The sequence below is a fragment of the Petropleomorpha daqingensis genome, from assembly GCF_013408985.1.
Lineage (GTDB): Bacteria > Actinomycetota > Actinomycetes > Mycobacteriales > Geodermatophilaceae > Petropleomorpha > Petropleomorpha daqingensis.
The window spans coordinates 905,353-963,023 of record NZ_JACBZT010000001.1 but is presented as its reverse complement, the minus strand read 5'-3'; the positions used below and the strand labels follow the sequence as shown (position 1 = coordinate 963,023).

The window sequence follows — 57,671 nt, the reverse complement described above, 5'->3', positions numbered from 1 at the left end:
GGAGCAGGTGCGCGCCCGCGCCGTCGCCGCGGCCCGCTACCTGGCCGACGGCGTGGTCGACCCGGCCTTCGCGTTCCCCGACGACGAGCACTGAGGAGCACGCGTGAGCGACTCGAGCGGGGGCCCTCTCGTGGGCATCGTGATGGGCAGCGACTCCGACTGGCCCATGATGGCGCCGGCCGCCGCGGCGCTCGACGAGTTCGACGTCCCGTGGGAGGCGCACGTGGTCTCCGCGCACCGCACCCCGCGGCGGATGCTCGAGTACGCCGAGTCGGCCGCCGACCGCGGCCTGCGGGTGGTCATCGCGGGCGCCGGGGGAGCGGCGCACCTGCCGGGCATGGTCGCCGCGTCGACCCCGCTGCCGGTGATCGGCGTCCCCCGGCCGCTGGACCGGCTCGACGGGCTGGACAGCCTGCTGTCGATCGTCCAGATGCCCGCCGGGGTGCCGGTCGCCACGGTCAGCATCGGCGGCGGGCGCAACGCCGGGCTGCTGGCCGTGCGCATCCTCGCCGCCGGCGACGACCGGTTGCGCTCCGAGGTGGCCCGGTTCCAGGCCGCCCTCGCCGAGCAGGTGCTCGCCCGGGACGCCGCTCTGCAGACCCGGCTCGGTTCGGACGAGGCGCAGCGGGACTAATCTCTGTACCCGTGAGTAGCAACGCCGGGCTGTACGCGCTGACCGAGGAGCACGAGGCGATCCGGGAGGCGGTGCGCGATCTCGCCGAGCGCGAGATCGCGCCGCACGCCGCGGACGTCGACGCGAACTCGCGGTACCCCATCGAGGCGCAGAAGGCGCTGACCGCGGCCGGCTTCCACGCCACCCACATCCCCGAGCAGTACGGCGGGGAGGGCGCCGACGCCATCGCGACCTGCATCGTCATCGAGGAGGTGGCCCGCGTCGACTGCTCGGCGTCGCTCATCCCGGCGGTGAACAAGCTCGGCTCGATGCCGATCATCCTGTCCGCCGACGAGGAGCTGAAGCAGAAAGTGCTCCGGCCGATCGCGGCCGGCGAGGCGATGATCAGCTACGGCCTGTCCGAGCGCGAGGCCGGCTCCGACGCCGCGGCGATGAAGACCCGCGCCCGCCGGGACGGCGACTCCTGGGTGCTCAACGGGACCAAGGCCTGGATCACCAACTCCGGCATCTCCTCCTGGTACACGGTCATGGCCGTCACCGACCCGGAGAAGAAGGCCAACGGCATCTCCGCGTTCGCGGTGCACAAGGACGACCCCGGCTTCGCGGTCGGCCCCAAGGAACGCAAGATGGGCATCAAGGGCTCGCCGACCTGCGAGCTCTACTTCACCGACTGCACCATCCCGGCCGACCGGATCATCGGCGCCGAGGGGACCGGCTTCAAGACGGCGCTGCGGACGCTGGACTTCACCCGGCCGACCATCGGCGCGCAGGCCGTCGGCATCGCGCAGGGCGCGCTGGACGCGGCGGTCGCCTACGTCAAGGACCGCAAGCAGTTCGGCACGAGCATCGGCTCGTTCCAGGGCGTGCAGTTCATGCTCGCCGACATGGAGATGAAGATCGAGGCCGCCCGGCACCTGGTCTACGTCGCCGCGGCCGCGGGGGAGCAGGGCCGCCCCGACGTCACCCGCGTGAGCGCCTCGGCCAAGGCCTTCGCCTCCGACGTCGCCATGCAGGTCACCACGGACGCCGTCCAGCTCTTCGGTGGCGCCGGCTACACGCAGGACTTCCCGGTCGAGCGCATGATGCGCGACGCCAAGATCACCCAGATCTACGAGGGCACGAACCAGGTGCAGCGGATGGTCATCGCCCGCTCGCTGCTGCGCTGACCAGCAGCTCCTCGTAGGCGTCGATCACCGTCGGCGCCGCGTAGCGCTCCCGTGCCGCGCGGCGGCCGGCCTCGGCGTCGGGTGGCTTCGCCGCCAGGCGGCGCAGCCCGTCGGCGATCGCGGCGGGGTCGCGAGGCGGGACGACGACGCCGAACCCGGTCTCCCGCACCGGCACCCGCACGCCGGGCAGGTCGCTGGCCAGCGCCGGGACGCCGGCCATCATCGCCTCGACCTGGACGATGCCGAACGCCTCGAAGGCGTTCACCGACGGCAGCGCGAACACGTCGATAGAGGCGTAGAGGTCGGCGATCTGCTCCTCGGAGAGGAAGCCGAGCAGCTGGATCCGCGGGTCGCCGTCGACCGCCCGGCGCACCTGGTCGACCACCGACCCGCCGGCCACCTCGGCGAAGTCGCCGCCGATGACCAGCCGCGCCTCCGGGTCGTCGAGCAGCTGGAAGCCGCGCACCAGGTGCTGCAGCCCCTTCTCCTCGACGATCCGGCCGAGGAAGCCGACGTGCAGCCCGGCGCCGTCGCGGAAGCGGGGCTCTCCGGGCCGCCGCTCGTGGCAGGGCGGCGGGACCACCGCCGTCCGCCCGGCCATCGCCGGCCAGACCCGGCTGGCCCGCGCGTAGTCGTCGCTGGTGACCACGACGGACCCGGCCCGGCGCAGGGCCACCCGGCTGGACAGGTCGACCCCGGCCGACTCGAGCCGGCCGACCGCGCCGGGCGGCGGGCTGACGTCGCAGTGGTAGGTGACCACCAGCGGCGAGCGGACGAACGGAGCGATCGCGCCGGCCTCGGGCATGGGCAGGTGCAGGTTGGTCACCGATGCGCCGCGTGCGGCGGCGACCACCCGCCGCACGAGGGCCGGGCTGACCACGGCCTTGCCGAACCGGGCGAGCACGGGGGCGCGCTCGACCTCCACCCCCGCGATCACCTCCCGCTCCGGCAGCCGCCGGTCGTGCCAGGCGGCGATCACCCGCACCCGGTGGCCGCGCTCCACGAGCCCTTCCGCGACGTCGCGGGCCACGTTGGTCAGCCCGCTGACGTAGGGGGCGTAGTAGTCCAGCGCGAGCAGGACGTCGAGCCGTCGGCTCATGCCGGGTCCGGGGCGGGCACGGCCGTGGTCGCCCGGCGCAGCAGGAGGACGGCGGCCACGGCGAAGGCGACGGCGCACCCCGTGGTGAACGCCCAGGACGCGCGCTCCACGAGATCGGGCACGATCGCGAACACGACGGCACCGGCGGCCAGGCCGGTGCACCAGGCCAGCGCCGCGTCGCGGTGCCGGGCAGCGGCCACGAGGGCCTGGCTGGCCACCAGCAGCCCGATGGACAGCCCGGTGCCGGTGGCGAGCACCGCCATGTCCGGAGCGGGCAGGGCGTAGCGGCTGCCGAAGAACAACGACACCAGGGCAGGGCCCACCACCAGACCGAGCAGTCCTCCGGTGACGGCGAGCAGCACCCCACCCCCGAGCAGGCGGCCGGCGACCCGGCGCAGCGCCGGTGCGTCGCCCCTGCGGTCCAGCTCGGCGAGCGAGGGGATCAGGGCGCTCTGCAGCGGCACGGCGACGAACAGGGGGAGCCGGACCAGCGCGAAGCTCGCGATGAACCGGGCGGCGTCGGTCTGCTCCGCCGGTGTCGCCAGCCCGGCCACCAAGACCGGCGCCGCGTTGAGCAGCACCTGGGCGCAGAGGCTGCCGACCACCAGGGCACCGACCGCCCGCGCGACCGCCCCCCGCGAGGTCGGCGCCGCGGCCGGCGGGAGGGGTCGCGGTGCCGACCGGCGCAGCAGCACGACGAGCAGGGGGAGGTGCGCCACGGCGACCGCGATCGGCACCGTCCACCCGAACGTCGCCGCCGACGTCGGCAGCCAGGCCGCCACCGCCGCGGCGAGCAGCACGCGCAGGAGCGCGTCGAGCAGCAGGACGGAGCCGTGGGTGCCGTAGGCGCCGCGGCCCAGCAGCAGTCCCCGGAGCAGGAACTGCCCCGCGGAGACGACGCAGACCGCGAGCAGTGCGGCGTAGAGACCCGGCTCGTCGCCGAGCGCCGGCAGCAGCAGCGGCGCGCCGGCCAGCACGACCAGCAGCGTCCCGCCCATGACGCCGGCCAGCGTGGTCAGCGAGCCCGGCGGGAGCGGCCGCGTCGTGCCCCGCAGGTGGGTGAGCCGGGCCAGCTCGACCTCGACGGGCTGGAAGGCCCCCATGGCCACGACCAGCGTCAGCGACCAGTAGGCGCCGAACCAGCCGTAGTCCACCGAGGGCAGCGCCCGGGTGACGATGGCGAGGTAGCCGAAGGTCAGCACGCCGGCGAGCGCCACGGCCACCCCGACCCAGCTCAGCGAGGCAGCGATCCCCCGGCGCCCGGGGGCGGTCAGCACGTCCACGGCGCGCCGCGCGTGCGCCGTCCCGGACGCGTGATCATGCACCCAAGGTAGCGGCCGCACGGCCGGGTCGGCGCCGAGGACGGCTGTCCTCCCACCTCGGAGTGGCAGTCTGGTGCCCGCGGCCGGGAGCGCGGGGGCAGACGAAGGAGGATCGCGGGTGCACGTAGCGGAACGGGATCCGGCCGACGCCGAGGTCCCGGAGTCCCCGGCACCGGCCGGCCGTGGCCGGCGGCCGGTCCTCGCCCTGGTGCTGGGCCTCGTGGCTCTGGTGAGCGCGGCGCTGCTGCCGTTGGCGCCGGTCGCGATGAGCACACCGACGGTGAGCTGGCCGCAGGACCCGCAGCGGCCGGTCTCCACGATGCTCGAGCTGACCAACGAGCAGCCGGTCTCGCTCCGGGCCGAGTTCAGCTGCGCGGCGGCCCGGGTGGCCGGCGCGACGGCTGACGGTGTCGTGCTGTCCACGATCGTCCCTGACCACCCGGCGGCCGGATCGGACGGCCTGCTCGTCACCGTCCGCGACGGAGCGCTGTCCATCCTCGACCGTGGCCGCGACGTGCTCGCGGAGGACGTCCCCGCGGGGGACTGCCGCTACTCGCTGCGGGCCGACGCCGGTGCCCTGACCGTCGACCGGGACGGCGTCCGGGTGGCCTCGGTCCAGCCGCGGGCCGGCACCGGCGTGCTCCCTGACGTCGACGTGCTGGTCACGAGCGCCGACCGCCTTCCGGCCGCCGACGACCTGCGCGTCGAGCTGACCGTCGACGACCAGTTCAACAGCACCCCCGCGCCGGCGAAGAAGGTCCTGATCGCCGTGCTGCTGCTCTCGGCGATCGGCTCGCTGGTCGCCCTGCGTCGCCAGGACCGTCGCCAGGACCGTCGCCCCGCGCCGTCCGAGGAGGCCCCAGCGGAAGAAGGCGCCGTCCGCGGGGGAGCGGTCCGGCGGCTCGTCGTCCTCGTGGACGTGGCCGTGATCGGGACGATGGCCCTCTGGTGGTTCATCGCCCCGCTGTCGGACGACGACGGCTACTACGCCGCGATGGCCCGCAACTCCGACGCGACCGGCTTCGTCGGCAACTACTACCAGCTGCTCAACCAGTCGTTCACCCCCTTCACCTGGTTCTACCGGGTGCTCGGCTGGTGGCAGGTGGTGGGCGACAGCCCGGTGGTCCTGCGCGTGCCGGCGCTCGCCCTCGGACTGGGCACGTGGGTCCTGCTCCGGCGCTTCCTCGCCCGGCCGGGCGCGCTGCCGGCCGCGTGGGCGAGCCGGCCGTGGCCGCGGCTGGGCGCATTCGTCCTGCTGGGCCTGACCTTCCTCGCCTGGTGGCTGCCGTACGGCATGGGCGTGCGGCCGGAGGCGGTGGTCGGCTTCCTGGCCACGGTCGTGCTGGTCTGCGTCGCCGCCGGGCTGCGCGGCGGTCGGCTGTTCCCCTTCGGGGTGGCGTTCGGCGCCGCCGGCCTGGCCATCGCCTGCCACCCCACCGGCTTCGTCGCGCTGGCGCCCCTCCTGGTCGCCCTGCCCCGTCTGATCCCGCTGGTGCGCGAGGGTGCCGACCGGATCACGGTCCTGACCCGCACGGTGCTGCTGCTGGCGCCCGGTGCCTTCCCCGTGGCCGCCGCGTTCGCCGACGGGACGCTGCACGAGTTCCTCCGGGCGCAGGAGCTGTTCGTGACCATGTCGGGCCAGAACCACTGGTACGACGAGTGGCAGCGGTACATGTTCCTGCTCAGCCCGAACCCGATGGGCTCCTACGCCAAGCGCGCCGCCGTGCTGCTCGCGCTGGTCGCGCTGGGCTGGTTCGTCGCGCTCGCGGTGGCCGCGCGGATGCGCGGGGTGCGCATGTCGCCGGCCCTGCGCCTCGCCGGTCCCTCTCTGGGGCTGGCCTTCCTCATGCTGTGGCTGACCCCGAGCAAGTGGACCCACCACTTCGGTGCCATGTTCGGGCTGGGGCCGGCGTTCCTCACGCTGGTGCTGGTGTCCGCCCCGGCGCTGGTGCGAGAGGTGACCGGCGGGCGGCGGATCGGATGGCCCGTGCCGCTGGCCGTGCTCGGCAGCGGGGTCGTGGCCTTCGCGCTGAGCTTCCAGGGGCCGAACCAGTGGGCCTACACCTGGCTGCCCGGGATGCCGCACGCCGGCGTGCCGCCGTTCGTCGGCCCGGTCAGCTTCGGAAGCCTCCTCGTCTGGGCGGTCGTCGCGGTGCTCGTCGTCGCGGGGGTCGCGCTGTGGCGACGCCGTCGCGCGGCGCCGGACGAGCGGCGGGGCGCGCCGCCGTGGCTGGTCGCCGTCCCTCTGGTGGTGACCGTCTTCCTGGGAACCACGCTGGGCTACCTGGTCGGCGGCTTCGGCTACGCGACGCTCCGGACGGTGGCGACCTGGTCGCCGTGGGCCGACGCGCTCACCGATCCGCTCTCCCACGGCTGCGACGCGGCGGGGGCCGTGCGGGTGACAGATCTCGACGCGGCGCGGCCGCTCGACGTGGCGGTGCCGGCCCCGCCGCCCGACCCCGGCTCCGCGTTCGTCACCGACGGCGGCTGGTTCCAGCCGGGACCGCCGCCCACGCCCGTGGGGAAGGCCGCCAGCTCCGAGGTCTGGGGGTCGCTCGTCGGACCCGACGGGGAGGACCGCACCGGATCGATGACGACGTCCTGGTACCGGCTGCCCGACGTCGGGGAGGGCCAGGATCTCGTCGTCCTCGCCGCCGGCCTGCTGGGTGAGGGCAACCGGCTCACCGTCGAGTACGGGTCCGGCACCGGCGCCGGGCAGCCGACGGTCGTGCACACCCAGGAGCTGACCGACACCGAGGACGCCCCGATCTGGCGGACGTTCACCCTGGACGTCGCGGCCGCCCGTGCCGACGGTGCCACGTCGGTCCGGCTGGTCGCGGAGGACCTCTCGGGCGGGAACGGCGGCTGGCTGGCCTTCACCGGTCCGTCCGTGGCGCCGCTGGTCCCGCTGACGCGGTACCTGCCCGCCGGCGCGCCGGTCGCGCTGGCCTGGCAGCTCGCGTTCCTCTTCCCCTGCCAGCGCCAGCCGCTGACCCACTTCGGCATCACCGAACCGGCGCGGTACGGGGTGCTGTGGGTGGACAACCCGCAGACCAGCGGCGTCCACGACGCCACGTGGACGCTGGGCCGGGGAGGGTTGTTCGCCCCCATCGCCCGGACGTCGTCGATGACCGAGCTGGCCGGGGTCATCGACGGGTCCCCCGGCGTCGAGGCGTTCCAGGTCCAGCGCTTCGGCCTGCCCTACCCGGTCGACGCCTACGACCTGCACGTGGAGCGGACCGAGCGGCTCGGCTGGCAGGGCCCGTGATGCACTCTCGGTGACCTCCGGATCCCCCGTCCGGGGCTCCCGCCCGCCTCGGCCGCGCCGTACGGTGTGTTTTCCGCAGCGTTGCGGCGGTCACCCCTGGTGAGGTGGGACGAGGGACGACGGAGCGCGGGAGGGAGGGGTCGCCGATGGTCTCGGAGGGTGTCGGGCGCGATGATCCCCGCACGGCCCGGGGCACCGAGGTGCCGCGGACCGGCTTCGAGGGCAACTTCGCGATCAACGAGAGCGCCGTCGCGCCGGTCTCCGGTGAGCCGACCGCTCCCGTCCGCAGCTCGGCACCCGGCACGCTGGTCGGCAGCATCGTCCAGGGGCTGCGGCCCCGGCAGTGGGCGAAGAACGTGCTCGTGTTCGCCGTGCCGCTCGCCTCTGGCTCGATCGCGCAGCCCCGCGTCCTGCTCGCGGTCCTGGTCGCGTTCGTCCTGTTCTGCCTGGTCTCCGGCGGCGTCTACCTGATCAACGACGTCCGGGACGCCGACGCCGACCGCCAGCACCCGCGCAAGCGCTTCCGGCCGGTCGCCTCGGGGGCGCTGCCGCCGCGCGTGGCCGTCGCCGTGGCGGTCGTGCTGCTCGCCGGATCCCTGGCCGCGGCGGTCCTGCTGACGCGCCCGGCGCTGGCCGGCGTCCTGGGCGCGTACGTCGCGATCTCCGTGTGCTACTCGCTGTTCCTCAAGGACCAACCGGTCATCGACCTCGCGGTCGTGGCTTCGGGTTTCCTGCTGCGGGGGGTCGCCGGCGGCGCCGCCGCGGGGATCGCGCCGTCCCAGTGGTTCCTGCTCGTGGCGTCCTTCGGCGCGTTGTTCATCGTCGCCGGCAAGAGGTACGCGGAGATCCTGGCGATGGGCGAGGGGGCCGGCGCCACCCGCAAGAGCCTGGTCTCCTACTCGGCCAGCTACCTCAGGTTCGTCTGGAGCATGTCGGCCGGCGTCACCTGCACGGTGTACTGCCTGTGGGCCTTCGAGCTGCGCGATGCGAGCGGGGTGCCGTGGACGACGATCTCCATCGCGCCGTTCGTCCTGGGGCTGCTGCGCTACGCCGTGGACGTCGACCGCGGCACCGCCGGCGCGCCGGAGGACATCCTGCTGCGCGACCGGTTCCTGGTCGGCATCGGCGTCGTCTGGGCCGTGGTGTTCTCCCTCGGCGTCATCAACTGAGGACCGACGTCCGCCGCTAGCCGAGCAGCCGCTGCACGCCGGCCAGGCGGGCGTCGCCGGCCATCGACGCCAGCCACGCCGACCAGCCCGGCCGGGTGCTCAGCGCCTCGAGCGCCGTCCGGGCGGCGGCCCGGTCGCCCCGGCGGGAAGCCGCGAGGGCGGCGTAGAGGTCGCGGGCGCCCTCGGGGGCGAACAGCGCGAGGGTGTCGTAGTCGCGCTCGTCGTAGGCCCGCTGCAGGTTGCGCAGCATCCGCAGCTGGGCCACCGGGTCGCCGGAGTCGTCGACCCGCAGGTCCATGCGCACGCCGTCGTCCTCGTCGCTGACCGGGTCGGCCCCGACGACCAGCAGCGCCGAGGACTGACGCCCCCGGACGTCGCCGCCGGCGTCCTGCCCGGCGGTCAGCGCGGCGAGCAGCCGGTCGGGCAGCCCGCCACCGGCCGCGACGAACGCCTGCGCCATCGCCGGGAGGACGTCGGTCGAGGCGAGCATGTTGCCCTGCACGCTCCAGCCGTCGCCCAGGACGTGCCCGCTGACGGGGAAGGAGCCCGGCGCGGTGTCGGCGGCGACCCGGCCGGTGGCGTCCAGGACGGCGATCTGCCGGTCGGCGTCCTCGGCCGAGTGCGCCGCCCGCTTCACCAGCTCGTCGGGGGAGGCGCCATCGGCCAGGCCGGCGAGCAGCGACGTGCCCAGACCCCGGCGGCTGCGGGCCTGGACGGCGACCACCCCGACCCCCGGGCGCACGCTCGGCACCGCCCGGCCCACGGCGAGGATGCACGAGGACACGGCGATGCCGAGCTCACCGGTCTCGGGATCGCGCGCGAGGACCGAGAAGGTCACCCGGCAGCAGCAGCGGGGATCGACATCGTCGGGACGTCGTCGGGCACGGTGAGCTTCGCGCCGGTCTTCTCGACGACCTCCTCGACGGTCACGCCGGGCGCGATCTCGCGCAGCACCAGGCCCTCGTCGGTGACGTCGACGACGGCGAGGTCGGTGATGATCCGGTCGACGCAGGCCGGCCCGGTGAGCGGCAGCGTGCACTCCTCGACGATCTTGGCCGAGCCGTCGCGGGCGACGTGCTCCATCATCACGATCACCCGCTTGGCGCCCTGGACGAGGTCCATCGCGCCGCCCATGCCGTTGACCATCTTGCCGGGGATCAGCCAGTTGGCCAGGTCGCCCCGGATGTTGACCTGCATGGCGCCGAGGATGGCGAGGTCGAGCGCGCCGCCGCGGATCATGCCGAAGGAGGCCGACGAGTCGAAGAAGCTCGCTCCCGGCAGGATCGTCACGGTCTCCTTGCCGGCGTTGATCAGGTCGGCGTCCTCCTCGCCCTCGTACGGGTAGGGGCCCACGCCGAGGATCCCGTTCTCGCTGTGCAGCACGACGTGCACGCCGTCCGGGACGTAGTTGGGGACCAGCGTGGGCATGCCGATGCCGAGGTTCACGTACTGGCCGTCGACCAGTTCCTGGGCCACGCGGGCGGCCAGCTCATTACGGGTGAGCGCCATCAGGCCGACGCCTCCTTCTCGGCACGCGGCCGGGTGGTGCGGAACTCGATCTTCTTGCCCTCGGTGCCGACCTCGACCACCTTCTGCACGTACACCCCGGGCAGGTGCACGTCCTCCGGGCGGATCTCGCCGGGCTCGACCAGCTGCTCCACCTCGGCGATGGTCACCGCGCCGGCCATGCCGGCCAGCGGGTTGAAGTTGCGGGCCGACTCGTGGAAGACCAGGTTGCCGTGCCGGTCGCCGACGGCGGCGCGGACCAGGCCGAAGTCGGCGGTCAGCGCGGTCTCCATCACGTACTGGCGGCCGTCGAACTCGCGGACCTCCTTGGGCTTGCTGGCCTCGACGACCTTGCCGTCGGCGTCGTAGCGGATCGGGATGCCGCCGTTGGCCACCAGCGTGCCGACGCCCGTGGGCGTGTAGAACGCCGGGATGCCGGCGCCGCCGGCGCGCAGCCGCTCGGCGAGCGTGCCCTGCGGGGTCAGCTCGACCTCCAGCTGGCCGGACAGGTACAGCCGCGCCAGCTCCTTGTTACCGCCGACGAAGGAGCTGATCGTCTTGCGGATCCGGCCGGCGTAGAGCAGCACGCCCAGCGCCTGGTCGTCGACGCCGCAGTTGTTGGAGATCGTGGTCAGCTCGTTCGTGCCCTGCTCGAGAAGGGCGTCGATGAGCTTGATCGGGACCCCGCAGAGCCCGAATCCGCCGACGGCGAGCGTGGCGCCGTCGGAGATGTCGGCCACTGCCTCCCGGGCGCTGGCGACCACCTTGTCCATGCACGAACCACCGTTCGAAAGGCGCGCCGGAGGCGACCCTCAGGCGGGCCGTCCCAGTGCGCGGATGCCGTCGATCTCGGGTCCGAGCGTAGCCGTGACCCGTTCCGCGGCCGCGCGGGCGGCCAGCCCCGCGGGGTCGGGGTGCCGGCACAGCACGAGGGAGGCACCGGCGGCCAGGGGAGCGAGCAGCCAGGCGACCGGGCCGGCCTCCGCGGCGCTCGCCTCGTCGACGAGGACGCGGTCGCCGTCGGTCAGCCCGAGCCGGGTGGCCAGCTCCTGCGCGGCGGCGGTCAGCCCGCCCAGGGTCAGCTCGAGCCCGCCGGCCCGCAGGCCGGGTGCGGCGGGGTCCGGCGGCGACCACGGGACGAACCGGTCGCCGGCGCCGCGCACCTCCAGCGCGAAGTCGCGGGCCGAGCCGGAGTAGCCGGTCATGCCCAGGCCCAGCGGGTGCAGGGAGAGGCCCAGCACCTCGCCGGTGGCGACCTCCTCGACCGCGGGCAGCCGGTCCTGGGCCACGAGGACGACGTCGGCGTCGGCGAGCGCGCCGTCGTCCTCGGCCGGGCTGTCGAGAACCGTGGCGCCGCAGGCCCACACGGCGAGCAGCACGGCGGCGGTCTGCCAGTGCACCGGCAGGGCGACGGCCACGCTGCGGCCGGCCTCGACGTCGAACTCCTGCTGCAGCAGGTTCGCCGTCTTGGCCACCCAGTTGGCCAGCGTGGTCGCCGACAGCTCGACCCGCTCACCCGTCGCGTCGTCGTAGGAGGTGACCAGCGGCGCCGCCGCGTTGCGGCGGAGCGCGCCGTCGAGCAGGTCGGCCGGGGTCACCGCCCGGGACCGTCCCCGCCGTGCGCCAGCCACGCCGTCGTGAGGAACGGCGCCAGGGACGTCGAGAACGTCTTGGTGATGTGGCTGCCGTCCCAGTAGACGACCACGCCACCGATCACCGCGTGGCACAGCCGCGGGTCGCAGAAGGAGTCGGTGAGGTCGAGGACCTGCACGCCGCGCATGCCCTGCACACCGTCGGCGATCGAGTCGGGCGTGACCCGCTCGCTGCGCGGCCCGGCACACGGGTCCTCGGTGGTGTGCGACGCGCCGATGCAGTCGGGCACCGGGACCTCGCGGTCACCCAGCTCGCCGTCCGGGGAGACCCCGTTCGTGGTGGGCAGCGCGCGGATGACGTAGACCTTCTTGCCCGCGTCGACGAGCGGCTGCAGGGCCGACTGCACGACCGGGGCGGGCCATTGGTTCACCAGCGAGCCGTCCGGGGTGACGTACTTGTAGATGTCGGAGCGGTAGGTCGTGAAGACCGTCGTCACCGAGGGGTCGGCGGCCACGGCGGCGATGACGTCCCGGCTCCACTCCGCGCAGGCGGCCGGCTGGGCCGGGTCCATCCGGGGCCCGGTGAACGAGTCCGTGGACAGGGCGGGGCAGCCGGAGTGGGCGTAGAGCACCGCCGAGAGCCGCTGGTCGTCGGCGAGACCCTGGACGGCCTCCCACCAGGACGCGGCGTGCGAGTCGCCGATGAGTGCGACGGTCCCCGTCGATCCCGCCACGTCGTGCCGGCACGGGGCCAGCTCGGTGGAGGTGTCGTTGGTCAGGCAGAACATGCCGCTGGACAGGTCGTCCTTGGCGAAGGCCGGGTCGACCGTCGAGGTGACGGCGAAGGGGTTCGCGCAGCCCCTGTCGGCGTCCATCGCGCCGGCGCCGAAGCACGGATCCCCGCCCCCGGCGAACTCGGCCGCCGCGGCCCGCGCCTGGTCGATCCGCGTCTGGACGTAGAACCACCCACCGGCGGCCGTGGCCACGACCAGGCCGGTGCTCAGCAGCGTCGCGAGAAAGGTGACCCTCGCCCGGCGGCGGTTGAGGAAGGTGCCGGTGCGCACCGGGTCCTCGACGAGCACCTTGGTCAGCCACGCGGCCACCACGGTGAACACGAGCACGCCGATCTTCGACCGCGTGCCCAGGTCGTGGCCCAGGGCGTAGGGGAGGATGATCACCGCCGGCCAGTGCCAGAGGTAGGCCGAGTAGGAGACGTCTCCCAGGAACCGCACCGGGCCGAAGTCCGCGACCTTCGTCGGGCTCCAGTCGCCCCGCGGTGAGCCGGCCCAGATGACCGCCACCGTGCCGAGCACGGGCCACAGCGCCGCCGTGCCGGGGAACGGCGTCACGGCCGAGAAGGCCAAGGCCGAGAACGCGATCGCGCCGAACCCGGCCCACGACACGACGGCCCGCACCCCGTCGCGACCGGCCAGCGGCGAGGCGGCGAGCAGGGCCAGCAGACCACCGAGGCCGAACTCCCACGCCCGGGCGGGGGTGGCGAAGTAGGCCGAGGAGGGGGAGTAGGTGGTCGCCCAGAGCGAGTAGCCGAAGGACGCCACGGTCACGATGCCGAGGGCGCCGGCGACCAGCGAGACCCGGGTCCGCAGCCGGGCGGCCAGCCAGACGGCGGCCAGGATCAGCAGCGGCCAGACGAGGTAGAACTGCTCCTCCGTGGACAGCGACCAGTAGTGCTGGGCCGGGGAGGCGAGGTTGTCGGCGGCGAGGTAGTTGACCGCATCGCCGGCGAGGACCCAGTTCTCGACGTAGAGAGCCGATCCGCCGATCTCGCGCAGGAAGCCCTGCCAGTTGGTCTGCGGGACGAACGCGAAGACGGCCACCGCGCTCACCAGCAGCACGAGCAGCGCAGCGGGCAGGAGCCGGCGGGCCCGGCGGGCCCAGAACTGCGCCAGGTGGATGCGTCCCTCGCGCCGCACCTCGCGCATCAGGTGGCTGGTGATCAGGAAGCCGGACACGACGAAGAAGACGTCGACGCCCACGTAGCCACCGGGGACCCGGTCGGGGACGACGTGGTACAGGACGACCAGCGACATCGCCAGCGCGCGCAGCGCCTGGATCTCGACGCGGACCTCGCGGGAGCGAGCCGGGCGTGCATCGCCTGACGCGGGCGGCCGCGGCCGGTCGACGTCCTGCGGGCGCTCCATGGTGGCCGTCACTCGCGCGCTCTCCTCATCGGCTTCGTGGATCGGGCTCACCGCCCGGAGACGGGCGCATCGCGGACCGTCCGCACAGGCGGCTTCTGCGGCCCGAGGATCGATCCGGGATCACCCCGTCGGCTGGGTCGGGAAGCATCCCGACAGGCGTTTCCCGCCCGTGCTCGTGTCGGAGTCTAACGAGCGCACGGGGTGACGGACCGGTCCTGAACTGCAACATTCGTCTCTCCCGCAGCGTGGGTCCGCCGGGTCCCGCACGTCTAGTTGATGCAGGTGGTGTCCGCGGCGGTGCGGGCTTCCTCGCCCTCCGTCGGCGCCGCCGGCGCGCTCGGCGCGACCGCCTGGCCGACGCCGTTGAAGTCCTTGCCGATGACCAGCTGCACGGTGCCCTTCGTGGCGGTGGCCAGCGGCGTGAGGGTGGCACCGGGGACGCGGGCGGCCAGGGTGTTGGCCAGTGCGTCGTCGCCGGGGGCGTAGCGGATCTCGGTCTTGGCGTAGTTGCTGGAGTCGGCGTTGCCCGTGGTGCCGACGACGAACCCGGCGCTCTGCAGCGCGGTGGCCGCCTTGCCCGCCAGGCCCGGTGTGCCGGAGCCGTTGTAGACCTCGACGGTCACCGTGCCCGGCGCCACCGTCGCGGGGGCTGCGGGCGTGGCGGTCGTGGTGTCCTGGGTCTGCGGCGCCGGGTCGGCGGACAGCTGGGCGAAGAACGAGTGCAGGGTGCTCGTGTCGGCCAGCCGGACGACGTCCTTGCCGTCCACCTTGCCGGTCCCCAGGTTGGGCACGGTCTGGAACTCGATGTTCCCGGCGGTCACCGACTGCATCTGCTGAGCCAGCTGGAGCAGGTTCAGCGACTGGTCGACCGTCAGCGACTCGGCCGCCGCCTGCACGAGCTGCCGCTGCTTGCCGAGGTCGAGCAGGACGTCCTCCGAGAGGAGCTTGCGCAGGACGCCGGCGATGAACACCTGCTGGCGCCGGATGCGGTCGAAGTCGGTGCTGGTGTTGCCGATGTGGTGCCGCTGCCGGACGAACTTCAGCGCGTCGGCGCCCGTGATCGTCTGCACGCCGGCCGGGAAGTACGCGCCGGAGTACTGGCGGTCGTCGACCGGGGCGCACAGGTTGACCTCGACGCCGCCGACCACCGTGGCGAGCTTGAAGAAGCCGAGCAGGTCGACCTCCGCGTAGTGGTCGATCTGCAGCCCGGTCAGCTGGCTGATGGTCTGCACGAGCAGCTGGGAGCCGGCCGCCTCCTTGGCGCTGTCGTCGGCGTCCGCGCCGGCCGACTGGTAGCCGTAGGCGTAGGCGGCGTTGAGCCGGTCCTTGCCGTGGCCGGGGATCTGCACGTAGGAGTCGCGCGGGAAGGAGACGAACGAGGCGCGCGACCCGTCGGCGGGCACGTGCACCAGGATCATCGTGTCGGTGTTCATGCCGCCGGAGTCGTTGGCGCCGGCGTTCAGCTCGGCGAGCTGCGCGGGGGTGAGGTCCTCGCGGCCGTCCTGCCCGACCAGCAGCAGGTTCATGTCCGCGCCCGTGTGCGACGTGTCGTCGTTGCCGGAGGTTGGGATCGCGTCGGTGCGGTTCACCGAGGCGTCGGCGACCTGACCGAGGTACCAGCCCCAGCCGCTCGTGGCCAGCAGCGCGAGCGAGAGCACGGCGGCGACGACCCGCGCCACGTGCGCCCATGGCCGGGTGCGCGGCCGCGGGGCGGCGGCACCGTTGTCGGCAGGGCGGGAACGGGCGGGACGGCCGGCGCGCGGGTCGAGCCGCGGGGGGAGCGGACGACCGAGGTGGTCCTCCTGCTCGAAGCGGTCTCGGCTCACGGATGTCCCCCTCGTGCGTGTCCTCGCCGGGCACGTGTCGCGGGTGACGACCCCGCTCCGGCGCGACCGGCGGGCAGCCGGCGAGAACGATGCTGACATCGGCCGCGGACCATCCGGCGAACCGACACGGGGAACCGTCCGTCACCGTCCGGGGCCGCGCCCGCCTGGCCCCGGATGTGCGCAATCGGCCCATCAGTCACAGTGGTCGGGAAGGCCTACGACGGGCGGTGGCGAGTCCGTCCACCCTCGTTTCCCCCACGTGACCCACGGGTTGCGGAAGAAATGGTTCGTACCATCGGCCGGATCGGCTCCCAGGTAGCGTGAGTGGGCGTGGCATCGGCACAACTCGGCGGTCGTACGTACCGTGCGGCGCTCCTCGATCTGCGCACCGGGTGGACGCAGCGACAGCTGTGGGCCCATCTCGGCTGGCAGGACATCCGTCAGCGCTACCGGCGCTCGGTGCTCGGTCCGATCTGGATCTCGATCACCATGGCGGTCACCGCCATCGCCCTCGGTGTCCTCTACGCCGGGTTGTTCGGCAACGACCTGTCGATCCAGCTGCCCTACATCCTGGTCGGCTTCATCATCTGGAACTTCATCGCCGGCTGCATCAGCGAGGGGTCCGAGGTCTTCATCTCCAACGTCGGGCTCATCACGCACCTCCCGGCGCCACTGTCGGTGCACGTCTACCGCCTCGTGTGGCGGCAGACCCTCTTCTTCCTGCACAACCTGGTGGTCTACGCGATCATGCTGATCGTCTTCCCCCAGAACCTGCACTGGTCGGATCTCGCGGCGATCCCGGCCTTCGTCGTCCTCGTCCTCAACGGCGCCTGGGTCGCCCTCCTGCTCGGGGTCGTGACCACCCGGTTCCGGGACCTGACCCCCATCACGCAGTCGATCGTCCAGCTGGCGTTCTTCCTGACGCCGATCGTCTGGATCTACCGGGACCTGCTCAACAGCCCCAACCCGGCGATCGCCGAGCGTGCCCGCCTCGCCGAGCTCAACCCCTTCCTCCACTTCGTCGAGATCCTGCGGCGGCCGATGCTGGGCGAGCCCCAGGAGCTGCGCTTCTGGGTCGTGGCCCTCGTGATCACGGTGGTGGGCTGGGCGCTGACGATGGTCGTGCTGCGCCGCTACCGTTCCCGAGTCTCGTATTGGGTGTGAACGTGAGCCTCCTCCCGGACCTCCCCGAGGTCAGCATCACCGCGACCGACGCGTGCGTCGACTTCCCGATCTTCGACGCGAAGAGCCGTTCGCTGAAGAAGACGATGATGGGCCTGGTCGGCGGGAACATCGCCAGCGAGTCCAAGGTGCCGATCATCGAGGCCCTGCGCGGCATCACGCTGCACCTCGAGCACGGTGCACGGGTCGGGCTCGTGGGGCACAACGGCGCCGGCAAGTCCACGCTGCTGCGGCTGTTCTCGGGCATCTACGAACCGACGCGCGGGACGGCGCAGATCCGCGGCCGCGTCGCGCCGGTCTTCGACCTCGGCGTGGGCATGGACCCCGAGATCTCGGGCCTGGAGAACATCATCGTCCGCGGGCTGTTCCTGGGGATGACCCGCAAGCAGATGGAGGAGCGCGTCGACGACATCGCCGAGTTCACCGAGCTCGGGGACTTCCTCCGGATGCCGCTGCGCACCTACTCGACCGGGATGCGCGTGCGGCTGGCGCTGGGCGTGGTCACCAGCATCGACCCGGAGATCCTGCTGCTCGACGAGGGCATCGGCGCGGTGGACGCGGCCTTCCTGGAGAAGTCGAAGAAGCGCCTCGCCGAGCTGGTGGAGCGCTCCGGCCTGCTGGTGTTCGCCTCGCACTCCGACGAGTTCCTGCGCGAGCTCTGCGACACCGCCATCTGGATGGAGCACGGCCAGGTGAAGCGCCAGGGCGAGATCGAGGAGGTCCTGCGGGCCTACAAGGGGCACGCCGCGTGAGCGCTGCTGCTCCGGCGGACGCCGAGCGGATCGTCGTCGTCGTCGTCACCCGGTACCGCCGGGACCTGCTCGCGGAGAGCCTCGCCGCGATCGCGACGCAGACCCGTCCGGTCGACCACGTCATCGTCGTGGACAACGGTCCCGAGCAGTCGGTGGAGGAGGTCGTGCGGTCCTGCGGGCTGCCGGTCACCTACCTGCCGAGCCGCCGGAACCTCGGGGGGGCCGGTGGCTTCGCGCTCGGGATGCTGCACGCGCTCTCCCTCGGCGCGGACTGGGTGTGGTGCGCCGACGACGACGGCCGCCCGGCCGACGACACCGTCCTCGCCACACTGCTGGATTCCGCCCGCACGCACGGCCTGGCCGAGGTCTCGCCGCTGGTGACCGACAAGGCCGACCCGGAGCGGCTGGCCTTCCCGCTGCGGCGGGGGCTGCGGTGGCGACGCCGGCGCAGCGACTTCGCCGGTCTGGACCTGCTGCCCCGGTACGCCTCGCTGTTCAACGGCGCGCTGTTCCGGGCCGACGCGCTGGACGTGGTCGGCGTACCCGACTACCGGCTGTTCTTCCGCGGCGACGAGACCGAGATCCACCGGCGGCTGCTGCGCGCCGGTCTGCCGTTCGGCACCTGCCCGCAGGCCGCCTACGTCCACCCGGAGGGGACCACCGAGTTCGAGGACATCCTCGGCGGGCGGCTGTCCGCGCAGTACCCCGCCGACGAGGTCAAGCGGTTCTTCACCTATCGCAACCGGGGATACCTCATGGCGCAGCCGGGCATGCGCTGGCTGCTGCCGCTGGAGTTCCTCCGGTTCGGCTGGTTCTTCCTCGTCACGCGGCGCGACCGGGCCGGGTGGCGGGAGTGGCTGCGGCTCACGGCCGCCGGCCGGCACGAGCGGTTCACCCGGGCCTGACCGGGTCCCGGAACGCCGAAGAGCCCCCGGGCGGCAGCTGCCGTCCCGGGGGCTCTTTCGTCGTGAAGGGGCTCAGACTCGCTCGTAGCCCCAGTCCTCGAAGGCCTCGCTCCAGCGGTCCACCGAGGTGAGCTCGGCGGCGGCCGCCTGCCAGCGCTGCTGCAGATCCGGGAAGTTCTTCGACATCTGGTTGAGCAGGCGCACGGAGTTGGCGAACAGCGCGCGGAACGCCTTCGGGTCGCGCTGCCGGAACGTGACCCCGCGGCCGTCGGCCGTCCCGACGGTCGCCGAGTCCAGCCGCGCCAGGAGGAACCAGCGGGCGTCCTGGTAGGCGAGGTTGAGCTGGGGCACCTCGCGGTTGACCGGCGCCACCGGCGAGGCGTTGTGGGCGATCGCCTTGACCAGCGTCGAGCCGATCTGCAGCGGGTTCACCGGGATCTGCCGGAACTTGATCGCCTCGGCGGCGGCCATGGACGGCAGCGGGAGCTCCGCCTCCGAGGAGAGCACGCGTCCGTCCGAGTGGGTGGCGCGGGTCTCTCGGGCCCGGACGACGGAGGCGGGCATCTGCTCGAACATCGCCTCCGGACCGGCGAGGAAGTCGCGGTAGGCCATCTGGTGCAGCTCCACCGTGGAGTACTGCAGCGTGATGAGGAACCGCAGGTCGTTCTTGAGCATGTCGCGGAACATGCTGCCGCCGTGCTTGTGCGGGGAGTGCAGCGCGGCCGCGATCAGCCGGTTGCGGATGTGGAAGTACGCCTGCCAGTCGCTGGCGTCGTCCTTGTCCCCCCACGAGAGGTGCCAGATCGCGGTGCCCGGCAGCGAGACGGTCGGGAAGCCCGCGGCGAAGGCGCGCAGCCCGTACTCGGCGTCGTCCCACTTGATGAACACCGGCAGCGGCATCCCGACGGTCTCGAAGACCTGCCGCGGGATGAGGCACATCCACCAGCCGTTGTAGTCGACGTCGATGCGCCGGTGCAGATCCGGCGACTCGCGCAGCGTCTCCTCGCCGAAGTCGTGGAAGTACTCGGTGTTCGGGGCGTTGCGCCAGAAGAAGTTCGACCGGTCGACGATCTCGCCCATGGCGTGCAGCACGGAGCGGTCCTGCAGCGCCAGCATCTGGCCGCCGACCAGGATCGGCTCCTTGGCGTAGGCGGCGAAGGCCCGAGCCCGCAGCAGGCTGTCCGGCTCGAGCTGGATGTCGTCGTCGAGCAGCACGACGTGCGTGGCCTCGCTGCGGGTGAAGGACTCGTGGATCGTCCGGGCGAACCCACCGCTGCCGCCCAGGTTGGGCTGCTGGACCACGCGCAACCGGTCGCCGAGCGCGTCGGCCACCGCCGGGAAGTGCGCGGCGTCCTTGACGTGCTTGTTGCCCTGGTCGGCGACGACCACGAGGTGCAGGTCGTCGCGGACGGTCTTGTCCTCGACCAGGGCCTCGAGCGCGGCGACGGCGTCGACCGGCCGGTTGTAGGTGCAGATCCCCACCGCGAGCTTCAGCTCCTCGGCGGGGGCGTGGGGAGCGTACCAGCCGGCGTCGCGGATGCTGGTCGGCTCGTCGGTGGTGATGTCGAACCAGTACCACCCGCCGTCGGCGAAGGGGGCGAGGTCGAGCTCGAACTCCAGCGTCCGGTCGGCGCCCTCGTGGGTCGCGCCGGTCACGTGCATCGACTCGCCGTCGGCCTTGGACCGGTAGATGTCGACGCGGCAGGCGCCGGACAGGGTCATCCGGAGCACGACGTTCTCGAGGACGCTCCAGCGGCGCCAGTAGCTGGCGGGGAAGGCGTTGAAGTAGGTCGCGAACGAGACCTCCCAGCCGGCGCCGAGCTCGGCGGTGAACCGGTCGCGCACCTTGGCCCGACCGGAGTTCACCTCGTCCAGGTACAGGTTGCGGACCTTGAGCTGGTCGGCCGGCCGCGGCATCAGGACCCGCTGGAGCAGCTGCACGGCCTTGCCCGGTACCAGCTCCTCCGCACTGGGCTCGGCGACGGCGTCGGGAAGGACCGGCTCGTCGGTCGCGAGGCTGTGGTTGGTCATGTGCCGGTCAGTTCCTCCGGGTCGGTGGTGCGTCTCGGGCGGCGGTCCTGGCCGCCGGGCCCGCTCAATCCTCGAGGCGGCCGTCGAGCGACTCGCCCTGGTCGAAGAACGGGCGGATGCGGTTGTCGAACATGGAGAGGGCCGAGCCGATCGCCATGTGCATGTCGAGGTACTTGTAGGTCCCCAGCCTGCCCCCGAACAGGACGCGCCGCTCCTCGGCCTCCTTCTGGGCGAGCTGGCGGTAGCGCTCGAGCTTGGCGCGGTCCTCGGGGGTGTTGATCGGGTAGTACGGCTCGTCGCCGGTCTCGGCGAAGCGCGAGTACTCCCGCACGACGACGGTCTTGTCGTCGGGGTACTTGCGCTCGGGGTGGAAGTGCCGGAACTCGTGGATCCGGGTGAACGGCACGTCCTCGTCGGCGTAGTTCATGACCGAGGTGCCCTGGAAGTCACCGATCGGCAGCACCTCGGTCTCGAAGTCCAGGGTGCGCCAGCCGAGCTCGCCGGCCTCGTAGTCGAAGTACTTGTCGATCGGGCCGGTGAAGACCGTCGGCACGTCCTTGGGCAGCTCGTCGCGGACGTCGAAGTAGTCGGTGGACAGGCGCACCTCGATGTTCGGGTGCGCGGCCATCCGCTCCAGCCACGCGGTGTAGCCGTCGACCGGCAGGCCCTCGTAGGTGTCGTTGAAGTAGCGGTTGTCGAACGTGTACCGCACGGGCAGCCGGGCGATGACCGCCGCGGGCAGCTCGGTGGGATCGGTCTGCCACTGCTTCTTCGTGTACCCGCGGATGAACGCCTCGTAGAGGGGGCGGCCGATCAGCGAGATCGCCTTCTCCTCGAGGTTGGCGGCCTCGGCGGTGTCCAGCTCTCCGGCCTGCTCGTGCACGAGGGCACGCGCCTCGGAGGGGGAGAAGCTCTTGCCGAAGTACTGGCAGATCGTGCCCAGGTTGATCGGCAGGGAGTACGTCTTGTCCTGGTAGATGGTGAAGACGCGGTGCTGGTAGTTCGTGAACTCGGTGAACCGGTTGACGTACTGCCAGACGCGCTCGTTCGAGGTGTGGAACAGGTGCGCCCCGTAGACGTGCACCTCGATGCCGGTCTCCGGTTCGGGCGCGGAATAGGCGTTGCCGCCGATGTGGTCGCGCCGGTCCAGCACCAGGACGCGCTTGTCCAGCTCGCTGGCGACCCGCTCGGCGACGGTGAGGCCGAAGAATCCGGAGCCGACCACGATGAGGTCAGGGCTGGGCTCAGTCACGCCTTCCGACTGTACCGGCGGGGCCACCCGCCCACCGGCGACCGACCGAGACGAACCCGTCCCGCTCGTACCACGAGCCACACGGGTGCCGCGCCGCCCCGACGGCCCCGCCGTGACGGCGTGTGACGGTTCGGTTCGGGTAGCTTGCCAACACGTGGGGAGCGAGGTTCTGGACGAACTGAACCGGCACGCGGCAGCCATCGGCGACGATCTGCGGCTCGTGCAGGGGGCCGGGGGCAATCTCAGCGGCAAGGACGGCGGCCTAGTGTGGGTCAAGGCGTCGGGCACGCGGCTGGGTGAGGCGCTGGACCGGCCGATCTTCGTCGGCGTCGACGGCCCGCGCGCACGGGAGGATGTGCTGCGCATGGAGGATCTCCGGCACGTCGTCGTCGAACTGGCCGACGAGCGGGCCTCCCGGCCGTCCATCGAGACGGCGCTGCACGTCCTCCTCCCGCACCGTTACGTCTTCCACGTGCACTCGGTCGGCGCCGTCGCGGCCGCCGCGCAGCGCGAGCCCGCCGCCGTCCTCGACCGGCTGCGCGAGGTGGCGCCCGTCGCCTGGGTGCCCTACGCCAAGCCAGGTATCGCGCTCGCCCGCGCCGTCCTCGCCGCGCAGGAGGCGGCCGGCGACTCCGCCGAGACGGTCTTCCTGCTGGGCAACCACGGGCTGCTGACCGCCGCCGGCACCGCCGACCGCACGCGCGAGCTCATCGACGAGGCGGAGGCGGTGCTGCGGGCCGACGACACTCCGCTGACGCCGGGTGGGGACGACCCGACGGAGCTGGCGCCGGCGGGCAGCCTCGACGCCGCCGGCACGCGGATGCTCGTCGGTGGCGTCCTGACCCCCGACGAGGCGGTGTTCCTCGGGCGGCGTCCCTTCGCCGACGCGCCCGACGCCGGCGGCTCGGCCGTCGTGACCTCGGAGGGTGCGGTGCTCGTGCGCGAGGACCTCTCCGCCGACGCGCGGGAGATCGCGCTCAGTTTCGTGGCGGCAGCGACGCACGCGGACCCCGCGGCGCCGGTGCGCTACCTGGACGACGACGAGGTCGACGCTCTGGTCGACTGGGAGGCCGAAAAGTGGCGACGCGGGATGGAGCGGTGAAGCCGCAGCTGGTGATCCCGATGACCGGGATCAGCTCGCGGTTCACCGCGGCGGGGTACGACCGCCCGAAGGCGCTGATCGAGATCGACGGCGAGACCGTGATCGACCACGTCATCGACATGTACCCGGGCTGGGACGACGTGGTGTTCATCTGCAACGCCGACCACCTGGCAGATCCTCGGCTGCGGCTGCGCGAGCGGCTGCTGGAGCGGCGTCCGCAGGGCACCGTCGTCGAGGTCGCGGCGCACAAGCTGGGCCCGGGGCACGCCGTCCTGGAGGCGGCCGACCACATCGCCCGGGACAAGCCGGTGGTCGTGAACTACTGCGACTTCACCAGCTACTGGGACGCCGACGACTTCGCCGACTACCTCGGCTCCGGCGTCGTGACCGGTGGGGCGATCCCGGCCTACCGCGGGTTCCACCCCCACACCTTGCACACGACGTCCTACGCCTACCCCAAGCTCGAGGGGCAGTACGTCGTCGACATCCAGGAGAAGCAGCCCTGGACCGACGACCCGCACTCGGAGTTCGCCTCGTCGGGGACCTACGGGTTCGTCAGCGGGCAGGTCCTCCTCGACGCCCTCGAGCACCAGGTGAAGGCCGGTTACCTGCTCAACGGCGAGTTCTACCTGAGCCTCACCTACAAGAGCGTGCTGGACCTCGGGCTCACCGTGGGCGTCTACGAGCTGCAGCACTTCATGCAGTGGGGGACCCCGCAGGACCTCGAGGAGTACCGGGAGTGGTCCAACGCCCTGGCGCACTGGCTCCGGGGCCCGGCCGAGCCCGAGCCCCACGCCACGCGCGTCGTCCTGGCCAGCGGGGCCGGCAAGCGCTTCGCCGATCTCGGCTACGACCGGCCCAAGCCGCTGCTCGACGTCGCCGGGCGCACGCTGCTCGAGCACGCGCTGCTCGCGGTGCCGGGCGCCGAGTCGGTCGTCGTCACGCGGTCCGACCTCGGGGACGGCGGCGCGGTCGCCGACCTGGCGGTCCGCGAGGGTGCCGCCGTCGTCGAGCTCGCGGGGCTCTCCCGCGGGCAGGCCGACTCCGCGCTCTCCGGTCTGCGTCCGCTCCTGGACAGCGCCCCCGACCGCCCGGTCACCGTCACCGCCTGCGACGCCGTGCCCCGTCCGGCACCAGGCGCCCTGGCAGGGGCGCTGCGCGCCGCGGGCGACGACGGCCTCGTCGTCTGGATCGCCCCGGGCTACCGGCTGGCCCGGCGCCGGCCGCAGCAGTACGGCTGGGTGACCTGGGACGACGAGGGCCTCGTGCAGCGCACGTGGCTCAAGGAGGCACCGGAGGACCCGGCCGAGGCCGGCGTGATCATCGGCACCTTCAGCTTCCCGTCCGCGCGCACGGCCGCCGCCGACATCGAGGAGCTGCTGTCCAGCGACGAGACCGTCAACGGCGAGTACTACCTCGACAGCCTCGTGCGGCGCTTCGTCGCCGCCGGGCGGCCGGTGGTCGTGCTCCTGCTGGACAGCTTCGTGTCCCTCGGGACGCCGGACGAGTACGAGACCTTCCGGTACTGGCAGAGCTGCTTCCACAAGTGGGTACACCACCCGTACGCGCTGGCCGCCGACCCGATGGTGCCGCCGACCGCGCGGGCCGAGCTGGACCGGACGTTCCGCGACTTCGTGCCGACGGCCAGCGGGCGGACCTGGGCATGAGCGGGGGACTGCACGTGACACGCGAGATCGGGACGACGGCACGACGGGGGGCGGGGTCGTGAAGGGTTCGCTGCTGCGCTTCCTGCTCGTCGGCGGCACGACCGTGCTCATCGACGCCGTCGTCTACCAGCTGCTGCTGCTCGGCGACGTGCCGCACGGCTGGGCGAAGGCGTCGAGCTTCATCGCCGGTGCCCTGTTCGCCTACGTGGCCAACTGGCGCTTCACCTTCAAGGGCCAGCACCACCGCTGGTCGCTGGTGGCCTTCGTCGTCGTGTACCTCTGCGCGCTCGGTCTGAACGTGGGCGTCAACGCCCTGGTGCTCGCGATCCTGGGCAGCTCGGCCACCTGGGCCGTCGGCACGGCCTTCGTGCTCGCCACCGGCGCCTCGGCGGCGTGGAACTTCCTGGGCATGGCCCGCTTCGTCTTCCGGTCGCCGGTGCGCGATCCCGAGCCCGTGGAGGTGGCCGGTCCCCGTGGCTGAGTCGACCAGCCCGGCGTTCAGCCTGGTGATCCCCTGCTACAACGAGGCCGCGTCGCTGCCCGAGCTGGTGCTGCGCGCCCGCTTCACGGCCGAGGCCGGCGACGGCGAGGTGATCCTCGTCGACAACGGCAGCACCGACGACACCCCGAAGGTGCTGGCCGAGCTGATCGCGCCGGACGACCCGCGGGTGCGCTCGATCCGCGTCGAGCCGAACGAGGGCTACGGGTGGGGCATCACGTCGGGTCTGGCGGTGGCCCGCGGCCCGATCGTCGGGTGGACGCACGCCGACCTGCAGACCGATCCGGCCGACGCGCTGCGCGCCGTCGCCGCGATGGAGGGCACGGAGCGCGCCTTCGTGAAGGGGCGCCGCTACGGCCGGCCGCTGGCCGACCGGGTGTTCACCGCCGGCATGTCGGTCTTCGAGACCGCGCTGCTGCGCCGGCACCTCAACGACATCAACGCGCAGCCGACGATGTTCCACCGCTCCCTGCTCGAGGAGTGGGGCACCGCGCCGAAGGACTTCGCGCTCGACCTGTTCGCGATGTACACGGCCGCCGAGCGGGGCTTCGAGATCCGGCGGGTGCCGGTGGTCTTCGCCCCTCGCAGGTTCGGCACCTCGTCGTGGAACGTCGACCTGGCCGCGAAGCGGAAGTTCATCCGGCGCACCGTCGACTTCAGCCTGGCCCTGAGGAAGCAGCTGTGACGCTGCTCGTGGCCCACCGGCGCAACCTGCCGGCCGAGCTGGCCGAGACCCCGACCGCGTACGGGATCGAGATGGACATCCGGTCCCAGGGCGACCGGCTGGTCGTCACCCACGAGCCGTTCGACCAGGGCGTCGACTTCGAGGAGTGGCTCGACGCGTATGCGCACGCCTTCCTCGTCGCCAACGTCAAGGAGGAGGGGCTCGAGCAGCGGGTGGAGAGCGCTCTGGCTGCCCGGGGCATCGAGGAGTGGGCCTACCTCGACCAGTCCTTCCCCTTCATGATCAAGACGCTGCGCCGCGGCGAGGACCGCTGCATGGTGCGGGTCTCCGAGTACGAGTCGGTCCGGACCGCGCTGGCCACGCAGCCGCGCCCGCGCTGGGTCTGGCTGGACTCGTTCACCGGCGCCCTCCCGCCCCGGGAGGACCTCGCCGCACTCGCCTCGGCCGGTCTCAAGGTCATGCTGGTCAGTCCTGAGCTGCAGGGCCGCGACCCCGAGCCGGAGGTCGCGGGCCTGCGCAAGGCGCTCGCCGACGCCGGGCTGGAGCTCGACGCGGTCTGCACGAAGAGGCCGGCGCTGTGGGGCTGAGGGAACTGGGCCCGCGGCAGCGGCTGCTGCTGGCAGGAGGGATCCTGCTGCGCGTCGTCCTGCTGATCGTGCTGGTCCCGGGCGTGCAGCGGGCGTGGTTCGCGCCGTTCGTGGAGCACTTCCTCGACCACCCCTCCTTCACGCCGTGGTCGGACTGGCAGGCCGACGGCGGGGCGGACCACGCGTTCCCCTACGGCCCGCTGATGCTGGTCTGGTTCGGCTTCTTCGGCGCGCTGACCTCCTGGCTGCCCATCCCGTGGGCGGTGCAGCTCGGCATGGCCCTCGGCATCCTGGTCGCCGACCTGGCGATCGTGTGGCTGCTGCTGCGCACCGGCGGCGCCCGCCCGGGCCGCGCGGTGGTGCTCGCCGCCGTCTCGCCGATCCTGATCTACGCGTCGTACGTGCACGGGCAGCTCGACCTGGTCCCGACGGCGCTGATGTTCGTGTCCGTGCTGGCGTTCCGCCGCCGGCTGTGGTCGCTGGCCGGCATCACCGCCGGGCTGGCGATCGCCATCAAGGCCAGCTCCGTGCTCATCGTGCCGTTCGCGGTGCTGTTCCTGCTCCGCAACTCCCGCTACCGCGCCGGCATCCGCCCCTACCTGGTCGGCCTGGTGCCCGGCGTCGCGCTCTTCGTGCTGCCCGCGCTGTCGCAGGGCTACCGCGACATGGTCCTGGCGACGCCGACGTTCGGCGCTGCGGTCGACTACGTGGTCGTCCTCGGCCCCGGCCTCAACCTCGTGCTGCTGCCGGTGGTCTACGCCGCGCTGCTCGCCGTGCTGTGGCGCTTCCGGCGGGCCAATCCCGATCTCGTCTTCACGGTCACCGCGGTGGCCCTGGCCGCGGTCGCCCTGCTGACGCCGGCGTCGCCGGGCTGGTTCCTGTGGTCGGTGCCGTTCCTCGCGCTGATCGCCGCAGGCACCGGCTCGCGGGTGCGCGCCGCGGTGTTCGGTTTCTGGGTGGCGGTCACCGTGTCGCAGGCGGTCACCGCCGCCGGGGCGGCGTGGCGCTGGGACGCCCCCGTCCCGGGGCCGGGGTTCACCGACGTCGACCGCTCGCCGGAGGGCATCCCGCCGTGGGTGCTGGACCTGCTGGCCACGGCCGCCGTCGTCGCCGGCGCGATCGCGCTGGCGATGGTGCTGCGCAGCGCCCTGCTGCAGTACGACGTGTACCGCCTGTCGCGCGCCCCGCTGTCGATGGCGGTCGCCGGCGACAGCGGTACCGGCAAGGACACCCTGTGCATCTCGCTGTCCGACGTCTTCGGTGAGCAGGCGACGTCGTTCCTGATGGGTGACGACTACCACCTCTACGAGCGGCACGCCCCGCTGTGGAACGTGACGACGCACCTGGATCCCGCGGCCAACGACCTGCCCCGGCTGACCCGCGACACCTTCCGGCTGCTCGCCGGTGAGGAGGTGTGGTGCCGCCACTACGACCACGCCCGAGGCCGGTTCACCAAGCAGCGGCCGATCGCCCACCGCGAACTGGTCGTCGTCAGCGGCCTGCACGCGCTCACCAGCGGCGACGTGCGGGAGAAGGTGGACCTCACGGTCTTCACCGACATGGACGAGTCGCTGCGCCGCCGGCTGAAGATCGAGCGGGACGTCGGCGAGCGCGGTCACCAGCTGGCCGCCGTCCAGGCCTCCATCGACCGTCGCGAGCCCGACCGCGACCGCTACATCCTGCCGCAGCGCCCGCTCGCCGACGTCGTGCTGCGCCTGGAGTCCGAGCGGCCGCTGCCTCCCGAGGACCAGCCGCTGGACGCGCCCCTGGCGCTGCGGGTCGTGGCCCGGCTGCGGGGCCTGGCGTTCGTCGAGCAGCTCGCCCGCGCGCTCACCGCCGTCGGCGGGGTGCCGGCGCGGCTGGACTACCTGAACGAGCCCGGCGTGGTCGAGCTGTCGGTGTCGCCGTCCCCGCTCACCGAGCGCGACGTGCGCAGCATCGCCCGGCACCTGCTGGACCGGCCGGAGGAGCTGTTCGTGGGTGAGCCGGTCTGGCTGGGCGGCAGCCGCGGCGTCATGCAGTTGATCCTCGTACTGGCGATGCTGGAGCGTCGTCGCAACAACCTGGAGTCCACGCTTCGATGACCACTCCCCGTCTGCCCTCGCTGGTGATCTTCGACCTCGACGACACGCTGTACCCCTACGAGCCCTGCCACAAGGCGGGCATGGCCGCGCTCGTCCACTTCGCGACGCGCGAGCTCGGGGTCAAGGAGCGGGCCTTCCTCGACGTGTGGGACGCCGCTCGCAAGAAGGTCAAGGCCCGCCTCGGGGCCACCGGCAGCTCGCACAGCCGGCTGCTCTACGGGCACGAGGCGATCGAGATGCTCGGGCTGCGCAGCCAGCCGGGGCTCGCCCTGGCCCTCGAGCAGGAGTACTGGCGCGAGTACCTGCTGGCCGCCAAGCTGCGCCCGGGCGCCCGGGATCTGCTCAGCTCGCTGCGGTACAACAACATCCCGATCGCGATCGTCACCGACCTGACGGCGCAGATCCAGTTCCGCAAGCTCGTGCACCTCGAGCTCGACCAGGTCGTCGACCACGTCGTCGTCTCCGAGGAGGCGACCACCGACAAGATCGGTCTCGAGCCGTTCCGCGTGCTCTTCGACCGGCTGCCCCGGCAGGACGGCAACCACGTGTGGTTCGTCGGGGACTCGGTGGCCGACGTCTCGTGCATCGAACGGCTGGTCAAGGAGGAGCTCATCGAGTCGGGCACCGGATGGCTGCTCGCCGGCCACGGTGAGCCCCCGGCCGACAGCGTGACCTGGTCCCGGATGGAAGCCATCGAGAACGCGCTGGCCGAGCTCGTGCCGGGCGGCAAGGAGGCCTCGGCGTGAGTGCCCCCGCCGTCCTCGACCACGAGGCGGCCGCGGCGACCGGACCGGACGGCGGCGACGGTGCCACCGGTCCGCGGTCGGTCGTGCGCGACGGGTGGCGGGCGGCCGGGCTGTTCGCCGGCGTCGAGGCGGTCTTCCTGCTCCTGGTGCACTGGTGGCAGCCGCGGTTCTTCTACTTCGACGACCTGCAGGCCCAGTACATCCCGGCCTGGCGCTGGATGGGCGAGCACCTGACCTCCGGCGGCCCCCCGCTGATCGACCCGGACCAGGGCTCGGCCGGCGCCTGGGTGGCCGACCTGCAGTACGGCGTCCTGGACCCGCTGCACTGGTTGCTCGCGCTGGTCGTCTCCCACGTGGACAACCTGAACCTCGTGGCCTGGGGCCTGAAGCTGCTCGTGGTCGTCGTGCTCGGGCTGGGCACCACGGTGCTGGCCACCCACCTCGGTGCCCGGCCCCTGTGGGCCGCGGCCGCGGCCGTGGGTGCCGCCAACTCCGGCTTCATGCTCTGGTTCGCCACGTCGTGGTGGCCCGCCGGGTGGGGGACCGCGTGGTTGCCCTGGCTGTGGTGGGGGCTGTCCAGCCGCAGCAGGTGGTCGGTCCCCGTGGCGGTGGTCGCCGCCTACGCGCTGGTCACATCGGGCTACCCGTACGCGCTGCCGTTCACCGGGATCATGGTCGTCTCCGTCGTGGGGATGCGGCTGCTGCGCCCACGGGCCGCCGAGGACGTGCGTGCCCTGGTCGTCCGGGTGGTCGCGGCGGCCGGCGGTGCCCTCCTGGGGTCCTCGGGGCTGCTCACGGCGAGCGCGCTCACCCCCTTCAGCCAGCGCTCCGAGGGCGGGACCGGCGACCCCTTCGGCAACGCCGGCACCTACATCCCGAACCTGCTCGACGTCCTGCTCGGCGGCAACACGACGTCGCCGTCGGTCGTCGGCTGGTGGGGCGACAAACTGCCGCCGCCGGTCATGGCCACCGCCTGGTTCGTCCTGCCGGTCCTGGCGCTCATCCGCTGGAAGGCGCGGCCCGACGGACTGCCGCTGTGGCGGGCGCGCGGTGTGGTCCCGGCGGCGGTGCTCTGCGCGGTGGCCGTCGCCGCGACGCAGACGCCGACGGTGCTGTTCGACCTGCGCTACCCGTTCCGCTACGTCGTCGTCCTGCAGGTGACCCTGCCGCTGCTCGTCGCCGTCCTGGCCAGCCGCTGCGGTCTGGTGCTCACCCTGCGACGGCTGCTGCTCGCCGCCGTCCTGCTGCTGGCGCAGGGCGGCCTCGCCCTGTCCCGCACCCCGGTGCTGTGGAAGTGGCACGCCCTCGCCATCGTGCTCGGCCTGGGCGTGCTCGCCGTCGTGGCGCTGAGCCAGCGGTCGCGCAGCCGTCGACCAGCGGCCGCGGGGGAGCAGGCCGGGTCGCCGGGACGGGTGTGGTGGCAGCGGGCTGGTCTGCTCACCGCCGTGCTCATGCTGGCCGCCACCGCGCTCGCGCCGCTCGCCTCCATCGGGACGGCCATCGGGTACCAGCGGGTCGACGCGCGGGCGGCCGGTGCCGAGCCGACCGGGCTCCCTGCCCGCGGCGTCTACGACACGAACGTCTGGCCGTCCCTGGCGAGCGACTTCGAGGCCGCCAGCCAGGGCGTCGGCCTGAACGCGACGGTCATCTGGTGGGGCGACGCCGGCATGGACCGCGGCGCCCTGCGCGGAGCCGCGGTCGGCAACGCCGCGCTGCTCGCCGGCATCCGCCCCGGTTACGGCTACACCTCCCTCGGCCAGGCGGGTTGGGCCGACCGGTGGTGCGCCGACTTCGTCGGGCAGGTGACCGGCTGTCCCGACCCGGTGTCGAGGTTGCTGGAGCAGGTCCCCGGAACCGACCTGACGTGGCTCGAAGCCCTGTCCAAGGACGTCGTCCTGCTCGACGAACGGGCCCCGGCCGAGATCAGGGCGGCGTACGAGCGCTCCTACCAGCGCGTCGGCGACGACCGCGGCTTCCTGCGGTACGAGCGGATCGACCCGACCCCGGGCCGGATCACGTGGACCAGTCCGGCCGTGACCTCCGTCGAGGCGGTCACGGTCGGCGAGGAGTCCGAGTCCTACCGGGTCTCCTGGGACGGCGACGACGCCCGGCTGTTCGCGCGCATCCCGTGGTGGCCCGGGTACGAGGCCACCCTGGACGGCAAGCCGGTCGACCTGCAGGTCGTCGACCGCACGGCGCTGATGGTGGCGCTGCCCGCAGGTCACGGCGACGGGATCCTCCGCATCGAGTACCACCGGCCGCGGGCCACCCTCGGCCTGCTCGCCGTGGGCGCCGGCGCGATCGCCGCCGTCGCCGCGCTCGCCGCGGCCGTGTTCGGCGTCCCCCGGTTCGGGCGTTCGCGGACCCCGGCCGGATGACGGTCACGGGGTCACGGGAACGGGAGGAAGCCGAGGCGGCACCGCCGGCCCCGGCCCCGCGGCGGCGGGGGACGGCGCGGGACACGGTGCTGGCCCTGGCGGGGTACCTGCTGGCGCAAGCAGTCTTCTTCGTCGGGCTGCGCGCGCTCGCCCCGCGGTTCTTCTGGCTGGACGACGAGCAGGCGCAGTACGTCCCGGCGTTCTCCTGGCTGGGGCGCACCGCGGTCGACGGCCGGCCACCGCTGCTGGACCCGGACCTCGGCTCGGGCGGCAACTTCGTCGCCGATCCGCAGTACGGCGTCCTGGATCCGGTGCACTGGCTGATCAGCTGGGTCGTCGGCCGGCAGGACGTGCTGCTCAACGCAGCCTGGCTCGACGGTGGCGCCGCGGTCCTCGTGCTCGGCACGGGGACCGTTCTGCTGCTCTCGGTCCTGGGGGTGCGGCCGGCCCTGGCCGCGGCGGCTGCCGTCGGGGCGGCCAGCACGGGACTGGTCCTGTGGGTGGGTGGCTCCTGGTGGCCGCTGCTGTGGGGCACGTCGTGGCTGCCCTGGCTGTGGCTGGGGCTCGTCCTGCGTCGGTGGCCCGGCGCGGTCGTCACCGCGGTGGCCGCCTGGCAGCTGACCGCGTCCGGGTACCCCTACGTGCTGATCCCGGCCGGCCTCCTCGTCGCTGGGCACGTGCTGGAGCAGCACCGGCGCCGGACGGCGGGCGATCCGTCGGCCCCGGGCTGGCTGCAGCTGGGTGGTCGGCTGGCCGCCGGCGCGGCCGGCCTGATCGCCGGTGCTCCCGGCCTGGTCGGATCGCAGGAGATGGCCGCGGCCTCCACCAGGACCGCGACCGACCCCACGCCGCTGGGCAACGTCGGGGCGCTGATCCCCAACCTGCTCGACAGCGTGCTGGGCGGCTCGACGCTCACTCCGAGCGTGTCCGGGGCGGCCGGCGGTTTCCTCTGGGTCGTCCCGCTCGCCGCGACCGCGGCGTTCGCGCTGCCCTCCCTCGTGCTGGTCCGCTGGCGGACCGCGCTGCGCGGCCCGGGCGTGCTCACCGCGCTGGTGCTGCTCGTCGGCGCCTTCGTGCTCACGCAGATGCCCACCGACGTCGGCCAGCTCCGGTATCCCTTCCGCTACCTGGCCGTGACCGGCCCGGCCCTCGCCGCGCTCGCGGTCCTCGCGCTGACGGCTGCGCCGTTGGTGACCCGGCGCCGGGTGATCGCCGCGCTGGGACTGGTCGGCGCGCAGCTGGTGCTGGCCGTCGTCCGCGCTCCGGCGCTGTGGGGGTGGCACGCGCTCGCCGCGGTGGGAACGGTCGGGACGCTGGCCGCGGTCGTCGTCCTGATCACCCGGTCCTCCGGGCCGGATCATCGGCGGGGACCTGCCCGGGCCCGCTGGCCACGGTGGGCCGCCGCCGTCGCCCTCCTGGCCGTCGTGGTCGCGGCGGACCTGCTGCCCGTCGGCTCGACCCGGACCACGCAGGCGCGCAGCGAGCAGCAGCAGGGACTGCCCCTGACCGGGCTGCCCGCGCGCCAGATGACCCAGCGGACGGACTGGGGCAACGCGGTCGGGGACTTCCGCGAGCGGTCGGCGGCCCGGGACACCTCGGTGACCGCGCTGGTCTTCGGCGGGTTCAGCGACGTGGACGCGCCCGTCCCCGACCAGGGGTGGGACTGGGGCGTGCTGCAGGGCAACGCCAACCTCCTCGCCGGCCTGCGGCCCGGCTTCAGCTACGTCGCCGTCGGGCACGACCGGTGGACCCAGCGGCTGTGCCAGGACCTGTTCGGCCAGATGAACAGCACCGATGAGTGCGTGGACGGGTTGCTCGCGCGGGTGCCCGGCCTGGACATCTCGTGGATCGACGCCATGTCCTCCGACGAGGTGCTGCTGTCCCCGTACGCGCCGGACGCCGTCGTCGAGCACTTCCGGTCCACGTGGACCGAGGACGGCCTGGCCGGCGTCTACGGTCGGTTCGTCCGCGACGACGGACTTCCCGGCCGGGTGACGTGGGCCTCGCCGGGGATCACGGCAGAGGCCGTGGGAGGGGACGACGGCGCCTTCTACAGCGGCCGGCCCGGTGAGTCGGAGCGCGTCTCCACGCCGTCCGGCGGCGGCCGCCTGGTGTTCCGCATCCCCGCCTGGCCGGGGTTCCGCGCCGAGCTCGACGGCAAGCCGCTCGACGTCGGCTCCGTCGGGGGCACCCTGCTGAGCGTCGAGCTGCCCGGCGACCTCGACGGCGCCCGCCTCGACCTGTACTTCGACCCGCTCGCCGACCGGCTCATCGTCCCGGCCGCCGCGGCGGCTCTCGTCGTGCTGCTGCTCGCGGTCGCGGTCGAGGTGGTGGCCGGCGTCCGGTTCCGGCGGCGCACCGCCTGACCGCGGGGTGACGGCGTGCAGCTGAGCCTCGGCTGCTGCTCACGGCGGTAGCCGGGCCCGCACGGCCGTCGTCGGTCGACGGGCTTGCGCGACCCGACGGCGTCCCCTGCCGGCGGGGCACTCGTCACTGCGTGGTGACGACTGCCCCGCCCCTGGCCGTCCAGGTGATCGTGCCGTGCTCGAACTGCTGGACCTTGCTGCCGTCGGCGCGGGTCACGACCGAGCCGGTCGGGTAGCCGAGCACCCCGGACTCCCCGCGCACGCTGTCGTAGGCGGCCGAGATCGGCGCGAGCACGGCGTAGGCGCCGGTGGTGGGGGAGTAGTGGATGCGGCCGTTCTGGAAGGCCTGGGTCCACCCGTTGTTCGGCGTCGGGTAGCGGTCCCCGGTGGGGTAGCCCAGGGCGCCGGACTCGCCCATGAGCGCGTCGTAGGCGCCGGAGATCGGCGCGAGCACGGCGTGGGCGCCCGTGGTCGGCGAGTAGTGGATGCGGCCGTTCTGGAAGGCCTGGGTCCACCCGTTGTTCGGCGTCGGGTAGCGGTCCCCGGTGGGGTAGCCCAGTGCGCCGGACTCGCCCATGAGCGCGTCGTAGGCGCCGGAGATCGGCGCGAGCACGGCGTGGGCGCCCGTGGTCGGCGAGTAGTGGATGCGGCCCTTCTGGAAGGCCTGGGTCCATCCTCCGTTGGGAGTGGCGTAGCGCTCCCCGGTCGGGTAGCCGAGGGCGCCGGACTCGCCCGTGAGCGCGTCGTAGGCGGCCGAGATCGGCGCGAGGACCGCGTGCGCGCCGGTCGTCGGCGAGTAGTGGATGCGGCCGTTCTGGAAGGCCTGGGTCCACCCGTTGTTCGGCGTCGGGTAGCGGTCGCCGGTCGGGTAGCCGAGCGACCCGGCCTCCCCGCCCAGGGCGGCGTAGGCAGTGGCGATCTGGCCCAGCACGGTGCGGGCCCCGGTCGTGGCCGACCAGGACAGCCGACCGTTCTGGAAGGTCTGGGCCCACCCGCTGCCCGCGGTCGCCGTGCGGTCGCCGGTCGGGTAGCCGAGCACACCGGACTCGCCCATGAGCGCGTCGTAGGCGGCCGAGAGCGGCGCGAGGACCGCGTGCGCGCCGGTGGTCGGGGAGTAGTGGATGCGGCCGTTCTGGAAGGCCTGGGTCCACCCGCTGCTCGGCGTCGCGTAGCGCGAGCCGACCGGGGCGCCGAGCGGGCCGGTCGGCCCGCCGGCGGCGGCGTAGGCCGTCGCGATGTCGCCGAGCACCGCCGACGTCCCCGTGCCGGGAGTCGTCAGCAGGGTGCCGCCGGTGAACGCCTGCTGCCACCCACCGGACGGGATCGCCGTGCGGTTGCCCGTGGGATCGCCGAGGGCACCGTCGGCCGCGCCGAGGCCCTGCCAGCCGTCGGCGAGGTCCCCGAGCACCGTGCGTGCACCTGCGCCGGTGACGACGAGGTAGCCGTTCTCGAACCGCTGGAAGACGGTGCCGCTCGCGGCGACGGTCTGCTCGGACGTCGGCCACCCCAGCGCTCCGGCCTGCGCGCCCGCTGCGTCGTAGGCGACGAGCATCGGGCCGAGCACGGCGTGCGGCGTGGTGTCCGGGCCGTCGAGGACCCGGCCGTTCTGGAAGCTCTGCGTGAAACCGCTCGCGGAGCTGCCCTGCAGCGCGCCCGACGGCTCACCGAGGGCGCTCGTGGCTCCGCCGAGGCCGGCGTAGAACCGGCCGATCGCGTCCAGCACCAGCGTGGCCGTGCCGCCGGGAGCGACGATCATGACCCCGTTCTCGAAGTGCTGGGCCGTGCCGCCGGACGGCGTCGCGTACTGCTCACCGGTCGGGTAGCCCAGCGCGCCGGACTCACCCTGCATGGCGTCGTAGGGGGCCGAGATCGGGGCGAGGACGGCGTGGGCGCCGGTGGTGGGGGAGTAGTGGATGCGGCCGTTCTGGAAGGCCTGGGTCCACCCGCTGTTCGGCGTGGGGTAGCGGTCGCCGGTCGGGTAGCCCAGCACGCCGGCCTCGCCGCCGAGTGCGTCGTACGCCGTGGAGATGCTGTCGATGACCGCGTGCGCGCCCGTGGCCTGCGTCCAGTGGATGCGGCCGTTCTGGAAGCTCTGGGTCCACCCGCTGCCGGCCGTGGCGTAGCGGTCGCCGGTGGGGTAGCCCAGTGCGCCGGACTCGCCGAGCAGCGCGTCATAGGCGGCCGAGATCGGGGCGAGGACGGCGTGGGTGCCGGTGGTGGGGGAGTAGTGGATGCGGCCGTTCTGGAAGCCCTGGGTCCAGCCGTTGCCCCACGTCGCGTAGCGGTCACCGGTGGGGTAGCCCAGCGCACCGGACTCGCCGAGCAGCGCGTCGTAGGCGGCCGAGATCGGGGCGAGGACGGCGTGGGCGCCGGTGGTCGGTGAGTAGTGGATGCGGCCGTTCTGGAAGGCCTGCGTCCAGCCGTTGCCCCACGTGGAGTAGCGGTCGCCGATCGGGTAGCCGAGGGGGCCGGATTCGCCGGCCAGGGAGTCGTACTCGCCCGCCAGGGGAGTGAGGACCGCGTGCGCGCCGGTGGCGGGCGACCAGTGGATGCGCCCGTTCTGGAACGCCTGGGTCAGCCCGCCGCCGGCGGTCGGGTACTGGAAGCCGAGCGCGTCACCGAGGGCACCCGAGCTGCCGCCCATCGCGTAGTAGACGTCGCTGATGGGACCGCTCACCGTGTAGCTGACCTGGGTGCTGCCGAACCAGTCGGTGAAGATCCGCCAGAAGTTGCGGTTGCCGTACGCGGAGCAGCCGTCGCCGGTGCCGTAGAGGTTGCGCATGGCCGCGGCGTTGGGCTGATACGGCGTGTAGATGTACAGCGCCGCGGTGGCCTTGTTGTCGATGTAGACGTTGGAGCCGCCGCAGGAGGCGGTGGGGCTCCACTGGATGTAGTTGTCCCGGCCGGCCCGGTACGAGTAGCTGTTCGGGTTGTTCGTGTACCGCTTGTACTGCCAGGCGGCCTTGTAGACCTGGTTGTAGAACCCGTAGTACTGCGCGTCGCAGGGTGCGGTGTCCGGGCAGCCGTAGCCCGTTGCCGACCGGTAGTTGGTGCTGCTCGGCGCGGTCGAGGTGACCAGGCTCGACTCCTTCTGCAGGAGCACCAGCAGGACCATCGGGTTGACCCCGCAGGCCTGGGCCACCTTGTAGAGGATCGTCGAGGCGCGCTCCCCGGCCGCACCCTGGTAGACCCCGCACTGGGCGTCGGCGGTGCGGGTCCAGGTGTCCTGGTAGTAGTCGCGCAGGCAGGTCCCCCCGCTGCAGCGGGGCACCTTGCCCTCCAGGAACCCCTGGATGTTCGCCGCGCTCATCGTGTTCGAGTTGAAGAAGACGGCGTCGGCGATGATGTTGCCGGCGCGGAAGTCCGACGCCACGGCCGCCTGCGCCGACGGCGTCGACGACGAGACCAGGCCGAACGCGGCCGCCGCGGCGATGAGCAGGAGCAGCAGCGTGGCCGGGCCCCGGCCAAGGGCGGACCGCGCTGCCGCCCGCGCGCCGGTGTCCGGTGCGCGTCGTGCACGACTCACGGGACCTGCACCTTCGTGGTCTCGCTGGTGAGGTCGCCGGCGGTCGAGGAGCTGTAGGTGACCGACACGTCCCAGGAGCCGGAGCTGCCGCCGGGGAGCTGGATGCTCAGGGGCCCGCAGTCGGTGGTGCTCGGGCCCGGCTCGGCCGGCGTGGGGTCGCTCGTGTGCTCCTCGCCGCGCCGCGTGGCCGTGAGCAGGCAGGTGCCGCCGGTCTCGACGACGCCCTGCACGAACGCGGCCGCGTCGATGGTGCCGTCGTCGTCGGAGTACTCCGCCCACGTGAGCACCAGCGCGGACGACGTCACCGGGGCGTCGGTCTGCACGCTGTCGGTGTCGACCGGGCTGACCGTCGAGTCGGCCGCGGCGGCGGCGCTGCTGGACGCGGGCGCCGAGGTCGTCCCGGTCGCCGCCGTCTCGCCCGTGTCGGTGCCGGTGCAGGCGGCCAGCAGCACGGCGAGCGTGCTGACGACGACGGCCGACGCGAACCGGGGGGCGCCGGTGCCGGGAGCCCCCGGCGCAGGCCGAACGACGCGGGTGAAGCGGTGGCGCATGTTCACCCATCGACGGTAGGTGAGGAGACCCTGACTCTTCGTGGATCAAAACTCACGAAACGGGTGACGTCCGTTCACCGCATCCTCACAAACCCCACTGGTCCCGGTGACGCCGTGTCGCGGACCGAGCAGCGCCCGTCGTCCGGTAGGGGTTGCCGGGGCGGGCGCCCGGGCCTCCTAGAGTGCGGACCGTGACAGAGCCAGCCGACGTGCCGTTGCGGGTCGTGGCCGTCACGTACTCGCCCGGTTCGGCGCTCGACGGGTTCGTGCGCACTCTCGGCCGTGCCACCACCCGGCCGCTGGACGTGGTGCTGGCCGACAACGGCTCCACCGACGGCGCCCCGGAAGCGGCCGTCGAGCAGTTCCCGCACGTGCGTCTCCTGCGGACGGGCGGCAACGTCGGCTACGGCGCCGCGGTCAACGCCGCCCTGGCCGACCTGAGCGAGGGCTACGCGCTGGTGGCCAACCCCGACGTCCAGTTCGAGCCGGGAGCCGTCGACGAGCTGCTGACCGTGGCCGCCCGCTGGCCGCGCGCGGCCACCGTCGGTCCGGCGATCCGCACGCCGGAGGGCGAGCTCTACCCCTCGGCGCGGGACCTGCCGCGGCTGTCGACGGGCATCGGGCACGCCGCGCTCGGCTGGGTGTGGCCGGCCAACCCGTGGACGGCGCGGTACCGACGGGAGCGGGAGGCGCCCCGCGAGCGTCCGGCCGGGTGGCTGTCCGGTTCCTGCTTCCTCGTCGACCTCGCCGCCTTCTGGTCGGTCGGCGGGTTCGACCCCGGCTACTTCATGTACTTCGAAGACGTCGACCTGGCCGAGCGGCTCGGCCGCCGCGGCTACCTGCACGTGTACGCGCCGTCGGCGGTCGTGGTGCACGAGGGCGGGCACTCCACCCGCCGGGAGCCGCACCGGATGGCCCGGGTCCACCACACGAGCGCGCTGCGCTACCTGTCGCGGCAGTACCCGGGCGGGCGGAACGCCCCGCTGCGGGCGGCGCTGCGGGCCGGACTCGGTGCCCGGATGCTCATGTCCTACGTCAGCGGACGGGTGGCGGCCGGCGCGCGGTTCCAGCGCCGCGCCGTCGAGCTGGGCGCCGGACGGCGCCGCGCCCAGGGGGGCAGCTGAGATGCGACACGCCGTGATCATGGCCGGCGGCTCGGGGACGAGGCTGTGGCCGCTGTCCCGGCAGCGCCGGCCCAAGCAGCTGCTCGACGTCGTCGCCGACCCCGGGGGCGGCGCTCACAGCCTGCTCGCCGAGGCCTTCGGGCGGCTGCAGGCGGTGCTGCCGACCGAGAACATCTGGGTCTGCACCGCCGCCGCGTACGGCGAGCAGATCCGCGCCGCGCTGCCCGAGCTCGCCCCCGGCCGGCTGGTGCTCGAACCGGTCGCCCGCGACACGGCGAACGCCGTCGGTCTGGCCGCAGCGCTGGTCGCCGACGCCGATCCCGACGCCGAGCTGGCGGTGGTGAGCGCGGACCACGTCATCCGGCCGGTCGAGCGGTTCGCCGCCGCGCTGGGCACGGCCTTCGACGCCCTCGCCGTGCGTCCGGACGCGCTGGTGACGCTGGGCATCGTGCCGACGGCACCGGCGACGGGCTTCGGCTACGTGCAGCGGGGCGCGGCGACGGAGGTACCGGGGGTCGCCGAGGCCGCGTCCTTCCGGGAGAAGCCGGACCTCGCCACCGCGCAGGGCTACCTCGCCTCGGGGCAGTACCTCTGGAACTCCGGGATGTTCGTCTGGCGCGCGCGCACGGTCCTCGACGCGCTCGCCGACCACCTGCCGGAGACGGCGGAGGGTCTGGCCCGCGTGGTCGCCGAGCCGCCCGGTGCCGAGCGGGACGCCGTCCTCGCCGAGGTGTTCCCGGCCCTGCCGAAGATCAGCGTCGACTACGCCGTCCTCGAGCCGGCCGCGACCCAGCCCGGGCGGGTGCTCGTGGCCGATCTCGACGTGGAGTGGCTCGACGTCGGCTCCTGGCCGGCGCTGGCCGCGACCCTGGAGCACGTCGACGGCAACGCCGTCCGCGGCCTCACGGTGACCCTGGACTCGACCGGCAACGTCGTCCTCAGCGACGACCCGGACCACCTCGTGGCGCTGGTCGGCGTCCGCGACAGCGTGGTGGTGCACACGGCGGACGTCACGATGGTCTGCCCGGTGACCGACGCCGAACGGGTCAAGGCGCTGCTCGCCGCCGTGGAGGAGCGGTACGGCGCTCGGTTCAGCTGAGCGGGGTGGTTAGCCTGCCGGGCATGAAGACCTACGACGTCGCCGCGGTCGTCTCGGGTGGGGCCTCCGGGCTCGGCGAGGCCACCGTCCGCGAACTCACCGCGCGGGGCGCGGCCGTGACGATCCTCGACCTGCAGGAGGAGCGCGGGAAGGCGCTCGCCGACTCACTCGGCGGGCACACCACGTTCGTCCGCACCGACGTGACCGACCCGGCCTCCGTGCAGGCGGCGATCGAGGACGCGACCGGCAAGGACCGGCCGCTGCGCATCGCGATCAGCTGCGCCGGCATCGGCTGGGCGCAGCGGACCGTCGGCCGCGGCGGCGAGCCCCACGACTTCGACGCGTTCGTCAAGGTCGTCACGGTCAACCTCGTGGGCACCTTCAACGTGATGCGGCTGGCCGGCTCGGCGATCTCGCAGACCGAGCCGCTGGAGGACGGCGAGCGCGGCGTGATCGTCAACACCGCCTCGATCGCCGCCTACGACGGCCAGATCGGGCAGCTGGCCTACTCGGCGTCCAAGGGCGGCGTGGTCGGCATGACCCTGCCGGCCGCGCGCGACCTGTCCACGGTCGGCATCCGGGTGTGCACGATCGCCCCGGGCCTGGTCGACACCCCGCTGCTGGGCGCGCTGCCCGAGGAGGCGCGGCAGGCCCTGTCGGCGGGGATACCGTTCCCCAAGCGGCTCGGCAGGCCCGCGGACTTCGCCGAGCTGGCGCTCGACATCGTCGAGCACGGGTACCTCAACGGCGAGGTCTTCCGGATGGACGGCGCCCTGCGGATGGCACCCCGATAACTCTCACGACCTGCACGGAGTCTTCCCTGAGCACCCCTCCGTACGAATCCGTCTGGCGGCCGGACTGGCCGCTGGACCTGCACCGCGCCCTCTCGCCGCACCTGCGGGGGACCGGCGACCCGACCCTGCGGCACGCCGAGGACGGGACCTGGCGGACGACGTCGACGCCCGACGGGCCGGCGACCGTGCACGTGCGCGCGGTCGCCGGCCCCGCCGGCCTCGAGGTGCGCGTGCGCGCATGGGGCCCCGGCGCGGTCTGGGCCGGCACCCGGGTACCGGGCTGGCTGGGCGCGCACGACCGGCCCGAGGAGTTCGATCCCGCCGGGCACCCGCTGCTGGTGGAGGTGCACCGGCGCAGCCCGTGGCTCCGGCTCGGCAGCACCGGCCGCACGTGGGATGCGCTCGTCCCCGCCGTCCTGGAGCAGAAGGTGACCGTGATCGAGGCGCACCGCGTCTGGCGGGCCCTGCTGCGGCTGGCCGGTGAGCCGGCACCGGGCCCGGCGCCCGAGGGCATGCGGGTGGTGCCGACGCCGCACCGGGTCCTGGCCGTCACCGACTGGCAGTGGCACCAGTGCGGCCTGGACGGCGCCCGTCGCCGCGCGCTGCGGGCCGTGGCGTCCGTGGCCTCGCGGCTCGAGCCGGAGCACGCGGCGGACTCCGCGGCGCTGCAGAAGCGGCTGATGTCGGTGCCGGGCATCGGCGTGTGGACGGCGGCCGAGGTCGTGCAGCGCACCCTCGGCGACCCGGACACGGTCAGCTACGGCGACTTCCACCTGAAGAACCTGGTGGGCTGGTCGCTGGCCGGCCGCAAGACCGACGACGACGGGATGATGGAGCTGCTCGAGCCCTGGCGCGGGCACCGCCAGCGGGTCGTGCGGCTGCTGTACGTCGGCGGGAGCATGCCGCCCCGCCGCGGGCCGCGGGTGGCGCCGACCAACTACCGCCGGATCTGATCCCGCCACCGCCGCCGAGTGCGCAGTTGCGGTCGCCCCTCTCGGCGTGTCCGCGCGTGTCGGCGACGAGAACTGCTCACTCGGCCGGTCAGTCGGCCAGGAGGCCCAGCAGATAGGCGCCGTAGCCGCTCTTGGCCAGCGGCTCGGCGATCGCCTGCAGCTCGTCGTCGGAGAGCCAGCCCTGCCGCCAGGCGACCTCCTCGATGCAGCCGATCTTGAGCCCCTGCCGCTCCTCGACCACCGAGACGAACTCGGTGGCCTGCCGCAGCGAGGCGAAGGTGCCGGTGTCCAGCCACGCGGTCCCGCGGTCCAGCACGGTGACGGTGAGCGCGCCCTGCTTCAGGTACTGCTCGTTGACCGCGGTGATCTCCAGCTCGCCGCGCGCGCTCGGCGTGATGCCGCGGGCGATCTCGACGACCTGGTTGTCGTAGAAGTACAGGCCGGGGACGGCGTAGGAGCTCTTGGGCTTCGCCGGCTTCTCTTCGATGGAGAGCACCCGGCCGGAGCCGTCGAACTCCACGACGCCGTACTCCTGCGGGTTGGCGACGTGGTAGGCGAAGACGTGCCCGCCGTCGGGCTCAGGCAGCCGGCCGAGAGCCGTGCCGAGGCCGGCGCCGTAGAAGATGTTGTCGCCCAGCACGAGCGCCGCCGCCTGGTCGCCGAGGAAGTCGGCGCCGATGAGGAACGCCTGCGCCAGCCCCTCGGGGCGCGGCTGCACGGCGTACTCGATGCGCATCCCCAGCCGGCTGCCGTCGCCGAGCAGCGCGCGGAAGGCGTCGCTGTCGCCGGGGGTCGTGATGACCAGCACCTCGCGGACGCCGGCCATCATCAGCGTCGACAGCGGGTAGTAGACCATCGGCTTGTCGTAGACCGGCATCAGCTGCTTGCTGACCGCCTGGGTGATCGGGAACAGCCGGCTGCCCGTGCCGCCCGCGAGGATGATGCCGCGCACGAGGGGGAACCCTACGTCGCGGCCGGGCCGGTCTCGTCCCTCCATGGGATGAGCGGCCGGGCACGTCGTCCGGGGGGCGCGCGCACGCTTGGTTACGGTTTGACCATGCGCGTGTTCGTCACCGGCGGTGCCGGGTTCATCGGATCCCACTACGTGCGGACGATGCTCACCGGGGGATACGCCGGCTTCGAGGACGCCGAGGTCACCGTCTTCGACGCGCTGACCTACGCCGGCAACCTGGCGAACCTGGCCCCGGTGGCCGACAACCCGCGCTACCGGTTCGTCCGCGGCGACATCCGCTCCCGCGAGGACCTCGACGCCGCGCTGCCCGGGCACGAGGTCGTGGTGAACTTCGCCGCCGAGTCGCACGTCGACCGGTCGATCTCCGGGGCGGCCACCGACTTCGTCACCACGAACGTCCTCGGCGCGCAGCAGGTGTTCGAGGCCGCCGTCCGGCACGAGATCCCGCGCGTGCTGCACGTGTCCACCGACGAGGTGTACGGCTCGATCAGCGAGGGCTCCTGGACCGAGGACCACCCGCTGGAGCCCAACTCGCCGTACTCCGCGGCCAAGGCCGGCGGCGACCTGCTCGCCCGGGCGTACGCGAAGACCTACGGGCTGAACATCTCGGTCACCCGGTGCAGCAACAACTACGGGCCCTACCACTTCCCCGAGAAGGTCATCCCGCTGTTCGTCACCAACCTGCTCGACGGGCTGACGGTGCCGCTGTACGGCCAGGGCGCGAACGTCCGCGACTGGCTGTTCGTCGACGACCACTGCCGCGGGATCCAGCTGGTGGTGGAGAAGGGCGCGCCCGGCGAGTTCTACAACATCGGCGGGGGGCGCGAGCTGTCCAACAAGGAGCTCACCGAGAAGCTGCTCGAGGCGACCGGCCGCGACTGGAGCTCCGTCGAGAACATCGTCGACCCGCGCGGCGGCGGCCACGACCTGCGCTACTCGGTCGACTACTCGAAGACGGCCGCGCTCGGCTACGCGCCGCGGATGCCCTTCGAGGAGGGCCTGGCGCTGACCGTGCAGTGGTACCGCGACAACCGCGCCTGGTGGGAGCCGCTCAAGGCCGCCGCCGCGACGGCCCGGTGAGCGGCACCGCCTGGCTCGTCACGGGCGCCCGCGGTCAGCTCGGGCTCGACCTGCAGGCGGCCCTGGCCGTGCGCGGTGAGGACGCCGTCACCGCGGTCGGTCGCACGGAGCTCGACCTCACCGACGAGGCGCGGGTGCGCTCGGTGCTGCGCGGCTGGCTCGCCGCCGCCGAGGCGTCCGGACGGCGCCCGGTGGTGCTCAACGCGGCCGCCTACACCGCCGTGGACGCCGCCGAGGAGCACGAGGCGGAGGCGCTGGTCGTCAACGGCGCCGCGCCGGGCTGGATCGCCGAGGAGCTGGCCGGCCATCAGGGAAGCACTGCCCGGCTCGTGCACGTCTCCACCGACTACGTCTTCGACGGGACGGCGACCCGCCCGTACGGCGTCGACGACGACCCCGCGCCCCGCACGGCCTACGGCCGCACCAAGCTGGCCGGCGAGCGCGCTGTCGCGGCCGCGGGTGGCGACGCGGTCGTCGTCCGGACGGCGTGGGTGTACGCCGCGCACGGCACCAACTTCCTGCGCACGATGCTGCGGCTGGAGCAGGAGCGGCCCGAGCTGACCGTGGTCGACGACCAGAGCGGCAGCCCGACGTGGACCCGCGACCTGGCCGCCGGGCTGGTCGAGGCCGCCCTCGCGCCGGTCCAGGGGGTGCTGCACGCGACGAACGGCGGCGCGACCACCTGGTGCGGCTTCGCCCGGCGGATCTTCGCCCTCGTCGGCGCCGATCCCGAGCGGGTGCGCCCGGTCGACACGGCGTCGTTCCCGCGGCCCGCGCCGCGGCCGGCCTACTCGGTGCTCGACCCCGCGAGCTGGACCGCGGCCGGGCTTCCGGCGCTGCCGGCGTGGGAGGACTCGCTGCAGCGGTGCCTCGGCGACATGGGGCTGCTCGCCGGGCGCTGAGCGGTCACGGGGGCGCCGTCCCCAGCCAGAGCCGGCCCATGAGCGAGCTGCCGCCGGGTGTGCCGACCGGCTCCCACCGGGTGCGCCAGCCGTCGGCGTGCAGTTGCACGACCACGGCGCCGAGCAGCGCCCCGAGGTTGAGCGCGGAGGTCACCGTCGCCCGGTCGGGCAGGTGGACGTCGACCACGCCGTCCTCCTCGCCGCCGTAGCGCAGGACGACGGGGAACTCCGGCAGCGCGGCGCTGGCGACCCGGAACGCCTCGGCGACGGCGGCCAGCTCGCCGTCGCGCGGCAGCAGGTCCTCGGCCGGCGCGCGGGAGGCGACCAGGTCGCGGCTGCCGTACGGGAAGAGGTCGCCGGGGCCCAGCCGGACCAGCGGCCGGGTGCCCGGGTCCTCGCCGGCCGGCCGCCGCAGGGGCAGCCCGCGGACCACCGCGACCGGGACCCCCGCGAGCTTGCCCTTGACCAGGTCGGCGGCCGAGGCCAGCTCGTCGACGACGGCGACCTGCGTCGTCTCCAGGGTGTTGCCGTGCCGGTCGACCGCGCCGCGGAAGTCCTCGAGGGGGGCGATGCCGGCCGCGCCGACCGCGACGTCGGTGAGCCCCTCCCGCCAGGCGCGCCCGAAGGTGTCGCTGACGACGACGGCGACGTCCACGCCGAGCAGCTCGGCCAGCCGCGTGCGCAGGTCGCTCGCGGAGGCGTCGGCGTCCTCGGGGAGCAGCACGAGCGCGTCGCCGGGGACGTTGGAGGCGTCGATGCCGGCCGCGGCCACCACCCAGCCGTGCCGGGTCTCGACGATGCGCAGCGGCCCGCGCCGGGCCACGACCCGCACCGACTCCGCGTCGATCGCCCGCTGGCGCGCGGCCTCGCGGTCCTCGCCCGGCTCGACGCGGACCAGCCGGCCCTCCACCTTGGAGACCACCTTGCTCGTGACGACGACGACGTCGCCGTCGGCCAGCCAGGGGGCGGCCGCCGCGATCGCCCCGGCCAGGTCGTCGCCGGGGGAGAACTCGGGCAGGCCGGGGACGGGGTGGACCGAGTAGCCGGCCGGTGGTTCAGCGGACACCGGCGGCGTCCAGGGTGGCGCGGGCGAGGGCCGCGGTCGTGTCCGGGTTCGACATGAGCAGCGGCACCCGGCGGACGTCGACCCCGGGGATCTCGGCGGTGTCCTCCGGCGCCACCAGCCACGCGTCGAGCAGTCCGCCGTCCGCGCGGGCGCCGTAGTGCCGCCCGACCCCCTCCGCGCTGACCTCGATGCCGAGCACGGGCAGGCACTTGTCGGCCATCCCGCGGACGACGGCGCCGCCGACGATGGGGGAGACGCCGACGATCCGGCCCGGGGTGGCCAGCAGCGCGTCCCGCAGCCCGGGCACGCCGAGGATCGTGCCGATCGACACGACGGGGTTGCTCGGGGCGAGGAGGACGGCGTCCGCGGAGGCGAGGGCCTCGGTCACTCCGGGTGCTGGGCGCGCCGACTCGACCCCGACCTGCACGAACGACCGGGGTGGCAGCTCCGCCCGGTAGCGCACCCACCACTCCTGGAAGTGCAGGGCCCGCTGCCGGCCGTCCTCGGGGTCGGTGACGACGACGTGCGTCTCGACCCGCTCGTCGCTCATCGGCAGCACCGTGACCCCGGGCTGCCAGCGGTCCGCAAGTGCCGCGGTGACCTGCGACAACGGGTAGCCGGCGTCGAGCATCCGGGTGCGGATCAGGTGGGTGGCGAGGTCGCGGTCGCCGAGCCCGAACCAGTCCGGATCAGCGCCGTAGCCGGTCAGCTCCTCCTTGACCGTCCAGCTCTCACCCGCCCGGCCCCAGCCGCGTTCCTCGTCGATGCCGCCGCCGAGCGTGTAGACCACGCTGTCGAGATCGGGGCAGATGCGCAGGCCGTGCAGCGTGACGTCGTCGCCGGTGTTGACGATCGCCGTGATCCCGGCCTCCGGGGCCGCCGCCCGCAACCCCCGGAGGAAGCGGGCTCCCCCCACCCCTCCGGCCAGAACGACGAAGTCCACGAAACGCATCGTGCCGCATGGCAGTTGTCGACTGTTCACCCGGCGTGTCGGGTGCCCTGGCGAGAAAGTGACGAACAGGCGTGACACCTGGGGTTTCTGTGGCGATCCGCTTACAACGAGCGAAGTTGACGGCCTTGCAACGACACGCGTGTAATTCCCGCGGTGTCATCGCGTGCAGCGGTCCGGGAGAGTCCCGGGGGCCGCGCCGTGGGGCGACAGCGAGAGGGGACGCATCGTCATGGCGGAGGTGTCGTGGTTGAGCGACTACATGGGCACGGGTGACCGGTCCGCCGACCGGTTCGGCCTGGGTTCCGACCGCGGCGTCGTCGGCCCTCTGGGCGGCGGCCCGGGGATCGCGGGCCTGCTGGGCATCGGCCTGGAGGCCGACGCCCAGTCGTGGCAGGAGCGGGCGCTGTGCGCCGAGACCGACCCGGAGGCGTTCTTCCCCGAGAAGGGCGGCTCGACGCGCGAGGCCAAGAAGATCTGCACCGGCTGCGAGGTCAAGGCCGAGTGCCTGGAGTACGCGCTGGCCAACGACGAGCGCTTCGGCATCTGGGGCGGGCTCTCCGAGCGCGAGCGGCGCCGCCTGCGCCGCCGCGCCGTCTAGCCACCCCCCCCGAGGGCTCCCCACAGCCGCCGACCGTTCCGGTCGGCGGCTGTGGTCGTATGAGGGCGTGGGAGCCCGGGTCGTGCGCGGTCGCGAACGGGTGGTCCGGGAGATCCGCGCGGCGGCCCCGCTCATGGCCCGGTTGCGCGCGCCGATCCCGGCCCGCGGGCCGTGGCTGACCGCCGTCCTGACCGCCTCGGCCGTGGCCCGGCCGGTCGCCGTCGTGGTGGAGCCGCACCCCCTGGACGCGCCGGTGGGCCTGGCGCTGCTCGACCTCCGCTCCCGGGGGGTCGTCGTGGAGGCCACCCTGCTCGGCGGCGCGCCGGCCGCCCTCGCCCCGACCGGTCGGCCGCCGGCCCGGCTGCTCGCCGCCGATCCCGATGCCGCCGCCCAGCTCGCCGCCGGTGTGCTCGACCTCCTCGACGGCCTGCGCCGGCCGTGGACGCTGCGGTTCGCCGGCCTGCCGCTGGGCTGCCCCACCACCCCGGCACTCGCCGCCGGGACGCCGACCGCCGCCTTCGGCAGCGCCCGCAGCGAGCAGCTGGTCGACGCGCTCGACGAGCTCGGGCCGGTGTCCCGGACGACCGATCCGCGCGCCCTCGACAGGGCGCTGCCGGCCCTCCTGGCCGCCGAGCCGGAACGGCGGGCCCGCACCTTCCTGCGCACGGCGGCTCGGGTGCACGCCGCCATCGGCCAGCTCGAGCTCGCGGTGGTCGGGTCTCCCGAGCGGCCGCGCGCGGCGCTGCTCACGCTGCTCGAGGGCGGCGACCGCTGGCCGTGGTGGGGCACCGCGCCGGACGGCGGACTGCGGCGGGCGATGGGCTCGCCCCTGGTCTCGCTGACCGCGACCGGCGGCCCGCGTCCGCGGCTGCCCTGGACCCCGTGGCCGGCCGCTGCGTGAGGGTCAGCCGCCGGGGTGCAGCGCGGTCCCGTCGCCGTCCAGGGACGCGGTGAGCCCGCCGGCGAGGGACAGCTCGCCGGAGGCCGCCGTCCACCCGTCCGGCAGCTGCCGGCCCGGCCGCAGCGTGACGACCAGGTCGTAGACCCGGCCGGTGTACACGGCGTCGCCGCTCGGCGGCCGGACGTAGGTCGGGAACCGGCCGTGCAGTCGCAGGCCGTCGCCGACCCGGGCCGCCCGGAGCGCCGGCGCCGGCAGGTCGGCGTACTGGGCCGCGGTGGCCCGGCAGCCGGCCGCGGCGGGATCGGCGGGCGGCCGGTCGGTCATGCAGTTCCAGGTCGGCAGCTGCACGTGGGCCTGCGCCGTCGTCGGGTCGGTCAGGGCCACGGTCAGGGTCGGGTAGGTGACGGTGATCCCGGCCGGGTGGCGCTCGAGGACGACGCCGCCGAACGCCCCCCGCGCGGCCAGGGCACCGGTGGCGGTGGCCGGCGCGGGCGGCGGGCTCCCGGACGCCGGGGCGCGGTCGGCTGCCGCCGCGACCGCCGCCACCGTCGCGGCCGCGACGACCAGCAGCAGCGCCAGCAGGGCCATGAGGGTCAGCATCCGCACCGGGTTGCTCCCGGCACCGGACGTCGCCGGAACCGCCCGCGCGGCCACCCCCGACGGCACCGGCCGCGCCTGGGGGAACCCGGGCGGGTGCTCGCGGAAGGAGGGCAGGTCGTCGTCGGGGTAGGAGCCCGGAGGTGGCGGCTGCGCCGGGCTCGCCGCCGGGTTGTGCGGACGGCGCCACGAGATCACCAGCGCCACCGCCAGCGCGAGCGCGAGGACGCCGACGGCGACGGCGATCCCGAGCGGGAGGGCCGGCCCGTTCGCCGTCTGGACGTCCATCGGGCTCAGCATCGCAGGACCCGGTGGTGCCTCCGCTGCCCACCGTCGTCCGGGAGCTAGCCGGTCGGGTCGATCTCCTCCGGATCGCGGCCCAGCAGCACGGCGACCTGGTCGACGACGACGTCGCGCACCAGGTCGGCGAGGTCGTCGCGGTCGTGCGCGCGGATCTCCAGCGGCCGGCGGTAGACGATGATCCGTGGCGGGACGTCGCGGCCGTTCTCCCGGTGCGCCGGCAGCACGCGGGCCAGCGGGACGCTGTCGTCGTCCAGGACGTCGGCGTCCAGCACGACCTCCTCGGGGCTGGTGTGCTCGACCCAAGGCACGTCCTCGACCGCGAACTCCACGCCCGCCAGCTCCCGCTCCCAGCGCCGCTCGAGGTCCTCGACGGCGTCGAGCACGAGGTCGTCGAACCGCTCGGCGCGGCTGCGGGCCAGCGGCACCCCGTCGGGCACCAGGCGTCCCCGCAGCCCGCGCCCGTGGCGGTCGCGGCGGGATCGGGAGGGTGGTCGGGTCATGTCGGGTGCGAGCGTACGGCCGCCCGGGTGCCGCGGTCCTGCTCAGCGCGGTGGGCGCGGCGCGACCGGGGGTGGAAACCCGAGAGGTCATCGTGCAGGATGGTGCCTCCGCCCCGAGACCTCTCCCGATATTCACGGTGCGCCTGCTGCCAAGTCGGCGTATGCACTATTACTGTGCCCAGCGTGAGGAACCGGTGGTGAGGCAGTCACGTCGCTGCTCGCGCAGCGGCTGCGCGCAACCGGCGGCGGCGACCTTGACCTACGTCTACGCCGAGTCGACCGCTGTCGTCGGTCCGTTGGCCACGTTCTCCGAGCCGCACAGCTACGACCTGTGCGAGTTCCACGCCCAGCGGCTGACCGTGCCGCGGGGCTGGGAGGTCGTGCGCCACGAGATCGACGTCGAGGACTCCGGCCCGACCGGCGACGACCTGCTGGCCCTCGCCGACGCCGTCCGTGAGGCGGCCCGCCCCGAGCCGCCGCGCAACCCGGCCGACGACGGCTCCGGCACCCGCCGCGGACACCTGCGGGTCCTGCCCGATCTCCCGTAGGGCCGCGTCCACAGCTCCCTTATAGGGTTTCGGCTGTGCCGGACCTCTCCTCGATCGTCAAGGCCTACGACGTCCGCGGGGTCGTGCCCGACCAGTGGGACGAGGACGTCGCCCGCGCGCTCGGGGCCGCCTTCGCCGAGTTCGTCTCCGCCGAGAGCGGCGCGAGCACCATCGTCACCGCGCACGACATGCGCGAGTCGTCGGTGCCCCTGTCCCGGGCCTTCGCCGAGGGCGTGATCAGCCGCGGCGTCGACGTGATCGAGGCCGGGCTCGGCTCGACCGATCTGCTGTACTTCGCCGCCGGCTCCCTCGACGTGCCCGGCGCGATGTTCACCGCCAGCCACAACCCCGCCCAGTACAACGGCATCAAGCTGTGCCGGGCCGGCGCGGCGCCGATCGGTCAGGAGTCCGGTCTGGTGCAGATCCGCGAGCTGGCCGAGCGCGACTCCTACGACCGCGAGCCCGAACGGGTCGGCGAGGTCACCTCCCGCGACCTGCTGCCCGAGTACGCCGCCCACCTCCGCTCGCTGGTCGACCTCTCGTCGATCCGCCCGCTCCGGGTGGTCGTCGACGCCGGCAACGGCATGGGCGGGCACACGGTCCCCGTCGTCCTCGACGGGCTGCCGCTCACCGTCGTCCCGCTGTACTTCGAGCTCGACGGCTCCTTCCCCAACCACGAGGCCAACCCGCTCGACCCGGCCAACCTGGTCGACCTGCAGGCGGCGGTCCGCGAGCACGGGGCCGACCTCGGGCTGGCCTTCGACGGCGACGCCGACCGCGTCTTCGTCGTCGACGAGCGCGGCGAGGCGGTCCCGCCGTCGGCGATCACCGCGCTGGTCGCCGTCCGGGAGCTGGCCAAGGGCCGCGGGACGACGATCATCCACAACCTGATCACCTCGCGGGCGGTGCCGGAGATCGTGCGCGAGCACGGCGGCGAGCCGGTCCGCACGCGGGTCGGGCACTCCTTCATCAAGGCCGAGATGGCCCGCACCGACGCCGTCTTCGGGGGCGAGCACTCGGCGCACTACTACTTCCGCGACTTCTGGCGCGCCGACACCGGCATGCTCGCGGCGATGCACGTGCTGGCCGCGCTCGGCGAGCAGTCCCGGCCGCTGTCGGAGCTGGCCGGGGCGTACTCCCGCTACGCCGCCTCCGGCGAGATCAACTCGACGGTGGCCGACGCCGCGGAGCGCACGGCCGCCGTCCGCAAGGCCTACGAGGAGACCGACGGCGTCACCGTCGACGAGCTCGACGGGCTCACCGTCACGCTGCCCGACGGGTCCTGGTTCAACCTGCGGGCCAGCAACACCGAGCCGCTGCTGCGGCTCAACGTGGAGGCACCCGACGCCGCCCGCATGGCGGAGCTGCGGGACCGAGTCTTGGAGATGGTGCGCGCATGACCACTGGACCTCTGGGCCTCGACCCCGTCCTGCTCGAGATCCTCGCCTGCCCCGACACCCACCACACCCGGCTGGAGGTCGACGAGCCGGCCGGCGAGCTCGTGTGCCCGACCTGCTCGCGCGCGTTCCCGGTGCGCGACGGCATCCCCGTGCTACTGCTGGACGAGGCCCGGCAGAGATGACGTCGCCGGAGCTCGCCGAGGAGGTCCTCGACGACCTCGACCTGCTCCGCGCCCGCGATCCCCGCGGACTGCTCCCCGCGGTCGCCGGTGCCGGCGCCCAGGTGCGCGAGACCTCGCGGCTGACCGAGGAGGCCGGCCTGGAACGGGTCACCGCCGGCGGCCGGCCGCGCGGGCTGGTGATCGTCGCCCGCCGCGAGGGCGCGGTCGCCGCCTCGGTGCTGCGCGCGCTTCTGGGACCGAGCAGCCCGGTCACGGTGGACGTCGTCCCGGGACCGGTGCTGCCGGTGTGGACCGGCCCGACCGACATCGCCGTCGTCGCGACCCGGACCGGTGCCGGGCGGTACGCCGTCGGGCCCGCCTACGACGCCGCCCGCCGCGGTGTGGCCCTGCTGGGCATCGGCGCCGAGGGTGCGCCGCTGCACGCCGCCTGCTCGAGCGCCCGGGCGCCCTACGTCGCCCTGCCCTCCTCGCGGGTCCGGCACACCACGCTGTGGTCGATGCTCACCCCGCTGCTGCGGCTGGCCGTCGACCTCGGGCTGCTGGCCGAGTCGACCGCCGACTGCGAGGCCGTCGCGGCGGCGCTCGACGAGGTGGCCGGTGAGTGCGGCCCGGCCCAGGAGTCCTTCGTGAACCCGGCGAAGACGCTGGCGCTCGAGCTGCTCGACGCGCTGCCGGTCATCGCCGCCGAGGGCCCGCTCGCGGGGGCCGCCGCGACCCGGATCGCCGACCAGCTGGCCACGCTCGCCGGGCTGCCCGTGGCGAGCTTCCGGCTGCCCGACCAGCGGGTGGCCGCCGAGGCCGTCCTCGGCGGTCCGCTGACCGCCTCCGACGGGGCGGACGACTTCTTCCGCGACCGGGCCGAGGACACCGGCCGGCGGCTGCGGCTGCTCACCATCCGCGACACCGACGCCGGCGCGGCCGACGCCGCGGAACGCGAACCGCGCTCGGCCGCCGAGGCGATGAGCGAGGTGCTGCGCACCGCCACGGCGCACAACGTCCCGGTCAGCGCGCTGGCCGAGCACGGCGAGCCCGAGCGCTACCCCCGGCTCCCGCGACTGGCCCGCCAGCTGGCCGTCGCCGACTTCAGCGCCGTCTACCTGGCGCTGGCACTCGACTCCGAGAGGGCACACCACGGATGACCACCGAATCGGCGCCCGCCGCGACGGCCGACACCCACGGCGGGGGCGGCGGGCACGGCGGCGGCACCGTGGCGATCATCGCGGCCCTGCTGGCCAACCTCGGCATCGCAGTCGCCAAGTTCGTCGCCTTCTTCGTCACCGGAGCCTCTTCGATGCTCGCCGAGGGCATCCACTCGGTGGCCGACTCCGGCAACCAGGTGCTGCTGCTCGTCGGCGGCAAGCGCGCCCAGCGCGCGGCCACGCCCGAGCACCCGTTCGGCTTCGGCCGCGACCGTTTCGTCTACGGCTTCCTCGTCGCGATCGTGCTGTTCAGCGTCGGTGGCCTGTTCGCGATCTACGAGGGCGTGCACAAGCTGCAGCACCCCGAGCAGCTGGAATCGCCGATCTGGGCGATCGGCGTGCTCGTCATCGCGATCGTGCTCGAGGGCTTCTCGCTGCGCACGGCTCTCAAGGAGACCAACGAGATCCGGCGGCCGGGGGAGAGCTACTGGCAGTTCATCCGGCACGCCCGGGCCCCGGAGCTGCCCGTCGTCCTGCTGGAGGACACCGCGGCCGAGACCGGCCTGTTCTTCGCGCTGCTGGGTGTGGGGCTCTCCGCGCTGACCGGTGAGCCGGTCTTCGACGCGCTGGGCACGATCCTGATCGGCCTCCTGCTCGTCGCCGTGGCGGCGATCCTCGGGGTGGAGACCAAGAGCCTGCTGCTCGGCGAGGCGGCCGCACCGCACGTGCAGCGCAGCATCGTGGACGCGCTGGAAGGCGGCGACCACACGCTGTCGGTCATCCACATGCGCACCCAGCACCTCGGGCCCGAGGAGCTGCTCGTCGGCGCCAAGATCGCCGTCCGCCACGACGAGACGGCCGTGAGCATCGCGCACGCGATCGACGAGGCCGAGGCGCGGATCCGCGCGGCCGTCCCCGAGGCCCGGGTCATCTACCTGGAGCCCGACATCCGCCGGCCCGGCGCCGAGCCGCAGCCCGGAGAGCCCTCTGCCGTCCCGGAGTGACCGGCCTCACAGCACACTGCGGCCGGTGCGGGGGACAGTCGAGGACGTGAGTCGGACCGAGCTCTCGCCGCAGCGGCGGCGGGCGGATCGCGCCCGCCTGCCCGACGAGGTGGTCGACGTCGTCGTCATCGGGGGCGGGGTGACCGGCGCCGGGGCGGCGCTGGACGCCGCCAGCCGCGGGCTGTCGGTCGCGCTGCTCGAGGCCCGCGACTGGGCCGCCGGGACGTCGAGCCGCTCCAGCAAGCTCATCCACGGCGGCCTGCGCTACCTCGAGCAGTTCGCCTTCCCGCTGGTGCACGAGGCGCTGCACGAGCGCGCCCGGCTGGTGCAGACGATCGCGCCGCACCTGGTGACCCCCCTGCCGTTCCTGCTGCCGCTGACCGCGCCGGTCTGGCAGCGCGCCTACTACGGCGCCGGGGTGGCGCTCTACGACGTGCTGGGCGCCGCGCTCGCCGCCGACCGCGGGATCCCGACCCACCGGCACCTGTCCCGCCGGGCCACGCTGGAGGCGTTCCCGGCGCTGCGCGGCGACGCCGTCCACGGCGCGATCCGCTACTGGGACGCCCAGGTGGACGACGCCCGGCACACCCTCGCCGTCGTCCGGACGGCGGCGGGGTACGGCGCGCGGGTGCTGTCCAGCGCGCGGGTCACCGGCCTGCTGCGCGAGGGCGGCGGCGCACAGGCGCCCGTGGTCGGCGTCCGCGTGGCCGACCTGACCGACGGCTCCTCCTTCACCGTCCGGGCTCGCAGCGTGATCGCCGCGACCGGGGTCTGGAGCGACGACGTCGGCGCCATGCTCGGGGTGGAGGCGCCCAGCCTGCGGGTGCGCGCCTCGAAGGGCGTGCACCTCGTGCTGCCGCGCTCGGCGATCCCCGGCAACGAGATCGCGCCGACCGGGCTCATCCTGCGGACGCCGACCAGCGTGCTGTTCGTCATCCCGTGGGGCGGCCACTGGATCGTCGGCACCACCGACACCCCCTGGCGGCTGGACCGCGCGCACCCCGCCGCGAGCAGCGCCGACATCGACTACCTGCTCGGTCAGCTCAACCAGGTGCTGACCACGCCGGTGACGGCGGCCGACATCGTCGGCGTGTACGCCGGCCTGCGCCCGCTGCTGGCCGGCGAGGCCGACCAGACCAGCCGGCTGTCGCGCGAGCACGCCGTCGTGACGCCCGTGCCGGGGCTGGTGCTGGTCGCCGGCGGCAAGTACACGACCTACCGGGTCATGGGCTCCGACGCGGTCGACGCCGCGGTCGCCGGGCTGCCCGGCGTGCCCGACTCCCGCACCGCGCACCTGCCGCTGGTCGGCGCCCACCGCTGGGCCGACGTCCGCGACGCCGGCCCGCGCCTGGCGGAGGCCCACGGGCTGACCGAGGACGCCGTCGAGCGGCTGCTGCACCGCCACGGCGACCGGATCGGCGACGTCCTCGCCCTCGCCGGGCAGGACCCGCTGCTCGCCCGCCCGCTGGAAGGCGCTCCGGACTACCTCGCCGCCGAGGTGGTGCACGCGGTGACGGCCGAGGGCGCCCGGCACGTCGACGACGTCCTCACCCGGCGCACCCGGGTGTCGATCGAGACCGTGCACCGGGGTGTGGAGTCCGTCCCCGAGGTGGCCCGGCTCATGGCCGGCCCCCTCGGCTGGGACGACGAGCGGCGCGAGCGCGAGGTCGAGCACTACCGAGCGCGGGTGGCTGCCGAGCGCGAGTCGCAGCGGATGCCCGACGACCGGACCGCGGATGCGGCCCGTCTGGGCGCTCCCGACGTGCGCGCGGCTGCAGTCTGACCCCATGGGGGGATGGGGTCGGAGCAGAAGCGTGACGATGCAAGGGATGTGCAGCCCTCGCCAGTAGTCTCGGCCCTGATGTGGCCTCTGACCAGCACGGTGCGCGACTACCCCTGGGGTAGCCGCACCGTCATCCCGGAACTCCTCGGTGAGCCGGTGCCCTCGGAGCACCCGCAGGCCGAGCTCTGGATGGGGGCCCACCCCGACAACCCCAGCCGGCTGCCCGACGGGCGCGGACTGGACGTCGCGATCGCCGCCGACCCGCAGCGGCTGCTCGGCGAGGCGGTCATCGGGCGCTTCGGCCCGCGCCTGCCCTTCCTCATGAAGGTGCTCGCCGCCGAGGGCAACCTCTCGCTGCAGGCGCACCCGACGACCGAGCAGGCCGAGGCCGGCTTCGCCGCCGAGGAGGCGGCCGGGGTCCCGAAGGACGACCCCACCCGCACGTTCAAGGACCCGTACCACAAGCCCGAGCTGCTGCTGGCGCTGACGACCTTCGAGGCCCTGTGCGGGTTCCGCCCGGTCGAGGAGTCGCTGCACTGCCTGGCCAAGCTGCAGCTCCCGGAGCTCAAGCCGACGATCGCCGCGCTGGCCCGCGGCGGGCTGCGCGCGGCGATCCCACAGCTGCTGGCGCTGTCGGAGAAGCGGCGCGGCTCGCTCGTGGACGCGGTCGCGGCCAGGGCGGCGGAGTTCGTCGCCGCGCACGACCCGGAGTTCATCAACACCTACCGGTGGGCGGCCACGCTGGCGCAGTCGCACCCGGCCGACCCCGGCGTCGTCATCTCGCTGATGTGCAACCACCTCAAGCTCGCCCCCGGCGAGGCGGTGTTCCTGCCCGCCGGCAACCTGCACGCCTACCTGTCCGGCGCCGGCATCGAGGTCATGGCGAGCTCGGACAACGTGCTGCGGGGCGGCCTGACGACCAAGCACGTCGACCTGGCCGCGCTCATCGAGGTGCTCGACTTCTCCGACGGCCGGATCCCGGTCCTGCACCCGGTCCTCGGGCCCGGCGGGCTGCGCTACCCGGTGCCGGTCGACGACTTCGACCTCACCCGGGTGCAGCTCGACGACGGCGCCGGCGTGCTCACCACCCGGGGGCCGCAGGTCGTCCTCTGCTTCGAGGGCAGGGCGGTCCTGGCCTCGGCCGACGGCGAGCTCGTGCTCGAGCAGGGCCGGGCCGCCTTCGTGCCGGCCGGCGCCCCGGTCACCGCCTCGGGCCCCGCCGTCCTCTACCGGGCGACCACCGCGCTCTCCTGATCAGCCCCCTCTGCGGGTTATCCTCGGGGACGGCACGAGCCCCGCCGAAGCCTCGGCATGCTCGCTCTCCCTTGACGCGAACCCTCGAACCCGGTCCGCGGTGGGCCGGGTCGATCCCTGGAGCGACATGACCGCCAGCACTGGCACACGTGTACTGACCGACGGTGACTTCAAGGTCGCCGACCTCTCCCTGGCCGCGTTCGGCCGCAAGGAGATCCGCCTCGCCGAGCACGAGATGCCCGGCCTCATGGCCCTGCGCGAGGAGTTCGGCGAGGAGCAGCCGCTGGCCGGCGCCCGCATCGCCGGCTCGCTGCACATGACCATCCAGACCGCCGTCCTCATCGAGACGCTGAAGGCGCTCGGGGCCGACGTGCGCTGGGTCAGCTGCAACATCTTCTCCACCCAGGACCACGCCGCCGCGGCGATCGTCGTCGGCGACGGCACCCCGGAGCGGCCCGCTGG

At 73.7% G+C, this 57,671-nt stretch carries 50 protein-coding genes (2 of these 50 only partly in view); 33 read left to right on the top strand and 17 right to left on the bottom strand.

Annotated elements, in window-relative coordinates:
• The 3 genes in view from GGQ55_RS04675 to GGQ55_RS04665 are tightly spaced (at most 11 nt apart) and all read left to right on the top strand, a layout consistent with a single transcriptional unit that may run on beyond the window.
• A protein-coding gene (locus GGQ55_RS04675; RefSeq protein WP_179715341.1) for a 5-(carboxyamino)imidazole ribonucleotide synthase crosses the window boundary here: on the top strand, positions 1-94 show its final stretch. It extends 1,115 nt beyond the left edge of the window; only the last 94 of its 1,209 coding nucleotides appear in the window; its start codon lies beyond the left edge, outside the window; it ends in the stop codon at positions 92-94.
• Positions 95-103: 9 nt separating this feature from the next.
• The gene (gene purE, locus GGQ55_RS04670) at positions 104-634 is read left to right on the top strand and encodes a 5-(carboxyamino)imidazole ribonucleotide mutase (protein ID WP_436277821.1); all 531 of its coding nucleotides are present in this window, start codon (positions 104-106) and stop codon (positions 632-634) included.
• Positions 635-645: 11 nt separating this feature from the next.
• Entirely contained in the window at positions 646-1,800 is a 1,155-nt protein-coding gene (locus GGQ55_RS04665) for an acyl-CoA dehydrogenase family protein (RefSeq protein ID WP_179715340.1), read from the top strand.
• On the opposite strand, the gene GGQ55_RS04660 is transcribed toward GGQ55_RS04665, so the two are convergent.
• The gene (locus GGQ55_RS04660; RefSeq protein ID WP_179715339.1) at positions 1,775-2,899 is read right to left on the bottom strand and encodes a glycosyltransferase family 4 protein; all 1,125 of its coding nucleotides are present in this window, start codon (positions 2,897-2,899) and stop codon (positions 1,775-1,777) included. The two genes, GGQ55_RS04665 and GGQ55_RS04660, sit on opposite strands and share 26 nt — an antisense overlap.
• Positions 2,896-4,224, bottom strand: a complete 1,329-nt coding sequence (locus tag GGQ55_RS04655) for a lipopolysaccharide biosynthesis protein (protein ID WP_179715338.1) — start codon at positions 4,222-4,224, stop codon at positions 2,896-2,898. Before GGQ55_RS04655 ends, GGQ55_RS04660 begins: the two co-directional genes overlap by 4 nt.
• A gap of 115 nt (positions 4,225-4,339) precedes the next feature.
• Between GGQ55_RS04655 and GGQ55_RS04650 the strand changes: the two genes are divergently transcribed.
• Both GGQ55_RS04650 and GGQ55_RS04645 read left to right on the top strand, forming a co-directional pair.
• The gene (locus tag GGQ55_RS04650) at positions 4,340-7,489 is read left to right on the top strand and encodes an arabinosyltransferase domain-containing protein (RefSeq protein WP_179715337.1); all 3,150 of its coding nucleotides are present in this window, start codon (positions 4,340-4,342) and stop codon (positions 7,487-7,489) included.
• A 146-nt stretch (positions 7,490-7,635) separates the two neighbouring features.
• A complete protein-coding gene (locus GGQ55_RS04645; protein ID WP_179715336.1) occupies positions 7,636-8,658 on the top strand; it encodes a decaprenyl-phosphate phosphoribosyltransferase in 1,023 nt (340 codons plus the stop codon).
• Between the two features lie 16 nt (positions 8,659-8,674).
• Here GGQ55_RS04645 and GGQ55_RS04640 read toward each other — a convergent pair whose 3' ends face one another.
• The 6 genes from GGQ55_RS04640 to GGQ55_RS04615 all read right to left on the bottom strand — a co-directional run bounded on the left by GGQ55_RS04640 (position 8,675) and on the right by GGQ55_RS04615 (position 15,744).
• The gene (locus GGQ55_RS04640; RefSeq protein ID WP_179715335.1) at positions 8,675-9,496 is read right to left on the bottom strand and encodes a DUF1028 domain-containing protein; all 822 of its coding nucleotides are present in this window, start codon (positions 9,494-9,496) and stop codon (positions 8,675-8,677) included.
• Complete coding sequence (locus GGQ55_RS04635; protein ID WP_179715334.1) at positions 9,493-10,167, bottom strand: CoA transferase subunit B; 675 nt, start codon at positions 10,165-10,167, stop codon at positions 9,493-9,495. Before GGQ55_RS04635 ends, GGQ55_RS04640 begins: the two co-directional genes overlap by 4 nt.
• A complete protein-coding gene (locus GGQ55_RS04630) occupies positions 10,167-10,937 on the bottom strand; it encodes a CoA transferase subunit A (protein ID WP_179715333.1) in 771 nt (256 codons plus the stop codon). Before GGQ55_RS04630 ends, GGQ55_RS04635 begins: the two co-directional genes overlap by 1 nt.
• Positions 10,938-10,976: 39 nt before the next feature.
• Positions 10,977-11,762 carry a TIGR03089 family protein gene (locus GGQ55_RS04625; RefSeq protein ID WP_179715332.1) on the bottom strand — a complete coding sequence of 262 codons (786 nt, stop codon included), beginning with the start codon at positions 11,760-11,762 and terminating at the stop codon, positions 10,977-10,979.
• Positions 11,759-13,930 carry an acyltransferase family protein gene (locus GGQ55_RS04620; protein ID WP_179715331.1) on the bottom strand — a complete coding sequence of 724 codons (2,172 nt, stop codon included), beginning with the start codon at positions 13,928-13,930 and terminating at the stop codon, positions 11,759-11,761. Before GGQ55_RS04620 ends, GGQ55_RS04625 begins: the two co-directional genes overlap by 4 nt.
• 257 nt (positions 13,931-14,187) lie before the next feature.
• Positions 14,188-15,744: an LCP family protein gene (locus GGQ55_RS04615; protein WP_366488746.1), complete on the bottom strand. Its 1,557-nt coding sequence runs from the start codon at positions 15,742-15,744 to the stop codon at positions 14,188-14,190.
• A 330-nt stretch (positions 15,745-16,074) separates the two neighbouring features.
• Here GGQ55_RS04615 and wzm point away from each other — a divergent pair, with 330 nt between their 5' ends.
• Genes wzm through glfT1 form a run of 3 tightly spaced genes read left to right on the top strand, consistent with a single transcriptional unit; the run spans position 16,075 to position 18,583 of the window.
• Positions 16,075-16,908, top strand: a complete 834-nt coding sequence (gene wzm, locus GGQ55_RS04610) for a galactan export ABC transporter permease subunit Wzm/RfbD (RefSeq protein ID WP_179715329.1) — start codon at positions 16,075-16,077, stop codon at positions 16,906-16,908.
• A 2-nt stretch (positions 16,909-16,910) separates the two neighbouring features.
• The gene (gene wzt, locus GGQ55_RS04605) at positions 16,911-17,678 is read left to right on the top strand and encodes a galactan export ABC transporter ATP-binding subunit Wzt/RfbE (RefSeq protein WP_366488744.1); all 768 of its coding nucleotides are present in this window, start codon (positions 16,911-16,913) and stop codon (positions 17,676-17,678) included.
• Positions 17,675-18,583, top strand: a complete 909-nt coding sequence (gene glfT1, locus GGQ55_RS04600) for a galactofuranosyltransferase GlfT1 (RefSeq protein WP_366488742.1) — start codon at positions 17,675-17,677, stop codon at positions 18,581-18,583. The genes wzt and glfT1 overlap by 4 nt, the downstream gene beginning before the upstream one ends.
• A 72-nt stretch (positions 18,584-18,655) precedes the next feature.
• Here the strand turns inward: glfT1 and GGQ55_RS04595 are convergent, their stop codons facing one another.
• Both GGQ55_RS04595 and glf read right to left on the bottom strand, forming a co-directional pair.
• On the bottom strand, positions 18,656-20,614 hold the full coding sequence (locus tag GGQ55_RS04595) for a glycosyltransferase (protein ID WP_179715328.1): 1,959 nt from the start codon (positions 20,612-20,614) through the stop codon (positions 18,656-18,658).
• 64 nt (positions 20,615-20,678) lie between these two features.
• Positions 20,679-21,866, bottom strand: coding sequence for a UDP-galactopyranose mutase (gene glf, locus GGQ55_RS04590; protein ID WP_179715327.1), 1,188 nt, complete (start codon positions 21,864-21,866; stop codon positions 20,679-20,681).
• A gap of 154 nt (positions 21,867-22,020) precedes the next feature.
• On the opposite strand from glf, the gene GGQ55_RS04585 reads away from it, so the two are divergent.
• The 9 genes from GGQ55_RS04585 to GGQ55_RS04545 are packed head-to-tail and all read left to right on the top strand — an operon-like array spanning position 22,021 to position 33,980.
• Positions 22,021-22,968 carry a class II aldolase/adducin family protein gene (locus tag GGQ55_RS04585; protein ID WP_179715326.1) on the top strand — a complete coding sequence of 316 codons (948 nt, stop codon included), beginning with the start codon at positions 22,021-22,023 and terminating at the stop codon, positions 22,966-22,968.
• Complete coding sequence (locus GGQ55_RS04580) at positions 22,965-24,635, top strand: NTP transferase domain-containing protein (protein WP_179715325.1); 1,671 nt, start codon at positions 22,965-22,967, stop codon at positions 24,633-24,635. Before GGQ55_RS04585 ends, GGQ55_RS04580 begins: the two co-directional genes overlap by 4 nt.
• A gap of 58 nt (positions 24,636-24,693) precedes the next feature.
• Complete coding sequence (locus GGQ55_RS04575; protein ID WP_179715324.1) at positions 24,694-25,116, top strand: GtrA family protein; 423 nt, start codon at positions 24,694-24,696, stop codon at positions 25,114-25,116.
• Positions 25,109-25,819 (top strand): glycosyltransferase family 2 protein, encoded by a 711-nt coding sequence (locus GGQ55_RS04570; RefSeq protein ID WP_179715323.1) that lies wholly within the window; start codon positions 25,109-25,111, stop codon positions 25,817-25,819. Before GGQ55_RS04575 ends, GGQ55_RS04570 begins: the two co-directional genes overlap by 8 nt.
• Entirely contained in the window at positions 25,816-26,406 is a 591-nt protein-coding gene (locus tag GGQ55_RS04565; RefSeq protein ID WP_218859164.1) for a PI-PLC domain-containing protein, read from the top strand. The genes GGQ55_RS04570 and GGQ55_RS04565 overlap by 4 nt, the downstream gene beginning before the upstream one ends.
• Positions 26,397-28,490 carry an MptA/MptB family glycosyltransferase gene (locus GGQ55_RS04560; protein WP_179715322.1) on the top strand — a complete coding sequence of 698 codons (2,094 nt, stop codon included), beginning with the start codon at positions 26,397-26,399 and terminating at the stop codon, positions 28,488-28,490. Before GGQ55_RS04565 ends, GGQ55_RS04560 begins: the two co-directional genes overlap by 10 nt.
• Positions 28,487-29,236, top strand: coding sequence for an HAD family hydrolase (locus GGQ55_RS04555; RefSeq protein WP_179715321.1), 750 nt, complete (start codon positions 28,487-28,489; stop codon positions 29,234-29,236). The genes GGQ55_RS04560 and GGQ55_RS04555 overlap by 4 nt, the downstream gene beginning before the upstream one ends.
• Positions 29,233-31,614, top strand: a complete 2,382-nt coding sequence (locus GGQ55_RS04550; RefSeq protein WP_179715320.1) for a hypothetical protein — start codon at positions 29,233-29,235, stop codon at positions 31,612-31,614. Before GGQ55_RS04555 ends, GGQ55_RS04550 begins: the two co-directional genes overlap by 4 nt.
• Complete coding sequence (locus GGQ55_RS04545) at positions 31,611-33,980, top strand: hypothetical protein (protein ID WP_179715319.1); 2,370 nt, start codon at positions 31,611-31,613, stop codon at positions 33,978-33,980. The genes GGQ55_RS04550 and GGQ55_RS04545 overlap by 4 nt, the downstream gene beginning before the upstream one ends.
• Before the next feature lie 124 nt (positions 33,981-34,104).
• Here the strand turns inward: GGQ55_RS04545 and GGQ55_RS04540 are convergent, their stop codons facing one another.
• Positions 34,105-37,506 (bottom strand): LasA N-terminal domain-containing protein, encoded by a 3,402-nt coding sequence (locus tag GGQ55_RS04540; protein WP_179715318.1) that lies wholly within the window; start codon positions 37,504-37,506, stop codon positions 34,105-34,107.
• Positions 37,503-38,063: a hypothetical protein gene (locus tag GGQ55_RS04535; RefSeq protein ID WP_179715317.1), complete on the bottom strand. Its 561-nt coding sequence runs from the start codon at positions 38,061-38,063 to the stop codon at positions 37,503-37,505. Before GGQ55_RS04535 ends, GGQ55_RS04540 begins: the two co-directional genes overlap by 4 nt.
• 185 nt (positions 38,064-38,248) lie before the next feature.
• On the opposite strand from GGQ55_RS04535, the gene GGQ55_RS04530 reads away from it, so the two are divergent.
• The 4 genes from GGQ55_RS04530 to GGQ55_RS04515 all read left to right on the top strand — a co-directional run bounded on the left by GGQ55_RS04530 (position 38,249) and on the right by GGQ55_RS04515 (position 42,027).
• A complete protein-coding gene (locus GGQ55_RS04530; RefSeq protein WP_366488739.1) occupies positions 38,249-39,181 on the top strand; it encodes a glycosyltransferase family 2 protein in 933 nt (310 codons plus the stop codon).
• Between the two features lies 1 nt (position 39,182).
• Positions 39,183-40,280 carry a mannose-1-phosphate guanylyltransferase gene (locus tag GGQ55_RS04525; RefSeq protein ID WP_179715315.1) on the top strand — a complete coding sequence of 366 codons (1,098 nt, stop codon included), beginning with the start codon at positions 39,183-39,185 and terminating at the stop codon, positions 40,278-40,280.
• Between the two features lie 23 nt (positions 40,281-40,303).
• Positions 40,304-41,074: an SDR family NAD(P)-dependent oxidoreductase gene (locus tag GGQ55_RS04520; protein ID WP_179715314.1), complete on the top strand. Its 771-nt coding sequence runs from the start codon at positions 40,304-40,306 to the stop codon at positions 41,072-41,074.
• Between the two features lie 191 nt (positions 41,075-41,265).
• On the top strand, positions 41,266-42,027 hold the full coding sequence (locus GGQ55_RS04515) for a DNA-3-methyladenine glycosylase family protein (RefSeq protein WP_366488737.1): 762 nt from the start codon (positions 41,266-41,268) through the stop codon (positions 42,025-42,027).
• An 88-nt stretch (positions 42,028-42,115) separates the two neighbouring features.
• On the opposite strand, the gene rfbA is transcribed toward GGQ55_RS04515, so the two are convergent.
• Positions 42,116-42,979, bottom strand: a complete 864-nt coding sequence (gene rfbA / locus GGQ55_RS04510) for a glucose-1-phosphate thymidylyltransferase RfbA (protein WP_179715313.1) — start codon at positions 42,977-42,979, stop codon at positions 42,116-42,118.
• Between the two features lie 105 nt (positions 42,980-43,084).
• Here rfbA and rfbB point away from each other — a divergent pair, with 105 nt between their 5' ends.
• Entirely contained in the window at positions 43,085-44,080 is a 996-nt protein-coding gene (gene rfbB, locus GGQ55_RS04505) for a dTDP-glucose 4,6-dehydratase (RefSeq protein ID WP_179715312.1), read from the top strand.
• Positions 44,077-44,982 carry a dTDP-4-dehydrorhamnose reductase gene (gene rfbD / locus GGQ55_RS04500; protein WP_179715311.1) on the top strand — a complete coding sequence of 302 codons (906 nt, stop codon included), beginning with the start codon at positions 44,077-44,079 and terminating at the stop codon, positions 44,980-44,982. The genes rfbB and rfbD overlap by 4 nt, the downstream gene beginning before the upstream one ends.
• 4 nt (positions 44,983-44,986) lie before the next feature.
• Here the strand turns inward: rfbD and GGQ55_RS04495 are convergent, their stop codons facing one another.
• Both GGQ55_RS04495 and cofD read right to left on the bottom strand, forming a co-directional pair.
• On the bottom strand, positions 44,987-46,048 hold the full coding sequence (locus GGQ55_RS04495; RefSeq protein WP_179715310.1) for a coenzyme F420-0:L-glutamate ligase: 1,062 nt from the start codon (positions 46,046-46,048) through the stop codon (positions 44,987-44,989).
• Positions 46,038-46,991, bottom strand: a complete 954-nt coding sequence (gene cofD / locus GGQ55_RS04490) for a 2-phospho-L-lactate transferase (RefSeq protein WP_179715309.1) — start codon at positions 46,989-46,991, stop codon at positions 46,038-46,040. The genes GGQ55_RS04495 and cofD overlap by 11 nt, the downstream gene beginning before the upstream one ends.
• A 352-nt stretch (positions 46,992-47,343) precedes the next feature.
• Here cofD and GGQ55_RS04485 point away from each other — a divergent pair, with 352 nt between their 5' ends.
• Complete coding sequence (locus GGQ55_RS04485) at positions 47,344-47,598, top strand: WhiB family transcriptional regulator (protein ID WP_179722282.1); 255 nt, start codon at positions 47,344-47,346, stop codon at positions 47,596-47,598.
• 67 nt (positions 47,599-47,665) lie between these two features.
• Positions 47,666-48,499, top strand: a complete 834-nt coding sequence (locus GGQ55_RS04480; protein ID WP_366488734.1) for a hypothetical protein — start codon at positions 47,666-47,668, stop codon at positions 48,497-48,499.
• A gap of 3 nt (positions 48,500-48,502) precedes the next feature.
• On the opposite strand, the gene GGQ55_RS04475 is transcribed toward GGQ55_RS04480, so the two are convergent.
• Positions 48,503-49,384, bottom strand: coding sequence for a hypothetical protein (locus GGQ55_RS04475; RefSeq protein ID WP_179715308.1), 882 nt, complete (start codon positions 49,382-49,384; stop codon positions 48,503-48,505).
• A 56-nt stretch (positions 49,385-49,440) separates the two neighbouring features.
• Positions 49,441-49,899, bottom strand: coding sequence for a metallopeptidase family protein (locus tag GGQ55_RS04470; RefSeq protein WP_179715307.1), 459 nt, complete (start codon positions 49,897-49,899; stop codon positions 49,441-49,443).
• 197 nt (positions 49,900-50,096) lie between these two features.
• On the opposite strand from GGQ55_RS04470, the gene GGQ55_RS04465 reads away from it, so the two are divergent.
• The 8 genes from GGQ55_RS04465 to ahcY all read left to right on the top strand — a co-directional run.
• Positions 50,097-50,447 (top strand): DUF3499 domain-containing protein, encoded by a 351-nt coding sequence (locus GGQ55_RS04465; protein WP_179715306.1) that lies wholly within the window; start codon positions 50,097-50,099, stop codon positions 50,445-50,447.
• A gap of 35 nt (positions 50,448-50,482) precedes the next feature.
• Positions 50,483-51,847: a phosphomannomutase/phosphoglucomutase gene (locus GGQ55_RS04460; RefSeq protein WP_179715305.1), complete on the top strand. Its 1,365-nt coding sequence runs from the start codon at positions 50,483-50,485 to the stop codon at positions 51,845-51,847.
• Positions 51,844-52,029, top strand: a complete 186-nt coding sequence (locus GGQ55_RS04455) for a Trm112 family protein (protein ID WP_246323762.1) — start codon at positions 51,844-51,846, stop codon at positions 52,027-52,029. The genes GGQ55_RS04460 and GGQ55_RS04455 overlap by 4 nt, the downstream gene beginning before the upstream one ends.
• Entirely contained in the window at positions 52,026-53,168 is a 1,143-nt protein-coding gene (locus GGQ55_RS27560; RefSeq protein WP_179715304.1) for an SIS domain-containing protein, read from the top strand. Before GGQ55_RS04455 ends, GGQ55_RS27560 begins: the two co-directional genes overlap by 4 nt.
• Positions 53,165-54,172 (top strand): cation diffusion facilitator family transporter, encoded by a 1,008-nt coding sequence (locus GGQ55_RS04445; protein ID WP_179715303.1) that lies wholly within the window; start codon positions 53,165-53,167, stop codon positions 54,170-54,172. Before GGQ55_RS27560 ends, GGQ55_RS04445 begins: the two co-directional genes overlap by 4 nt.
• Positions 54,173-54,218: 46 nt before the next feature.
• The gene (locus GGQ55_RS04440; protein ID WP_179715302.1) at positions 54,219-55,955 is read left to right on the top strand and encodes a glycerol-3-phosphate dehydrogenase/oxidase; all 1,737 of its coding nucleotides are present in this window, start codon (positions 54,219-54,221) and stop codon (positions 55,953-55,955) included.
• A gap of 78 nt (positions 55,956-56,033) precedes the next feature.
• Positions 56,034-57,209: a mannose-6-phosphate isomerase, class I gene (manA, locus tag GGQ55_RS04435; RefSeq protein WP_179715301.1), complete on the top strand. Its 1,176-nt coding sequence runs from the start codon at positions 56,034-56,036 to the stop codon at positions 57,207-57,209.
• A 127-nt stretch (positions 57,210-57,336) separates the two neighbouring features.
• A protein-coding gene (gene ahcY / locus GGQ55_RS04430; protein ID WP_179715300.1) for an adenosylhomocysteinase crosses the window boundary here: on the top strand, positions 57,337-57,671 show its start. The gene runs 1,150 nt beyond the window's last position; only the first 335 of its 1,485 coding nucleotides appear in the window; the start codon lies at positions 57,337-57,339; its stop codon lies beyond the right edge, outside the window.

Bases quoted from the DNA above. Each gene is read 5' to 3' on its own strand.
- GGQ55_RS04660 (WP_179715339.1), bottom strand. From the start codon at position 2,899: ATGAGCCGACGGCTCGACGTCCTGCTCGCGCTGGACTACTACGCCCCC.
- GGQ55_RS04645 (WP_179715336.1), top strand. From the start codon at position 7,636: ATGGTCTCGGAGGGTGTCGGGCGCGATGATCCCCGCACGGCCCGGGGC.
- GGQ55_RS04635 (WP_179715334.1), bottom strand. From the start codon at position 10,167: ATGGCGCTCACCCGTAATGAGCTGGCCGCCCGCGTGGCCCAGGAACTG.
- GGQ55_RS04630 (WP_179715333.1), bottom strand. From the start codon at position 10,937: ATGGACAAGGTGGTCGCCAGCGCCCGGGAGGCAGTGGCCGACATCTCC.
- GGQ55_RS04595 (WP_179715328.1), bottom strand. From the start codon at position 20,614: ATGACCAACCACAGCCTCGCGACCGACGAGCCGGTCCTTCCCGACGCC.
- GGQ55_RS04555 (WP_179715321.1), top strand. From the start codon at position 28,487: ATGACCACTCCCCGTCTGCCCTCGCTGGTGATCTTCGACCTCGACGAC.
- GGQ55_RS04545 (WP_179715319.1), top strand. From the start codon at position 31,611: ATGACGGTCACGGGGTCACGGGAACGGGAGGAAGCCGAGGCGGCACCG.
- GGQ55_RS04525 (WP_179715315.1), top strand. From the start codon at position 39,183: ATGCGACACGCCGTGATCATGGCCGGCGGCTCGGGGACGAGGCTGTGG.
- GGQ55_RS04520 (WP_179715314.1), top strand. From the start codon at position 40,304: ATGAAGACCTACGACGTCGCCGCGGTCGTCTCGGGTGGGGCCTCCGGG.
- rfbB (WP_179715312.1), top strand. From the start codon at position 43,085: ATGCGCGTGTTCGTCACCGGCGGTGCCGGGTTCATCGGATCCCACTAC.
- GGQ55_RS04475 (WP_179715308.1), bottom strand. From the start codon at position 49,384: ATGGACGTCCAGACGGCGAACGGGCCGGCCCTCCCGCTCGGGATCGCC.
- GGQ55_RS04470 (WP_179715307.1), bottom strand. From the start codon at position 49,899: ATGACCCGACCACCCTCCCGATCCCGCCGCGACCGCCACGGGCGCGGG.
- GGQ55_RS04455 (WP_246323762.1), top strand. From the start codon at position 51,844: ATGACCACTGGACCTCTGGGCCTCGACCCCGTCCTGCTCGAGATCCTC.
- GGQ55_RS27560 (WP_179715304.1), top strand. From the start codon at position 52,026: ATGACGTCGCCGGAGCTCGCCGAGGAGGTCCTCGACGACCTCGACCTG.
- GGQ55_RS04445 (WP_179715303.1), top strand. From the start codon at position 53,165: ATGACCACCGAATCGGCGCCCGCCGCGACGGCCGACACCCACGGCGGG.
- manA (WP_179715301.1), top strand. From the start codon at position 56,034: ATGTGGCCTCTGACCAGCACGGTGCGCGACTACCCCTGGGGTAGCCGC.